Source organism: Leifsonia shinshuensis (genome assembly GCF_013410375.1).
Lineage (GTDB): Bacteria > Actinomycetota > Actinomycetes > Actinomycetales > Microbacteriaceae > Leifsonia > Leifsonia shinshuensis.
Genome location: NZ_JACCFL010000001.1, coordinates 1,120,938 through 1,176,528, shown reverse-complemented (window position 1 = coordinate 1,176,528; position 55,591 = coordinate 1,120,938). Strand labels below are relative to the sequence as shown.

General features: G+C 71.5%; 55 protein-coding genes (2 of these 55 only partly in view). 27 read left to right on the top strand and 28 right to left on the bottom strand.

Annotation, left to right across the window (positions count from 1 at the left end; translation table 11 throughout):
- Together HNR13_RS05725 and HNR13_RS05720 are read left to right on the top strand one after the other, a co-directional pair.
- Positions 1–384, top strand: the final stretch of a protein-coding gene (locus HNR13_RS05725; protein ID WP_179604867.1) for an ABC transporter permease. 414 nt of this gene lie to the left of the window's left edge; the window shows 384 of its 798 coding nt (coding positions 415–798); the start codon falls outside the window, past its left edge; it ends in the stop codon at positions 382–384.
- Positions 385–511: 127 nt separating this feature from the next.
- On the top strand, positions 512–2,035 hold the full coding sequence (locus HNR13_RS05720; protein WP_179604866.1) for an AAA family ATPase: 1,524 nt from the start codon (positions 512–514) through the stop codon (positions 2,033–2,035).
- A gap of 3 nt (positions 2,036–2,038) precedes the next feature.
- On the opposite strand, the gene HNR13_RS05715 is transcribed toward HNR13_RS05720, so the two are convergent.
- Complete coding sequence (locus HNR13_RS05715; RefSeq protein WP_179604865.1) at positions 2,039–2,440, bottom strand: VOC family protein; 402 nt, start codon at positions 2,438–2,440, stop codon at positions 2,039–2,041.
- Between the two features lie 61 nt (positions 2,441–2,501).
- Between HNR13_RS05715 and HNR13_RS05710 the strand changes: the two genes are divergently transcribed.
- Positions 2,502–3,002, top strand: a complete 501-nt coding sequence (locus HNR13_RS05710; protein ID WP_179604864.1) for a MarR family winged helix-turn-helix transcriptional regulator — start codon at positions 2,502–2,504, stop codon at positions 3,000–3,002.
- Here the strand turns inward: HNR13_RS05710 and paaK are convergent.
- The 7 genes from paaK to HNR13_RS05675 form a co-directional block, all read right to left on the bottom strand.
- Positions 2,993–4,306 (bottom strand): phenylacetate--CoA ligase PaaK, encoded by a 1,314-nt coding sequence (gene paaK / locus HNR13_RS05705; RefSeq protein ID WP_179609161.1) that lies wholly within the window; start codon positions 4,304–4,306, stop codon positions 2,993–2,995. The two genes, HNR13_RS05710 and paaK, sit on opposite strands and share 10 nt — an antisense overlap.
- A gap of 35 nt (positions 4,307–4,341) precedes the next feature.
- The gene (gene paaI, locus HNR13_RS05700; protein WP_179604863.1) at positions 4,342–4,767 is read right to left on the bottom strand and encodes a hydroxyphenylacetyl-CoA thioesterase PaaI; all 426 of its coding nucleotides are present in this window, start codon (positions 4,765–4,767) and stop codon (positions 4,342–4,344) included.
- A gap of 128 nt (positions 4,768–4,895) precedes the next feature.
- Positions 4,896–6,068: a family 1 glycosylhydrolase gene (locus tag HNR13_RS05695; RefSeq protein WP_179604862.1), complete on the bottom strand. Its 1,173-nt coding sequence runs from the start codon at positions 6,066–6,068 to the stop codon at positions 4,896–4,898.
- A 48-nt stretch (positions 6,069–6,116) separates the two neighbouring features.
- Entirely contained in the window at positions 6,117–7,805 is a 1,689-nt protein-coding gene (locus HNR13_RS05690; RefSeq protein ID WP_179604861.1) for an ABC transporter ATP-binding protein, read from the bottom strand.
- Entirely contained in the window at positions 7,802–8,764 is a 963-nt protein-coding gene (locus HNR13_RS05685) for an ABC transporter permease (protein ID WP_179604860.1), read from the bottom strand. The genes HNR13_RS05690 and HNR13_RS05685 overlap by 4 nt, the downstream gene beginning before the upstream one ends.
- A complete protein-coding gene (locus tag HNR13_RS05680) occupies positions 8,761–9,741 on the bottom strand; it encodes an ABC transporter permease subunit (RefSeq protein ID WP_179604859.1) in 981 nt (326 codons plus the stop codon). Before HNR13_RS05680 ends, HNR13_RS05685 begins: the two co-directional genes overlap by 4 nt.
- A gap of 73 nt (positions 9,742–9,814) precedes the next feature.
- Positions 9,815–11,476: an ABC transporter substrate-binding protein gene (locus HNR13_RS05675; protein WP_179604858.1), complete on the bottom strand. Its 1,662-nt coding sequence runs from the start codon at positions 11,474–11,476 to the stop codon at positions 9,815–9,817.
- Between the two features lie 223 nt (positions 11,477–11,699).
- Between HNR13_RS05675 and HNR13_RS05670 the strand changes: the two genes are divergently transcribed.
- The 5 genes from HNR13_RS05670 (at position 11,700) to HNR13_RS05650 (ending at position 16,985) form a co-directional block, all read left to right on the top strand.
- Positions 11,700–12,788: a LacI family DNA-binding transcriptional regulator gene (locus tag HNR13_RS05670; protein ID WP_343063471.1), complete on the top strand. Its 1,089-nt coding sequence runs from the start codon at positions 11,700–11,702 to the stop codon at positions 12,786–12,788.
- Positions 12,789–12,994: 206 nt separating this feature from the next.
- Positions 12,995–13,294 (top strand): helix-turn-helix domain-containing protein, encoded by a 300-nt coding sequence (locus tag HNR13_RS05665; RefSeq protein WP_179609159.1) that lies wholly within the window; start codon positions 12,995–12,997, stop codon positions 13,292–13,294.
- Positions 13,291–14,709: a type II toxin-antitoxin system HipA family toxin gene (locus tag HNR13_RS05660; protein ID WP_179604856.1), complete on the top strand. Its 1,419-nt coding sequence runs from the start codon at positions 13,291–13,293 to the stop codon at positions 14,707–14,709. Before HNR13_RS05665 ends, HNR13_RS05660 begins: the two co-directional genes overlap by 4 nt.
- Positions 14,710–14,785: 76 nt before the next feature.
- Positions 14,786–15,745 (top strand): alkaline phosphatase family protein, encoded by a 960-nt coding sequence (locus HNR13_RS05655; RefSeq protein ID WP_179604855.1) that lies wholly within the window; start codon positions 14,786–14,788, stop codon positions 15,743–15,745.
- A 52-nt stretch (positions 15,746–15,797) separates the two neighbouring features.
- The gene (locus tag HNR13_RS05650) at positions 15,798–16,985 is read left to right on the top strand and encodes an alkaline phosphatase family protein (RefSeq protein WP_218881175.1); all 1,188 of its coding nucleotides are present in this window, start codon (positions 15,798–15,800) and stop codon (positions 16,983–16,985) included.
- 23 nt (positions 16,986–17,008) lie between these two features.
- On the opposite strand, the gene HNR13_RS21850 is transcribed toward HNR13_RS05650, so the two are convergent.
- Positions 17,009–17,743, bottom strand: coding sequence for a GNAT family N-acetyltransferase (locus HNR13_RS21850; protein ID WP_218881174.1), 735 nt, complete (start codon positions 17,741–17,743; stop codon positions 17,009–17,011).
- Positions 17,744–17,832: 89 nt separating this feature from the next.
- On the opposite strand from HNR13_RS21850, the gene HNR13_RS05640 reads away from it, so the two are divergent.
- Positions 17,833–18,792, top strand: a complete 960-nt coding sequence (locus tag HNR13_RS05640) for a diacylglycerol/lipid kinase family protein (protein ID WP_179604853.1) — start codon at positions 17,833–17,835, stop codon at positions 18,790–18,792.
- Between the two features lie 327 nt (positions 18,793–19,119).
- On the opposite strand, the gene HNR13_RS05635 is transcribed toward HNR13_RS05640, so the two are convergent.
- The 13 genes from HNR13_RS05635 to HNR13_RS05575 form a co-directional block, all read right to left on the bottom strand.
- Complete coding sequence (locus HNR13_RS05635; RefSeq protein ID WP_246312951.1) at positions 19,120–19,929, bottom strand: phosphate ABC transporter ATP-binding protein; 810 nt, start codon at positions 19,927–19,929, stop codon at positions 19,120–19,122.
- 114 nt (positions 19,930–20,043) lie between these two features.
- The gene (locus tag HNR13_RS05630; protein ID WP_343063470.1) at positions 20,044–21,084 is read right to left on the bottom strand and encodes a sortase; all 1,041 of its coding nucleotides are present in this window, start codon (positions 21,082–21,084) and stop codon (positions 20,044–20,046) included.
- Positions 21,081–21,899, bottom strand: a complete 819-nt coding sequence (locus tag HNR13_RS05625) for a hypothetical protein (protein ID WP_179604851.1) — start codon at positions 21,897–21,899, stop codon at positions 21,081–21,083. Before HNR13_RS05625 ends, HNR13_RS05630 begins: the two co-directional genes overlap by 4 nt.
- Entirely contained in the window at positions 21,886–23,043 is a 1,158-nt protein-coding gene (locus HNR13_RS05620; RefSeq protein WP_179604850.1) for a WxL protein peptidoglycan domain-containing protein, read from the bottom strand. Before HNR13_RS05620 ends, HNR13_RS05625 begins: the two co-directional genes overlap by 14 nt.
- A gap of 116 nt (positions 23,044–23,159) precedes the next feature.
- Positions 23,160–24,215 carry a hypothetical protein gene (locus HNR13_RS05615; RefSeq protein ID WP_179604849.1) on the bottom strand — a complete coding sequence of 352 codons (1,056 nt, stop codon included), beginning with the start codon at positions 24,213–24,215 and terminating at the stop codon, positions 23,160–23,162.
- Between the two features lie 33 nt (positions 24,216–24,248).
- Entirely contained in the window at positions 24,249–25,448 is a 1,200-nt protein-coding gene (locus tag HNR13_RS05610) for a type 2 periplasmic-binding domain-containing protein (RefSeq protein ID WP_179604848.1), read from the bottom strand.
- Positions 25,445–27,991 carry a hypothetical protein gene (locus HNR13_RS05605; protein WP_179604847.1) on the bottom strand — a complete coding sequence of 849 codons (2,547 nt, stop codon included), beginning with the start codon at positions 27,989–27,991 and terminating at the stop codon, positions 25,445–25,447. The genes HNR13_RS05610 and HNR13_RS05605 overlap by 4 nt, the downstream gene beginning before the upstream one ends.
- Before the next feature lie 121 nt (positions 27,992–28,112).
- The gene (pstS, locus tag HNR13_RS05600; RefSeq protein ID WP_218881173.1) at positions 28,113–29,759 is read right to left on the bottom strand and encodes a phosphate ABC transporter substrate-binding protein PstS; all 1,647 of its coding nucleotides are present in this window, start codon (positions 29,757–29,759) and stop codon (positions 28,113–28,115) included.
- Positions 29,756–31,063, bottom strand: a complete 1,308-nt coding sequence (gene pstA / locus HNR13_RS05595) for a phosphate ABC transporter permease PstA (protein WP_179604846.1) — start codon at positions 31,061–31,063, stop codon at positions 29,756–29,758. Before pstA ends, pstS begins: the two co-directional genes overlap by 4 nt.
- A complete protein-coding gene (pstC, locus tag HNR13_RS05590; protein WP_179604845.1) occupies positions 31,060–32,109 on the bottom strand; it encodes a phosphate ABC transporter permease subunit PstC in 1,050 nt (349 codons plus the stop codon). The genes pstA and pstC overlap by 4 nt, the downstream gene beginning before the upstream one ends.
- 165 nt (positions 32,110–32,274) lie before the next feature.
- The gene (locus HNR13_RS05585; protein WP_179604844.1) at positions 32,275–34,023 is read right to left on the bottom strand and encodes a protein kinase domain-containing protein; all 1,749 of its coding nucleotides are present in this window, start codon (positions 34,021–34,023) and stop codon (positions 32,275–32,277) included.
- Positions 34,004–34,846 carry a lytic murein transglycosylase gene (locus HNR13_RS21990; RefSeq protein WP_343063469.1) on the bottom strand — a complete coding sequence of 281 codons (843 nt, stop codon included), beginning with the start codon at positions 34,844–34,846 and terminating at the stop codon, positions 34,004–34,006. The genes HNR13_RS05585 and HNR13_RS21990 overlap by 20 nt, the downstream gene beginning before the upstream one ends.
- On the bottom strand, positions 34,843–35,433 hold the full coding sequence (locus tag HNR13_RS05575) for a hypothetical protein (protein WP_179604843.1): 591 nt from the start codon (positions 35,431–35,433) through the stop codon (positions 34,843–34,845). The genes HNR13_RS21990 and HNR13_RS05575 overlap by 4 nt, the downstream gene beginning before the upstream one ends.
- 141 nt (positions 35,434–35,574) lie before the next feature.
- Between HNR13_RS05575 and HNR13_RS05570 the strand changes: the two genes are divergently transcribed.
- The gene (locus tag HNR13_RS05570; RefSeq protein ID WP_179604842.1) at positions 35,575–36,030 is read left to right on the top strand and encodes a VOC family protein; all 456 of its coding nucleotides are present in this window, start codon (positions 35,575–35,577) and stop codon (positions 36,028–36,030) included.
- 4 nt (positions 36,031–36,034) lie between these two features.
- On the opposite strand, the gene HNR13_RS05565 is transcribed toward HNR13_RS05570, so the two are convergent.
- Positions 36,035–36,478 (bottom strand): tautomerase family protein, encoded by a 444-nt coding sequence (locus HNR13_RS05565; RefSeq protein WP_179604841.1) that lies wholly within the window; start codon positions 36,476–36,478, stop codon positions 36,035–36,037.
- 45 nt (positions 36,479–36,523) lie between these two features.
- On the opposite strand from HNR13_RS05565, the gene HNR13_RS05560 reads away from it, so the two are divergent.
- Complete coding sequence (locus HNR13_RS05560) at positions 36,524–37,141, top strand: TetR/AcrR family transcriptional regulator (RefSeq protein ID WP_218881172.1); 618 nt, start codon at positions 36,524–36,526, stop codon at positions 37,139–37,141.
- 59 nt (positions 37,142–37,200) lie between these two features.
- Here HNR13_RS05560 and glsA read toward each other — a convergent pair whose 3' ends face one another.
- Positions 37,201–38,250 carry a glutaminase A gene (glsA, locus tag HNR13_RS05555; RefSeq protein WP_179604840.1) on the bottom strand — a complete coding sequence of 350 codons (1,050 nt, stop codon included), beginning with the start codon at positions 38,248–38,250 and terminating at the stop codon, positions 37,201–37,203.
- Positions 38,251–38,589: 339 nt separating this feature from the next.
- On the opposite strand from glsA, the gene HNR13_RS05550 reads away from it, so the two are divergent.
- The 5 genes from HNR13_RS05550 (at position 38,590) to HNR13_RS05530 (ending at position 43,059) form a co-directional block, all read left to right on the top strand.
- Entirely contained in the window at positions 38,590–39,360 is a 771-nt protein-coding gene (locus HNR13_RS05550) for an amino acid ABC transporter ATP-binding protein (protein ID WP_179604839.1), read from the top strand.
- Position 39,361: 1 nt separating this feature from the next.
- Positions 39,362–40,000, top strand: a complete 639-nt coding sequence (locus HNR13_RS05545) for an amino acid ABC transporter permease (protein ID WP_179604838.1) — start codon at positions 39,362–39,364, stop codon at positions 39,998–40,000.
- Positions 39,997–40,668: an amino acid ABC transporter permease gene (locus tag HNR13_RS05540; protein ID WP_179604837.1), complete on the top strand. Its 672-nt coding sequence runs from the start codon at positions 39,997–39,999 to the stop codon at positions 40,666–40,668. Before HNR13_RS05545 ends, HNR13_RS05540 begins: the two co-directional genes overlap by 4 nt.
- 12 nt (positions 40,669–40,680) lie before the next feature.
- Positions 40,681–41,526 (top strand): substrate-binding periplasmic protein, encoded by an 846-nt coding sequence (locus HNR13_RS05535; protein ID WP_179604836.1) that lies wholly within the window; start codon positions 40,681–40,683, stop codon positions 41,524–41,526.
- A 126-nt stretch (positions 41,527–41,652) separates the two neighbouring features.
- On the top strand, positions 41,653–43,059 hold the full coding sequence (locus HNR13_RS05530) for a DUF6421 family protein (RefSeq protein WP_179604835.1): 1,407 nt from the start codon (positions 41,653–41,655) through the stop codon (positions 43,057–43,059).
- Positions 43,060–43,131: 72 nt separating this feature from the next.
- On the opposite strand, the gene HNR13_RS05525 is transcribed toward HNR13_RS05530, so the two are convergent.
- Together HNR13_RS05525 and HNR13_RS05520 are read right to left on the bottom strand one after the other, a co-directional pair.
- Positions 43,132–44,118 (bottom strand): LysR family transcriptional regulator, encoded by a 987-nt coding sequence (locus HNR13_RS05525; RefSeq protein ID WP_179604834.1) that lies wholly within the window; start codon positions 44,116–44,118, stop codon positions 43,132–43,134.
- Positions 44,119–44,123: 5 nt separating this feature from the next.
- Positions 44,124–45,440 (bottom strand): M20 family metallopeptidase, encoded by a 1,317-nt coding sequence (locus tag HNR13_RS05520; protein ID WP_179604833.1) that lies wholly within the window; start codon positions 45,438–45,440, stop codon positions 44,124–44,126.
- Positions 45,441–45,535: 95 nt separating this feature from the next.
- On the opposite strand from HNR13_RS05520, the gene HNR13_RS05515 reads away from it, so the two are divergent.
- From HNR13_RS05515 to HNR13_RS05500, 4 genes are all read left to right on the top strand, one after another.
- Complete coding sequence (locus HNR13_RS05515; protein WP_179604832.1) at positions 45,536–46,483, top strand: LysR family transcriptional regulator; 948 nt, start codon at positions 45,536–45,538, stop codon at positions 46,481–46,483.
- 130 nt (positions 46,484–46,613) lie between these two features.
- On the top strand, positions 46,614–47,078 hold the full coding sequence (locus tag HNR13_RS05510; RefSeq protein ID WP_179604831.1) for a RidA family protein: 465 nt from the start codon (positions 46,614–46,616) through the stop codon (positions 47,076–47,078).
- Positions 47,075–47,839 carry an aspartate/glutamate racemase family protein gene (locus HNR13_RS05505; RefSeq protein WP_179604830.1) on the top strand — a complete coding sequence of 255 codons (765 nt, stop codon included), beginning with the start codon at positions 47,075–47,077 and terminating at the stop codon, positions 47,837–47,839. Before HNR13_RS05510 ends, HNR13_RS05505 begins: the two co-directional genes overlap by 4 nt.
- A 122-nt stretch (positions 47,840–47,961) precedes the next feature.
- Complete coding sequence (locus HNR13_RS05500) at positions 47,962–48,297, top strand: hypothetical protein (RefSeq protein ID WP_179604829.1); 336 nt, start codon at positions 47,962–47,964, stop codon at positions 48,295–48,297.
- A gap of 15 nt (positions 48,298–48,312) precedes the next feature.
- Here the strand turns inward: HNR13_RS05500 and HNR13_RS05495 are convergent, their stop codons facing one another.
- Positions 48,313–48,738: a four-helix bundle copper-binding protein gene (locus HNR13_RS05495; RefSeq protein WP_179604828.1), complete on the bottom strand. Its 426-nt coding sequence runs from the start codon at positions 48,736–48,738 to the stop codon at positions 48,313–48,315.
- 254 nt (positions 48,739–48,992) lie between these two features.
- On the opposite strand from HNR13_RS05495, the gene HNR13_RS21845 reads away from it, so the two are divergent.
- On the top strand, positions 48,993–49,115 hold the full coding sequence (locus HNR13_RS21845; RefSeq protein WP_281369276.1) for a hypothetical protein: 123 nt from the start codon (positions 48,993–48,995) through the stop codon (positions 49,113–49,115).
- A 9-nt stretch (positions 49,116–49,124) separates the two neighbouring features.
- On the top strand, positions 49,125–50,387 hold the full coding sequence (locus HNR13_RS05490; protein ID WP_179604827.1) for a phosphatidylserine decarboxylase family protein: 1,263 nt from the start codon (positions 49,125–49,127) through the stop codon (positions 50,385–50,387).
- A gap of 38 nt (positions 50,388–50,425) precedes the next feature.
- On the opposite strand, the gene HNR13_RS05485 is transcribed toward HNR13_RS05490, so the two are convergent.
- On the bottom strand, positions 50,426–51,448 hold the full coding sequence (locus tag HNR13_RS05485) for an SDR family oxidoreductase (RefSeq protein WP_179604826.1): 1,023 nt from the start codon (positions 51,446–51,448) through the stop codon (positions 50,426–50,428).
- Between the two features lie 150 nt (positions 51,449–51,598).
- Between HNR13_RS05485 and HNR13_RS05480 the strand changes: the two genes are divergently transcribed.
- The 5 genes in view from HNR13_RS05480 to HNR13_RS05460 are tightly spaced (at most 25 nt apart) and all read left to right on the top strand, a layout consistent with a single transcriptional unit that may run on beyond the window.
- The gene (locus HNR13_RS05480) at positions 51,599–51,946 is read left to right on the top strand and encodes a hypothetical protein (protein WP_179604825.1); all 348 of its coding nucleotides are present in this window, start codon (positions 51,599–51,601) and stop codon (positions 51,944–51,946) included.
- Positions 51,947–51,971: 25 nt separating this feature from the next.
- Entirely contained in the window at positions 51,972–52,469 is a 498-nt protein-coding gene (locus HNR13_RS05475) for a hypothetical protein (protein WP_343063468.1), read from the top strand.
- The gene (locus HNR13_RS21470) at positions 52,466–53,173 is read left to right on the top strand and encodes a gluconate 2-dehydrogenase subunit 3 family protein (RefSeq protein WP_343063467.1); all 708 of its coding nucleotides are present in this window, start codon (positions 52,466–52,468) and stop codon (positions 53,171–53,173) included. Before HNR13_RS05475 ends, HNR13_RS21470 begins: the two co-directional genes overlap by 4 nt.
- Positions 53,170–54,801: a GMC family oxidoreductase gene (locus HNR13_RS05465; protein ID WP_179604824.1), complete on the top strand. Its 1,632-nt coding sequence runs from the start codon at positions 53,170–53,172 to the stop codon at positions 54,799–54,801. Before HNR13_RS21470 ends, HNR13_RS05465 begins: the two co-directional genes overlap by 4 nt.
- Positions 54,802–54,814: 13 nt before the next feature.
- Positions 54,815–55,591, top strand: the 5' portion of a protein-coding gene (locus HNR13_RS05460) for a thiamine pyrophosphate-requiring protein (protein WP_179604823.1). 1,059 nt of this gene lie beyond the right edge of the window; 777 of the gene's 1,836 nt are visible here — the first part of the coding sequence; it begins with the start codon at positions 54,815–54,817; its stop codon lies beyond the right edge, outside the window.

Sequence of the window (55,591 nt, the reverse complement as noted above, 5' to 3'; positions counted from 1 at the left end):
GTGCTGGCGCAGGCGATCCTCGTGCTGTCGTTCTCCTACAGCACGGTGTCGGCCGCGGTGCTCCGGCTGGACCCGCAGCAGGAGCGGGTCGCGTCCAGCCTCGGCGCCTCCCGCGCACGCGTGCTGCTGCGCGTCGTGCTGCCCGCGCTGCTGCCGGCGATCGGCGCCGCCGCCGGCCTCGCCGTCGCCCTGTGCATGGGCGAGCTCGGCGCGACGATCATGGTCTACCCGGCGTCGTGGCGCACACTCCCGGTCTCGATCTTCACGGCCTCCGACCGCGGCGACCTGTACTTCGCGGCGGCGAGCGCGCTCCTGCTGATCGCGGTCACGTTCGTCGCCGTCGCGGTGACTGGCGTGCTCACCCGCCGGCGCCGCGCGCGCTGATCGCGACGACCCGGAGCCTGGTCGTCTGCTGGCAGTCCCCTGAGTGCGGGTGTACGGCTGCGGCGGACCGGTCTACCGTGCACCTTCGGTCTGCCGTTCTCTCGCTGCGGACCGCGGAAGGAGTCCCGTGGCCCTCAACCTGCCCCTGTCCCCGCACCTCAGCGTGCGCCTCGACCCCGACGCGACCGGCGAACTGCTGGTCGACGGATCGCCCGAGTGGTTCTCCGAGGCGACCACTGAGCGGTTGCGCGAGGTCGTCCTCGACCGCGTCGGCGAGATCGCCGCGCAGGCCGGGCACCCTGTGCAGTTGACGGTCTCCGACGAGGAGGGCGACTGGCTGCTGGTCGTGCACCCGGACGGCTCGATCGGCGACGAGGAGGAGCTCGCCGCACAGAGCATGGCCGAACCGGTGCCGTTCTCCGACGCGCGGGAGGGTGCGCGGCATCCCCGGCCTGCGACGTTCAACGACCTGGTCGGCTCGGTCGGGCGCGACCCGAAGCCGGGCGCCGCGCCGTTCACCGACCTGCTCGGCTCGCCCACCGCGACGACGCCGGTGCCGCTGCCGGCGGCGCAGCCCGAGTCGGCGGCGGCGGGCGAGCCGGCGGCGCGGCCCGAGCCGGCGGCGCAGCCCGAGCCGGCGGCGGAGGCGGCGCCACGCCCCACTCCGGCCAAGCCCGTGAGCACTTCCCCCGTCACCCCGCCCGAGCCGGTCGAGCTGGTGCCGCGGGCGCCCGAACGCACGTCGTTCCTGCACGTGGAGAAGCCGCGCCCCGACCTGGCGCGCTCCGGTTTCCGCGGCGCGCTCTCGCGTGCGGGCATCCCGATGTCGCCGTCCGCCGCGGAGCTGAAGGAGCGCGAGGAGCTCGAAGCCGTCAGCCGGCACTGGGCCGGCCCGCGCACCATCGCGATCGTGAACGGGAAGGGCGGCGCGAACAAGACGCCCACCACCGCGCTGCTGTCGGCGGTGTTCGCCCGCAACGGCGGCTCCGGGGTTCTCGCCTGGGACAACAACGAGACCCGTGGGACGCTCGGCTGGCGAACGGAGCAGGACGAGCACGACGCCACGCTGCAGTCGCTGCTCCCCGCCGCCGACCAACTGCTGTCGGCGGAGGCCCGCAGCGCCGACATCGGCCACTTCGTCCACCACCAGAACGCGGACAAGTACGACGTGTTGCGCTCCAACCCGACCATGCTGGCGACCCAGCAGCGCATCTCGAGCGCGGACTTCGACCGCCTCCACCAGGTGGCGACGAAGTTCTACCGCCTCGTGATCATCGACAGCGGCAACGACGAGTCGGCGGAGCGCTGGCTCCGCATGATCGACCACACCGACCAGCTCGTCATCGCGACGACAGCGCTGGGCGAGCACGCGGAGGCGGGAGCGCTGCTGCTGGAGGCGCTGATGCAGCGCGACGCCCAGTCGGCCCGGCTGGCGCGCGACGCGGTGGTGATCGTCTCCCAGTCGGAGCGCACCGGCCCCGAGTCGAACGTGAGCCGCGTCGCCAAGGGCTTCGAGCCGCTGGCGCGCCGCGCGGTGACCATCCCGTTCGACCCGGAGATGCACGGCGGCCGGCTCGCGTTCGACACGCTCGCGCCGCGCACGCGGCGGGCGTGGCTGCACGCGGCGGCGGCGGTGGCGGAGGGGCTGTAGGGGCTACCTCCCCCCGAACCGCGCCGCCGCCTCCGGCGTCACCGGGGTGAAGAAGTTGATCAACGTCCCGTCCGGGTCGCGGAACAGCATCGAGCGGTTGCCCCAGGGCAGCGTGGTCGGCTCCATCACCAGGCCGCCCGCGAGCTCCGCGATGCGGTCGCGGTCGGCGTCGACGTCGTCGACCAGGAACTCCAGCATCAGGCCCGCGTTCGAGCGCGGGGCGACCGAGGCGGCGGCGAAGCGGTCGGTGAGGGCGGTGGCGCTGATCGCGATCGTGCCGCGGCTCGTCACCAGCTCGGCGAACTGGTCGTTCGCCCACTGCGCCGTGATGCCGAGCGCCTGCTCGTAGAAGGCGACCAGTCCGGGGACGTCGTCGGTGGGGAAGCGGACGGATGCGAAGGTCATGAGCGGTCTCCCAACAGCTATGTCAGTCAGCTTATATAAGTTGACTGATACAGTGCAAGGCATGCCCGAGCAGAACATCCACGGTCCGCGCGACTTCGGCGACCGGCTGACCTATCTCGTCCGGCGCATCGACGGCGCGCTCGCCCAGCGCCTCGACCAGCGGCTGCGCGACTACGGACTCACGCCCGCGCAGCTCTCCGCCCTCGCGCAGCTCGACATCGAGCACCCCGGCACCCTCACCGGCGCGCAGCTCGCCGACCGTTCCGGCGTCACGGCGCAGTCCATGTCCGCGGCAATCGCGCGCCTGCTGGAGCGCGGCCTGGTCCACCGCACGCAGAGCACCGTGCACGGGAGGCGGCTGGACGTCTCGCTCACGCCGGCCGGAGCCGAGCTGCTCCGGACGGTCCAGCACGACACGCTCGACGCGGAGGCCGCCGTCGACTTCGGGCTGGACGACGCCGAGCTCGACCGGCTCAAGCAGACCCTGCGGCGGGTCGCCCGCGCGCTCGGCGTGTTCCTCCCCGCCGAGCAGGGAGACCCCGCGGCGCCGCCTCAGCGGTAGTCGTAGACCCGCTTGTACTTGCCCTCGCTGCGCGGCAGCTCCCCCGGCTCGGCGAGGGCGACGTCCACGCTGGTGCCGATGTGGACCTTGATTTTCTGACGCAGCACCTGCGCAGCGGCCTCGCACACCTCCCGGTCGAGCTCGGGGTGGCGCTCGATGCGGACCGTGAGGGCGTCCAGCCTGCCCTCCTTGCGGAGTTCGAGGACGAAGTGCGGCGTCAGTGTCTCGATGCCGAGCACCAGCTCCTCGATCTGGGCGGGGAACAGGTTGACGCCGCGCAGGATGATCATGTCGTCGTCGCGGCCCGTGATCTTCTCGATGCGGCGCAGCGCCGGGTACGCGCTGCCGGGCAGCAGCCGGGTGAGATCCCTGGTCCGGTAGCGGATGACCGGGAACGCCTCCTTGGTCAGCGACGTGAAGACCAGCTCGCCGGTCTCGCCGTCCGGGACCGGGTCCCCGGTCTCGTGGTCGATGATCTCCGGCAGGAAGTGGTCCTCCCAGACGTGCGGGCCGTCCTTCGTGACGACCGACTCGCTGGCCACGCCGGGGCCCATCACCTCGCTGAGCCCGTAGATGTCGACCGCGTCGAGGCCGAGGCGGCGCTCGATCTCGTGCCGCAGCTCGTTCGTCCAGGGCTCCGCTCCGAGGATCGCGACCTTCAGCGACGTCCCGCGCGGGTCGAGGCCCGCCTCCTCGATGGCGTCCGCGATGGTCAGCAGGTAGCTGGGCGTGCACATGATGGCGTCCGGCTCGAAGTCGTGGATGAGCTGGACCTGGCGCGCGGTCTGGCCGCCCGACATCGGGATGACGGTCGCGCCGAGCCGCTCGATGCCGGCGTGCGCGCCGAGGCCGCCCGTGAACAGGCCGTAGCCGTAGGCGTTGTGGACCTTCCAGCCGGCCGCGACGCCCGCCGCCTGCAGCGACCGCGCGACCAGCCCGGCCCAGCGGTCCAGGTCGCCCTGCGTGTAGCCGACGACGGTGGGTCGGCCGGTCGTCCCCGACGAGGCATGGATGCGGCGGACCCGCTCCATCGGGACGGCGAACATCCCGAACGGGTAGGTCGAGCGCAGGTCCTCCTTGGTGGTGAAGGGGAGGCGCACGACGTCCTCGAGCGAGCGGATCTCGTCCGGCCGGACTCCGGCGGCGTCGAATTTGGCGCGGTAGAGCGGCACGTTCTCGTAGGCGTGCCGCACCGTCCACTGCAGGCGCGCCAGCTGGAGGTCGCGCAGCTCGTCGCGCGTGACGGCGACGGGGTCGATCTCGGCGCGGTCGGGGGCAGCGGGTGCCGGTGTCGTCGTCGACATGGTGTCCTCCGTGGTCACGGCGTTGAGTGGCGGGGTCAGCCGGCGTTGCCGTCGTGGCCGGCGGCCGCCCGGTTGGTGGTGAGCGAGCGGCCGCGGAACTCCGCGACCACATCGCCGGTCTCGTCGGTCACGGTGACGTCGTAGACGCCGTTGCGGCCGACCACGGTGCGCCGCACAGCGCGCGCGGTGAGCGTCTGGCCGGCGCGGGTCGACTTCAGGAAGGTGATGTCGGCGCCGGCGGCGACCGTCACCCGCTCGTCCTCGTTGCAGGCGATCGCGAAGGCGGTGTCGGCGAGCGCGAACACCAGGCCGCCGTGCGTGATGGCGAAGCCGTTGGTCATGTCGTCGCGGACCGTCATGCTGACGACGGACTCGCCCGGCTCATCCCGCTCGACGACCATGCCGAGCGCCGCCGACGCGCGGTCGCGGGCCATCATCGGCCGGAGTGACCCTGAGCTCATGTGCGCACCACCCGCGGAACCTCCTCGTTCCTTACCGATCGATCGTTCAGTAAATAGTGGCATCGAGGGTGGCCGGACGCAACAGCGGGCGGGTGATTTCACCCGCCCGCTGGATCAGGAGCCGCCGCTCACAACCCGTTCTGCCGCGCGATCGCGCCCAGCCGGCCGAGCGACGGCTTGGGGGTGCGCTCGAACGTCTCCAGGTCCACCCCGATGAGCCCGAACGTCGGCCGGTACCCGCTGGCCCACTCGTAGTTGTCGAGGGCGCTCCAGTGCAGGTAGCCACGCACGTCCACTCCGTCCGCGATGGTGTCGTGGATGGCGCGCAGCGACGCCTCGGTGTAGTCGATGCGGCGGCTGTCGTCCGCGGTCGCGATGCCGTTCTCGGTGACCAGGATCGGGGTGTGCCCGCTCTTCTCCCACGCCGAGCGGATGCCGTCGGCGGCGGCCTGCGGGAAGTACTCCCAGCCGGTCAGCGTCGTCTCGGCGTCCTCCGCGACCGGGCGCGGCCCCTCCGGGCCGATGAACGTTCGCGTGTAGGCCTGGACGCCGACGAAGTCGTCGCCCGCGGACTCCTCCAGGTACCAGTCGTCGCGCGGGTAGCCGTACTCGTGCAGCTTCTCCGCGGCGCCGGGCTCGTCGGTCGGGATGAAGTCCTGCGTGGCGATGGTCCAGCCGCTCTGCAGGCCGGGCACCGACGACAGCACCTCGCGGGACCGCCGGTGCGACGCCAGCAGCGCGTCGGCGACCTGGAGGTCCGGGTTCGGCAGGCCGTAGGCGACCAGGTTCTCCGCCTTCTCGCCGCCCGCCAGCATCGCCGCGATGTTCGGCTCGTTGATCGTGCACACGTAGCGCACGCCGTCCTGGAGGATCGGCAGCACGGTCTCGGTGTAGCGCGCGAACAGGTCGGGGGCCTCCGGGTTGCGCCAGAAGCCGGCCTGGTCCATCCAGCGCGGCACGGTGAAGTGCATCAGGGTGACGACCGGCTCCAGGCCGACGTCGAGGCAGGCGTCGATCATCCGCCGGTAGTGGTCGAGGTTCGCGCGCGAGACGAAACCGCGCTCCGGCTCGATGCGCGCCCACTCCACCGAGAAGCGGTAGCTGTTCAGGCCGGCGTCGGCGAGCAGGCGGAGGTCCTCCGGGTAGCGGTTGTAGTGGTCGGCGGCGTCGCCGCTCGGCTCGACGATCGGCGTCCCCGGCGCGTGCTCCATGACCCACCAGTTGCTGTTGACGTTGTTGCCCTCCACTTGGTGGGCGGCGGTCGCGGCGCCCCACAGGAAGCCGTCAGGGAAGGTGAGCACAGAGTTCTCCTTGGTGTGGTGGATCGGGAGTCGGGAAGGGAAGTGGGGTCAGCCGCGCGACGGGGTCGGCACGGCGTCGAGCAGCCGCACCGTGTAATCGTCCTGCGGGCGCTGCAGCACCTCGGCGGTGTCGCCGCGCTCGACCACGACGCCCTTGTCGAGCACCATGATCCGGTCGGTGACGAGCCGCGCGCTGAGCAGGTCGTGGGTGATGTAGAGCATGCTCACCCCGCGGGTGCGGCGCAGCTCCTCCAGCAGGGCGAGCACGCCGGCTCGCAGCGACATGTCGAGCATCGAGACCGGCTCGTCGGCGATGATCACCTGCGGATCGCTGGCGAGCGCGCGGGCGATGACGACGCGCTGGCGCTGGCCGCCGGAGAGCTGGTGCGGCAGCCGGGTGGCGAACTTCTCGACCGGCGTGAGGCCGACCGTCTCGAGCAGCTCCAGCACGCGCCTCCGGGCGGCGCTCCCGCGCAGGCCGGTGAAGTTCTCGACCGGCCTGGTCAGGATGTACTCCACCGTGTGCAGCGGGTTGAGCGCCGCGTACGGGTCCTGGAACACCATCTGCACCTCCGAGTGCAGCTGCTTCAGCGCGCGTCGGCCGCGGAGGGTGTCGATGCGGACGTCGCCGAACGCGATCGTGCCGGAGGTGGGCCGCTCCACGCCGGTGATCATCTTGGCGATGGTGGACTTGCCGCTGCCGCTCGCGCCGACGAGCGCCATCGACATCCCGGGCTCCAGGGTGAAGGAGACATCGTCGACGGCGCGCGTCGCGCTGCCCCTGCGGCCCTTCGGGTAGACCTTCACGAGGTCGGAGACGACGATCGGCTCGCGGGCGCCGATCCGCTGCCGGGCGGCGTTCCCGGTCGCCCGGGCGCCCGAGACCGCCCCGGTGACCGGCGCGGGCCGGGCGGCGCCGTCCCGGCGCTCCAGCCCGGGCACGGTCACCTCGGCGGCCCGCGGGTCGCCGTAGTGGCTCAGCAGCATCTGCGTGTACGGATGCTCCGGCGCGTTCAGGATGCGGTCGCTGGGGGCGTCCTCCACGATCACGCCGTCGTGCATGACGAGCACGCGCTGGGTCGCTTCCAGCACCACGCCGAGGTCGTGGCTGATCAGGATCGCGGTGAAGTTCTCCGATGCCTGGAGCTGGCGGATGGTGTTCATCACGGCGTGCTGCACGAGCACGTCCAGCGCCGTGGTCGGCTCGTCGAACACCATCAGCCGCGGCTCGAGCGCAAGCGCGAGCGCGATGGACACGCGCTGGCGCATCCCACCGGACAGCTCGCCCGGGTAGCGGGAGAGCGTGGACGCTGGCAGCTCGACCTTCGCGATCAGCTCCTCGGCCCGGGCGGCGCGCGCCCGCGGCGGCACATGGCCGTGCGCGGCGAAGATGTCGAGGAAGTGGTTGCGGATGGTCCGCACGGGGTTCAGCGCGTTCATCCCCGACTGCAGCACCATCGCGAAGCCGCCCCGGCGCTGGGTGCGCACCTCCTCCGTGGAGAGCGCGGCGATGTCGGTGCCGTCGAACAGGATGCGGCCGCCCGCGATGCGCGCCGGCGGCTTCGACAGCCGGGTGAGCGCGTAGCCGAGCGTGGACTTCCCCGACCCGGACTCGCCGACCAGGCCGACGAACTCGCCCTGGCCGAGCTCGAACCCGACGTGCTTGACCGCCTCGAACGCGCGGCCCTTGCCCTCGTCGTAGACGACGGACAGGTCTTCGACCTTCAGCAGGCTCATCGTGCGGCCTTCCTCTCGCGCAGGCGCGGGTTGCTGAGCCCGTCGACCCCGAAGTTGATGAATGTCATGGAGACGGCGAACAGCGCGATCATGAAGCCGGGCGCGAACAGCTGCACCCACTGGCCGGTGAGCAGCACGTTGCTGTTCTGGGCCCAGAAGAGCATGGTCCCCCAGCTCACCGTGTTGGGGTCGCCGAGGCCGAGGAACTCCAGGCCGGCCTCCGCGAGGATGGCCGCGGTCGCCGCGCCGAAGAAGCTCGCCACGATCAGCGAGGTCATGTTCGGCAGGATCTCCCGGAACACGATCCGGCTCGGGCTCTCGCCGCTGAACTTCGCCGCCGTGACGAAGTCGCGGGAGCGCAGGGTCTGCGTCTGCGAGCGCAGCACGCGGGCGCCCCACGCCCAGCCCGTCACCACGACGACCAGCACGATCACGGCGATGCCGCCGTTGTGCAGGTACGCGGCGATCACGATCATGAGCGGCAGCGACGGGATGACCAGGAACAGGTTGACGACGAAGCCGACGCCCTCCCCCCAGAACGCGCGGACGTAGCCCCAGCTGAGGCCGACGAGGATCGCGACGAGCGTGCTCAGCAGACCGGCGATGAGCGCGACCGAGACGGACACGCGCGCGCCCCAGATCAGCTGGGAGAGCACGTCCTGGCCGACGCCGGTGGTGCCGAGCAGGTGCGCGGCACTGCCGTCCTGGCTGTGCGGGAACGACGTGTCGTGCGGGTCGTAGGGCGCGATCAGCGGCGCGAAGATCGCCATCAGGATGAAGAGCAGGAGCAGGACGACGCCGAAACGCGCCTTGGGCTCCGACCAGATGGTGCCGACCGCGCGGCCGAGGACGCGGAACGGGTTCCACGGTCTCTGCTCGCTCGCGGAGGCGGCTGCGACCTCCGTCGCACGGACGGACGTCGTGCTGGGTGGCTGGGTGAGCTGGTCTTCGTGCGTCATCGTCTGGTCCTCGGGTCGAGCACGCCGTACAGGATGTCCACGAGGAAGTTCGCGATCAGGACGCTCACCGTGATGATGAGGAACAGCGCCTGCATCAGCGGGTAGTCCTGGTTGGTCACCGCGTGGAAGAGGAGGAGGCCGACGCCCGGGTAGGCGAACACGGTCTCCACCAGGAGCGAGCCGCCGACCACCCCGCCGAGCACCATGCCGAACGAGGTGAACTGCGGCAGCAGCGCGTTGCGGGCCGCGTAGCGCAGCGCGACGGTGCGCGTGCGCAGGCCGTTGGCCTCCGCGAAGGTCACGTAGTCCTCGCCGAGGGTGTTCACCATCGTGTTGCGCATCCCGATGATCCAGCCGCCGAATGCGGTCAGCAGGATCGTCAGGCCGGGCAGGATGCCGTGGTACAGCGCGTCGGTGAAGAACTCCCAGCTCCAGTGCGGCGTCGCGGTCTGCGAGTAGGCGCCGCTGGTGGGGAACCAGCCCGCGACGTAGCCGAGGAAGAACAGCAGGAGCAGCGCGATCCAGAAGTACGGGAACGCCGAGAGGAACTGGCCGCCCACCGTCGGGATGGTGTCGAGCGCCGTGCCGCGCTTCCAGGCCGCGAGCACGCCGAGCAGCGTGCCGAGCACGAAGGCGAGGACCGTGACGGTCCCGACGAGCACGAGCGTCCACGGCAGCGCCGCGCCGATCAGGCTCGACACCGACTGCGGGAAGTAGCTGAACGACGGCCCGAAGTCGAAGTGGACGACCTGATTCAGGTACGTCACGTACTGGTCCCAGAGGCTGCCGGTCGGCACACCGAGCTGGGCCTCGATCGAGGCGCGCATCGCCGGAGAGACCGGGCCGTTCTGGCTGAGCTTGGCGATCGCCGCGTCCGCGGGCGAGCCCGGCATCAGCCGCGGCAGGATGAAGTTGACCGTGACGGCCGCCCAGAGGGTGAGGACGAAGAGTCCCAGCTTTCCGAGCAGATAGCGCACGACGACCTCCTTTCGGTGTTCGTGGCAGGCGGGATCGGGCCGGCCGCGGGCGTCGCCGCGGCCGGCCGCGCGATCACTTCGCCTTCGTGAGGTGGGTGAGGATCAGCAGCGAGTTCTCGGTCCAGGTGGCCGGCGTCGCGTACGGGTCGCTCGCGCTCGGCCAGCCGGTGAAGCTCTTGTCGCTGAACAGGCCCCACAGGCCGCCGTAGAACATGCTGATCACGGGCACCTTGCTGTACATGACCTCCTGGAGCTGGTCGATGTACTTCTTCTGGTCGCTCGTGGAGGTGGCCGACCGCAGCTGCTGCAGCAGGGAGTCCGCCTGCGGGTCGCTGAACCGCTCGAAGTTGCCGGAGGCGGAGGTGCCGACCGGCTTGACGAACTCGCTGCTCATCAGGGTGTTGAAGTCCTGGTAGACGCTGCCCGCGCCGCCGAACGCGCCCATCAGCAGCTCGAAGTCGCCGTTGTTCTGCGCCTGCGTGTAGGCGGCGGGCTGCGGCTGGTCGATCGTGATCGCGATCCCGAGCGACTGCAGCTGCGATTGGACGGCCTGGACCCCGCGCAGCCAGTCGGCGTAGCCGTTCGGCGTGGTGATCGTGAGCTGGAGCTGCTGGCCGGCGGCGTTGACGAGCTTGCCGCCCTGCTGGGTGTAGCCGGCCTTGGCGAACGACGCGAGCGCCTTCTGGGTGTCCTGCGCGATCATGCCCTGGTTCGGCAGCGAGGTGTTCAGCCAGGACTGCGCGTTCGGGAGGAGCAGCCCGTTCTGGCCCGCGGCCTTCACGTAGCCCTCCTCGGCGTCCTGGGCGATCTTGTCGCGGTCCAGCGCGTAGCTGAGGCCCATGCGGAATTCCAGGTTGTTGAACGGCGCCTTGGTCAGGTTGGGGATCAGCGAGATGGTGCCGCCGGGCGGGAACCAGTATTTGTTGTGCTGCTTGTTCGCGCCGACCCAGGTCTTGTCCACGTTGTCGATGAACGAGTAGGCCCAGTCGTAGCCGTTCTTGACCAGCTGGAGGCCGGTGTTGGAGGCCGGGAGCACCAGCTTCTCCGCCGCCACCTTGTCGGCCTGCCAGTATTTGGTGTTCTTCACCATCGTGTACTGGTTCGGGGCGAAGCTGCCGACCGTGTACGGGCCGGTGGCCACCGGGTTGTCGTTGGTCCAGGTCACCGGGTCCTTCACGGACTTCCAGACGTGCTCCGGGACGATGATCTGCTGGTCGATGATGCTCGCGGCGGGGACGTTCGCTCCCTTGAGGTGGAAGGTCACGGTGTCGCCGGACGAGCTGATCGTGTCGATGTTCTGCCACTGCCCGAGCGTGTCGAGGGCCGGGGTCTTCTTGATGAGATCGAAGGTGTAGACCACGTCGGCGGGCGTGAAGGCCTGGCCGTCCGACCAGTTCACACCCTTGCGGATCGTGTACTCGATCGTCTTCGGGTCGATGACCTTGTCGCCCGTCGCGAGGAACGGCGTGGCCTTGCCGTCGATGGAGTTCACCACCTGCAGCGGCTCGTACATGTAGTGCGCGCCGGTGCGCGTGTTCGGCGAGAACGGGTTGAAGTTGCGCACGAACGTCGGGTTCCCGCCGTCGGCGCCGAAGAGGAGGGAACCGCTGGCGGCGCCCGAGTTGTTGTTGCTCGACCCGGAGGTCTGGAGGCTGCACGCGCTCATCGCCAGCAGTGACGCGGCGGCTGCGACAGCGACGAGTGAACGCCGGAGGCGCGTTCTGGACTTGTTCATCGCGGTGTGGTCCCTTCAGTCGACGATGACTTGGTGCCGGCCCGGTGGCGGCGGGGCCGCGCCGTCCGGCGAGAGCGAGCCGGGCGGGAGGCCGCGACCCACTGTAAGCGCATACGAAACGTCTTTCAACCCCACCCCCGAAACATCGTTCCACGTGTCAGAATGTGAACCGGACCACCAATTCGCAGAAGAACTCGGGGGAAACGTGGCGAGAAAACCCACGGTGTATGATGTCGCCGCGCACGCGGGAGTCTCGATCGCTACGGTCTCCCGCGTCCTCACCCGACCGGACGATGTACGCGCTTCCACCCAGGAGCGGGTGCTCCAGGCCGTGCGCGAGCTGCGCTACGTGCCGAGCGGCAGCGCCCGCGGCCTCGCCGCCCGCCGCACCGGCGTGCTCGGCCTGTTCCTGCCGGGCGTGGACGCGGTGGAGGACCTGAGCGACGCCGAGGTCGGCGAGCAGCGCCCGGTCGAGGTGCGCCGCGACCCCGCGAAGCCCGATCAGCGGCCCGGGGCGAACCTGTACTTCGAGGAGGTGCTCCGCGGCTGCGAGCTCGAGGCGTGGCGGCAGGGCTTCTCGCTGATGATCTGCGTCGGGCGCGGCCGTTCCCCCGAAAGCCTGGAGATCACGCTGAGCGATCTCGCAGGCAAAGTCGACGGCCTGGCCGTGATCGCGCAGAGTGCGCCCCACGACGTCCTGCGCCGGATCGGCGACAGCATCCCGGTGGTCTACCTCGCCGGCCAGCGCCGCGACGACGACTTCGACCACATCACCGTGCGCAACCGGGAGGGCATGCGCGCGCTCACCGAGCACCTCATCGACGACCACGGCGTCCGCGACCCGATGTACCTGACCGGCCCGTTCGACTCGCCGGACGACGCGGAGCGCTACGGCGGCTTCGCGGAGGCGCTGGAGGGCCGCGGGATCAACCCGACCGCGCTGCCCGTGCTGCACGGCGAGTTCTCCCGGGAGCGCGCCCGCGCCGTCGCGGAGGACCTGATCGCCGGCGGCCGGCTCCCCCGCGCGCTGGTCTGCGCGAACGACCAGATGGCGCTCGGCGTGCTCGACGCGCTCCGGCCGGCCGGCATCCGGGTGCCGGAGGACATCATCGTGACCGGCTTCGACGGCATCGATGAGGGCGCGCGGTCGACGCCGCGGCTGACGACGGTGATGCAGCCGATGCTGGAGCTCGGCCGGGCGGCCGTGCGGGCGATGGTCGCCCGGGTGACCGACCCCGACCTGGAGCCGGTCAGCACGGAGCTGCCGGTGACGGTGCTGCTCCGGGAGAGCTGCGAGGGGCCGCTGGGCTGAGGGGCGTCCGCCGAACCCGCCGGTCTGTTTCGCCGGCGCGTGGCGCAGTGTGCTGCGAGGGGCTACAGAGAGTCCTCCACATCCGAATGGATTACGACGAGGAGAACGCCAGGGACGGAAGCCGGGGGAAGAAACAATTCTGCTATCTAGAAGTAGCAATTGGTGGCATTATTGCTATCTGTAGATAGCAGCCAAGGAGTCTCGTGATGGTGCAGCGTCGATCAGTGCAGCAGGAGCGGATGCTTCGAGAGTTCGGCGCGCATATCAGGAGATGGAGAAGCGTCAACGGACTTTCCGCAACCGCGCTCGCAGAACGTGCCTTCATCACCCGGGCGACGCTCGCCAGCATCGAAAGGGGTACGGGCAGCGCCCAACTCGACTCCGTCTTCGCTGTTCTCTCCGCTCTGGGAATCCTCGAATCCGTCGTAGCCTCCGCAGACCCGTACCGTAGCGAAGCGGCACGACCACGAATCGACGCCATCATCCAGAGCGGCGGAACCATATGACCGACATCGTCAGCGCCGCCGAGGTGTATCTCGACGAGAACGGTGCCGGCCCGACCCGAGTGGGCCTCTTGCGGCCGAGTTTCATGGGAGGGCGCACGCTCGCCGCATCGTCGTTCGAGTACGACCCCGCGTATCTGGGGAAGATCGGCGCCTATGAACTGTCCCCCGATCTCCCCCTCACCCCCGGACGCACCTACACACCTGAGAACACGGTGCTGTTCGGCGCCTTCGCTGACGCCGCCCCAGACGAATGGGGGCAGAAGATCGTCCAAGCAAACCACGCGCTCAGACTGAAGGAAGACCCGAGCCTCCCCCGTCGAGTCGGCGACTTCGACTACCTCCTCGGTGTCTCCGACTTCTCCCGCATGGGCGCTCTCCGATTCAAAGCAGAGAACAGCCGCCACTGGCTGTCCGAAGACACCGGCGTTGCAAACATCCACGAGTTGGGGAAGATCCTTCGCGTTGCCCGCAGGTACGAAGACCATGAAGCGACCGACGAAGACGTCGAATACCTGGCAGGCATCGCAACCTCCCCCGGCGGGGCACGACCGAAAGCAAACGTCCTTCTTCCAGACGGGTCGCTCGCGTTGGCGAAACTTCCGCATTCCAAAGACGCGGACGTCGACACGGAGGCATGGGAAGCAGTCGCGTTGACGATCGCACGACGAATCGGCACGCCGACACCCGAGTTCACGGTGCAACCCGCCGGTGAAGGCCGGTCCGTCCTCATCGTCAAACGGTTCGACCGCGACGGCGAGACCGTTCGACGCGGTTACATGTCCGCAGCGACCGCCCTCCGGATCGGGAAGCACGACACGGGGTCACGGCTCACCTACGAAGAGTTCGCCGACGTTCTCGCAGCCACCAGCGCAAACCCGGAAGCAGACCTCCACGACATGTTCAGGCGGATCGCGCTTACCGTCTTCATCAACAACGTCGACGACCACTGGGGCAACCACGGGTTCCTCCGCCAAGCAAACGGTTGGCGGCTCGCACCGATCTTCGACATCAACCCGCACCGGCACGGCGGCATCATCGCCTCCCGCCCGATCAGCGACAACGACGACCCTCGCGACCGCGACATCCGCAACCTCATCGACATCGCCGACACATTCAACCTCACCAGGTTCGAAGCGATCGACATCGCCATGCGAATATCCGGACACGTGGCCTTGTGGCCGCAGATAGCAGACCTTCACGGGATCCCGAAAGCGCAGCAGCAGGCGATGGCATCCGCGTTCGACGACACGCAACGGCAACGGATCGAAGAGCTCGCAGCCACAATCGACCCGGACTGGCTCCCACGCGCGAACCTCCGAGCCGCTCCGCACCGTGACGGGATGGAGTGGGTGCCGCCATCGCTCCGCGAAGGAAAGCCTGTAACCGGATACTGGCGAAAAGCCCGGAAACGGTAGAGCCCGGTCAGCCGGCCTGAGCGGCGTCCCCGAACCCGCCGGTCCGTTTCACCGCCGCCCGGCGTACGGTACTGCCATGACGGGGAGGGCACTGACCGCGGCGATCGCCGCCGCGCTCGCGCTCGTCCTCGCCGGCTGCGCACCGGGCGCCTCGCCCGCCGTCACCAGCCCGCCCGCGCCGGTGCCGGCTCCGACGCGCGCGCCGTCGACCCTCCCGCCCGCGCCGTCGACAGGGCCGCAGGCCACCGCGCTGCAGCACATCGTCGTCATCGTCGACGAGAACAAGCCGGCCGGGTCGGTCATCGGCGACCCGCAGGCCCCCTACCTGACCTCGCTCGCCCGGGCCGGCGCGCTCGCCACCGCGTACTCGGCGATCACGCACCCCAGCCTCCCGAACTACCTGGCCCTGACCAGCGGCGGCACGGCCGGGATCACGACGGACTGCAACCCGCCCGGCGGGTCGTGCCTGGCCACCGGACCCAACCTCGCCGAGGAGCTGGACCGCGCGGGCCGGTCCTGGCGGATGTACTCCGAGAGCATGCCGGCGCCGTGCGCCACCGGGAACACCAGCCTGTACGCCGTCAAGCACAACCCATTCCTGTACTTCCCGAGCGTCACGTCGTCGCGGGCGTACTGCGACGCCCACGACGTCCCGTACTCCCGGTTCGCGTCGGATCTGGCCTCGGCCGCGACCCTGCCGGACTTCTCGTTCATCAGCCCGAACCTGTGCGACGACATGCACGACTGCTCCGTCGCGGACGGCGACGCGTGGCTGAAGGCGAACGTCCCGGCGATCCTCGCCTCCCCGGCCTTCAAGGCGCAGCGCTCGCTGCTCGTGGTGACGTTCGACGAGGGCGACTCCGGCGACAATGTCGTCGCGTGCGTGTTCGCGGGCCCGGCCGCCCGGGCGCACAGCGTCTCGGCGACGCCGTTCACGCACTACTCGCTGCTGCGCACGATCGAGGAGGTCTGGGGACTCGCGCCGCTGACCGGGCAGGACGCCGCGGCGACGGCGATGACGGCGATGCTTCGGTGAATTCCCGGCGCTGCCTCTGGCGCGTCGGCCGCCCGCGTGCTTGCGTGGGGGCATGGCAGCCGTGAAGCGCGTGATCGTCTTCATCCAGGAGAACAAGACAACCGACTTCTACTTCCCCTCCCTCGCGGAGTGGGGCGCGCAGGTCGCGAACCACGGAGCGTTGCGCACCTCAGCGCCCGACTTCGACCAGCCGCACGACCGGAACGCCTGGGTGCACTGGGCGATGGGCGACTATCCGGCCGAGCCGATGCAGCTCGACAACGACCAGGTCATCCCCTATTACAGCTGGCTCGCCAAGACGTTCGTGTTCAGCGACCACCACTTCGGCTCCGGCTCCAACTCGACCCCCGGCCACATGCTCGCCGTGGGCGGGCAGATGCCGACCCTCAAGAACCCGCCGTTCGTGGGGACCCACCCGGTGTGGGATCTCCCCTCGATCTTCAGCGTCGCCCAGAAGGCGGGCGTGAGCTGGGGCGCGTTCCCCGACCAGGACGGCTACCCGGTCAAGTTCTACACGACCACCTCCACGGCGCCGGGCACGGACCAGGTCCACCCGCCGTCGCAGTTCATCCCGATGGCCAAGGGCGGGACGCTGCCGGACGTCTGCTACGTCTGGTCGCCGGCCGGCTACGACGAGCACCCGCCTGCGGTCCCGGCCCCGGACTATGTGACGAAGGGCCAGGGGCTGGTCTGGCAGCGCGTCCAGGCGGTGATCGACGGCGGCGGCTGGGACGAGACGGTCTTCATCCTCACCTGGGACGACTGGGGAGGCTATGCCGACTCGGTGCCGACGCCCGCGATCGAGACCGTGCCGGACGCCCTGCACCCGGACGGGTTCCAGGTCATCGGCGGCTCGCGCATCCCGCTGCTGATGTTCGGCGGCGCGGTGACGCAGGCGATCGACCCGGAGTGGCACTCGCACGCCTCCATCCCCAAGACGGTCTGCGACCTGCTCGGGCTCGGCACGTTCGGGGTGCCGCGCGTGGACGACGCGCCCTCGCTCGCGCACCTCGTCCAACCCGGCCTCGGCCGGCCGGTGCCGCCCGCTCCCGGGAGCGCGATCACGCAGCCGACACCGCCCAGCCCGCGGCCGGCTCCGGTGCCGCCGAAGCCGTGGCCCGGGCCGCTCGGGCAGCCGCTCCCGGCGCTGGTCACTCTGGACGGCAGCACCGTCCCCGCGCCGATCGACGGCAAGGTGAACCCGAAGCCGCCGAAGGCGCCGGTCGCGCCGCCCGCGTAGCGAACGGTGGCGACGGAGTCACGTCACGAATCGTGCGAATGCAGGAGCGTTTCGCGCGATTCGGCGCGCGTGTGCGACGCGACGCGGCAGACCAGGATGCTCAGCTGCTTCCGCCGGGTGAACCCAAGCCGCTCGTAGACCGCGATCGCCCGCTCGTTCACCGTCTCGACGTGGAGGAACGGCCTCTCGCCGCGGTCGAGGATGCCGCGCATGACCGCCAGCATCACCTGGACCGCGAAGCCACGGCCCCGCCACTCCGGGTCGGAGCAGACCGCGCTGACCTCGCACCAGCCGTCGGGGCGCATCCGCTGGCCTGCCATGGCGGCGAGGCGGTCGCCGACGCGCACGCCGTGGTAGCCGCCGAAGTCGATCGTGCGCGGGAAGAACGGGCCCGGCCGGGTGCGCTCGACCAGGTCGAGCGCGTCGGCCACATCGGCCTCCCCCAACGGGACCAGGCGTGCGTCGTCGCCGAGCACGGGCGCGGCCGGGAGGGCGGCGCCCTCGAACACGTACTGGTAGCAGTCGTAGCCGGCGACGGCCTCCCAGCCCTCCGGCGCCGCGTCGGCGAACACGCCCAGCGTCTCACCCGGGGCGACGAGTGACGCCAGCCGACTCCAGTCGGTGTCGCTGCCGTGGTCCGCGACGGACGCGAACGGCGACATGTCCGCAGGGTAGCGGCGGGCCCGGTCGTCGCCGACCGCGAAGGCGGCGTGCGGGCCGGTGAGGGCGTTCCAGGCGGGGTCGTCGAGCGCGTGCACGGCTCCAGCCTCGCACACGCCGGCCCGCGGAGGCGTACTGTCTGGGTCAGCGTCGCGCCGCCCGAGCACGACGCGCGAGAGGGAGACGGATGAGCAGGGCCGCGATCGTGGTCAACCCGGTGAAGACCGACCCGGACCGGCTGCGGAAGGCCCTCGCGGCCGCCGAGCAGCGGCACGGCTGGGAGGAGACCCTCTGGCTGGAGACCACGGCGGAGGACCCGGGGACCGGCCAGACCCGCCAGGCGCTCGAGCAGGGCGTCGACATCGTCATCGCCGCGGGCGGCGACGGCACCGTGCGCACGGTGGCCGAGGAGCTGCGCGGCTCCGACACCCCGCTCGCCCTGCTGCCCTCCGGCACCGGCAACCTGCTCGCGCGCAACCTGTCGCTGACCCTGGACGACGTCGAGCACGCGCTCGACACCGCGTTCGACGGCGCGGACCGGGCGATCGACGTCGGCGTGGCTGAGCTGCGCGACGGCCGGGACGGCACCGAGCGCCGCGCCTTCCTGGTCATGGCGGGCCTCGGGATCGACGCCAAGATGATCGCGGCGACGGACGACGACCTGAAGGCCAAGGCCGGCTGGGTCGCCTACGTGCACGCGATCGGCAAAGTGCTGCGCGACAAGAACGAGCTGCGGCTGCGCTACCAGCTCGACGGCGGCCGGACGCACACCCTGCACGCGCACACCGTCATGATCGGCAACTGCGGTTCGCTGCAGGCCGACATCCTGCTGCTGCCGGACGCGGCGGTGGACGACGGGATCCTCGACATCGTGGTGCTGCGCCCCGAGGACGTGCTGGGCTGGCTGAGGATCGCCGTCAAGATCTTCTGGGAGAACGGCGTCCTCCGCCGCACCAGCGTGGGCCGCCGCCTGATGCGCGACGACCACGAAGTGCACGCGATGAACTACCTCAAAGGCACGGAGATCGTCCTGACCTCCAACCGTCCGGAGCAGGTCGAGCTCGACGGCGACCTCTTCGGGGAGGTGAGCTCGATGCGCGTCCGGGTCGACCCCGGCGCGCTGCGGGTGCGGGTGCCGCGCGAGTGAGCCATACCCCGGTGACGGACGCCGGGGACGGACGTATGCTGATGGTTCCCCGTAGCTACGGGTATGGGGAAAACACGCCAGAGCCCGGCCGAGCGATCGGTCGGGCTCTGGTGCGCCGGGTCGGCGGAAATCCGCTGTTGCCAAGCGGGGATTTCCGATGCATCATGCAGCCGAAGGCACACCCTCCCGGTACAGCGTCCCGGTACAGCGTCCCGAGCAGACGAGCCTGTCCTGCGTTCGCGCGCGGCCGCCGGATTCCCGCTGTTACGGGGGTTTCCGCGGACGCACCGGGGTCGCGCGCGAGCCCTCCTGCCGACGCGAGGCGGGTCAGCCGAAGCGGCCGTTGACGTAGTCGAAGGTCCGGCTGTCGAGCGGGTCGGAGAACATCGCGTCGGTGTCGCCGTGCTCCACGATCGCGCCGGGCTTGCCGTGCGAGGCGAGGAAGAAGGCGCACTGGGTGGAGACGCGCTGGGCCTGCTGCATGTTGTGCGTGACGATCACGATCGTGATGTCCTGCACCAACTCCAGCATGGTCTCCTCGATCACGCGGGTGGAGGTCGGGTCCAGCGCCGAGCAGGGCTCGTCCATCAGCAGCACGCGCGGCCGCACGGCGAGCGAGCGGGCGATGCAGAGGCGCTGCTGCTGGCCGCCGGAGAGGCCGCCGCCCGGCGCGCGGAGCCGGTCGCGCACCTCCTTCCACAGCCCGGCCTTGGCGAGGCAGGTCTCCACGAGCTCGTCCTTCTCGTCGCGCGTGGCGCGCGTGCCGGTGAGCTTGAGCCCGGAGACCACGTTGTCGTAGATCGACATGGCCGGGAACGGGTTCGGCTTCTGGAAGACCATCCCGATGCTCTTGCGCGCGTCGACGAGCCGGCGCTTCGGGTCGTAGATGTCGGCGCCGTCGAGCAGCACCTCGCCGGCCAGGCTGGCCGACGGGATGAGCTCGTGCATGCGGTTGAGGATCCGCAGGAACGTCGACTTGCCGCACCCGGACGGGCCGATGAGGGCCGTGACGGCGCCGGCAGGCATGTTCAGGCTCACCCGGTCGAGGACCTGGTGGTCGCCGAACCAGGCGGAGATGGCGCGGGCGTCGAGGGTCGCGAGCGCGGACGGCTGCCGGTCGAGCACCATGGTGGGCATGACCTGGGTCAGGTCGTCCGGCGCGCCGCCGGCGAGGGGGGATTCGAGGGACATGGCGCCCTTTCCGCGAGGATCGCGTGGTTCAGAGGAGACGTGTGTCAGAGGAGATGTGCTTCAGAGGAGATTGGGGAGGAGACGGGAGATCTGGTCGGCGGCGATGACGCCGCCGGCGAGCAGGACGGGCGCGAAGACGATCCACGTCTTCCTCAGCCCGAACCGGCTGAGCGACCGGACCGCGAGGATCTCCGCGACGACGATGGCCTGCAGGGCGAAGACCAGCAGCCACACCGTGGACGGGTCGCCGGCGAGCTCCCGGTCGGCCAGCGGCAGGCTGAGCGGGGCGGTGGCCCGCGCGCCGGCCGGCTTCGGCGTGCTGACGAGCTGCGCGTCCACCCGGACGACACCCGCCGGCACGTACGGCACCCCGCGCGCGGTCACCAGGGTCAGCCGGCCCTGCGAGCCCTGCAGGGCGGGGAGGGTCGGGTCGCCGGCGTACCGCACGCCGATCACCGTGTAGGTGCTCTTGCCCTGGCCGGTGATCGCGGTGATGGTGGCGCCGGGCAGCAGCTCCTGGATGCGGGAGAACGGGCCGCCGTAGGCGGCGGCGCGGCCGAGCACCACGCTCTGGCCGGCCTGGCCCGGGAGGACGGTGTCCCTGCGGTGCCCCGGACCGTTCATGGTCACGCCGGACGACGATCCCTCCAGCACGACCTCGTCGACGCCGATCGACGGGATGGTCAGCCGCGCGACGGGCGAGCCGTCGGCCAGGATGACGCCGTTCACGTCGCCCTCGCCGACCGGGGCCGTCGCGTCGGAGAGCTCCTGCCGGAACTCGTTGAGCGCGATCTGCTGGCCGACCAGGTGGTGGATGTGGCTGAGCACCAGGACGTTCGCCGCGACGCCGAGGAGCGCCACCGCCAGCAGCGCGACGATGCCGCGGACGAGCTGCTCGCGCGGCGACAGCACCAGGGGCGGGCGCGGCGGCGCCGGCGGCCGGCGCGGCGGCTTCGGCGGGCGCGGCGGCGGAGTCGCCCCTGCCGGGCGCCGGCGCGGCGGCCGCGGTCCGCGGACCGGGCCGGAGGGGCGCCGCGGGCGCACGGGCAGCTTCTCGGTCACCGTCCCGGCCGGCGACCCGCCGTCGATCGTCGTGCTCACGTCCGGGTCACCGCACGGAGGAGGAAGGCGAACAGGGACGGCTTGGCGACGGCCGCGATCGCGACGCCGGCCACCGAGAGGACGACGCCGGTGTTGAGCCACGGGAAGGCGAAGATCGTCACCTCGCGGGTCAGCGGCGTGAGCGCGACGCCGTCGACGGTCGCCGGCGGCGTGTAGGCGGCGTGGGCGGTCAGCACCGTCCACTGGCCGACCTTGGGCAGCGCGAGCGAGACGACGACCGTCTTCCCTGGCGCGATCGCGCCGACGGCGAACGTGCCGGAGTCGCTGACGGTGTTGCCGACCGGGCCGGTCAGCCAGAACCGGTTGGTCGAGGTGATGGTGGATTTGGACCCGTTGTGGATGCTGAACCAGACCAACACGGAGCCGGCGCCCGGGTCGAGCGACGGACGGTACTGCGCGTGCAGGCCGCTGAGGTTGAGCGGCCCGATGTTCTGCGGGGCGTCGCCCTTCGTGTTGCCGCCGTTCTGGCCCGAGCCGGCGGAGCCGCCCTGGCCGCCCTGGCCGCCCTGGTTGCCCTGGTCCCCCTGGCCACCTTGGTTGCCCTGGTCCCCTTGGTTGCCCTGGCCGCCCTGATCCCCCTGGCCGCCCTGGTCACCGCCGGTCGGCGCCGGCGTGGCCGTGTCGGTCGAACCCGGCACGTCGACGCTGATGCCGATGCCGCCGGATCCCCCGCTGCCTCCGTTGTCGGCGAGCGCCGGCGCCGTCCCGGCCAGCAGGAGGCCGCCGACCCCGAGGGCGAGCGCCGCCCAGAAGCCGCTGATCCGCGCGAGCTGGCGGCGGTTACGCGCGCTCATTCGCCCTCGTCGCGTCGGTCCCGGCCGGCTGCGCGGCGACGGACGTCGCGTCCTCGGTCGCGTCGGCGGCGTCGTCGGCCGTCGTGCCCGACTCCGCCTTGCGCTTCGCCTCGGCCTCGGTGTACTCGATCCACGCGGCCGCGCGCTTGGCGTCGCTGCGGCGGCGGTAGCGGCGGAACACGACGTACCCGCCGATGAGCAGCAGGAGCACGAGGATCCACCAGGGGATCGCGGCGATCGGCGTCGCGCGCGAGACGGCGTGCAGCGGTCCCGGGTTCATCGCGTCCTTCTCGACGTACGGCTGGAGGTCCACGTGCGCGTTCAGGTAGCCGACCTGCGGCACGCCGGGCACGTCGATCGTGATGGAGCGCGTGCTGCCCGGCAGCATCTCCGGGACGTCCTTGCGCAGCTGGCCGACCGGGATGCCGAACACGGCGTCCGCGCCGGCGACCAGGTGGCCGCTCAGGGCGACGTTGCCGTTGTTGGTCACGGTGAAGCTGATCGTGGTCGACCCGGCGAATGGGTTGAGCGTGGGGTTGTACACCGCGTGCATGCTGGAGACCGTGAGCTGGGGCTGCAGCTTGCCCGGGACGCGCACGTACAGGCGCGTCGCGACCCGGCGGTCGACGAGGATGCGGCCGGAGCCCTTCTGGCTGGAGATGACGATGCCGCCCGCGTGGTCACCGGGGCCCGCGTTGGCCGGGGTCGTCACGGTGAACGGCACCTGCTTGGTCTCGCCGGGGGCGAGCGACAGGTGCTCGGCGGTGTCGGCGCCGTTGAAGAGCACCCAGGTGCCGACCGCGGTCGGCTTGATCTTCGTGTCGAGCAGCGCGTACTGGCCGTCGTCGGTGTTGAAGGCGTCGGTCGCGAACAGGGTCACGTCCTGCTGCGTCGTTCCGGTGTTGCGGACGACGTACACGTCGTCCAGCCGCTGACCCGGGGCCATCTGGTAGCTGAGGTGCGTGCGGTCGTCGTCGGGGCCGCCGGAGATGCCGTCGGTGCCGGCGGCCGCGCCGTCGGCGTGGACGGCGGCGAGGGCGGGCTGGGCGAGCAGCGCGAGGCCGAGCACACCGGCCAGGACGCCCGCGAGGAGGGGGCGCCGGACTCGCGGCGCCCGGCGGGGGATCGGGTGGATTTCGGGCACGACTCATTGAGCCGAAACAGGGTTTCCGGCCGCCTGCGCGAGGGTGAACTAGCCGGAAACGACGAGGGAGGAGCCGCGCCCCGGCGCGACTCCTCCCCGTCTGTGACCGGTGGGCCTTACTTCGAGGTGAGCGTGAGCGTCATCGTCGAGTTGTAGGTACCGGCGGTCGTGTTCACCGGAGCGACGAGCATCAGCGCAGCGTTGAGGCTCGTGGTTCCGACACCGCTGCCCTTCGGCGCCGAGGCGAAGGCGCTGAAGGCGGTGGAGGCGCCGGCGACGTGCTCCGCACCCGCGGTGACGCCGGTGGCGTCGGTGGAGACGATCGCGGGCTTGACGCCGAGCTGCTTCGAGTCGATCGTCTTCGTGGCGTCGGCCGCGTTGACGAAGTTCGCCGTCGAGGCGGTGAGGTCCCAGCCCGGGGTCGAGACGACGCGCTGGTCGGCGACCTGGAAGGTCGGCAGCGTGCCGGTCGAGGTGGAGAGCTGGTTCACCAGGGTGGCGGTGCCGAGGGTGGCCTGGGCGTTCGCCGGGACGACGAGGCTCAGGGTGCCGTCCTGCGCGGCCACGGTGGTCGCCTGGATGGCGATGCTGCCGGAGCCGACCGGGGTCGGGGTCGGGGTCGGCGTGCTGGTCGAGACCGCGTCGAACGTGTAGTTGCCGGTGCCGGCCGTCACGTGCGCGGTGTTGTACCAGACGCCCGCCGAGGCCAGGTTGGCGAAGTTCGCCGAGGTGCAGGCGACGCCGAAGCTGAAGTTGCCTCCGGCGGCCTGGATCGACGCCGACGAGCCGCTGACCTGGAGCGACGGCGTGACGTCGGCGCCCTTGACGGTCTTGGTCGAGTCGGTGAAGAACAGGTTCGACCAGACCTTCCAGGAGCTCTTGGTCTTCTCGGAGCCCGTGGGCGCCCAGAAGGTGGCGTAGCCGGTGGCGTCGGCCGGGCACTGCAGCGACGCGAACGGGTCCGTGTTGCTCGGGCTGGCGAGCACGTCGGCGGTCCAGCTGACCGTCGAACCGACCGCCGGCCAGGTCTGCAGGTCGTTGTTGAACACGTAGATGCCGGCGTCGGAGCCGTTGGGCTGCACGTCCGCCATCGCGAACGAGGCGCCGCCGAGGGCGAGGCCGACAGCGGCCGTGCTCGCCGCGATGACCGCGGTGAGTTTCTTCTTGTTCATGATCTTCTTTCCTCGAGCTGTTATCGGGTGTCGTTAGGAGAGGTTGGCGCGGATGATCGTGGTGGAGGACGGGGCCTGGAAGCCGAACTTGACCTTCACGGCGCCGGAGGTGCCGGCGGTGGAGCCGAAGTTGGTGAGGCTCTTGGCCTTCGTCGGGTCGACCAGGGCGGCGAGACCGGCGTCGTAGGTGGCGCTGGTGTTGTCGATGCGGGCGAACTCGACGACGACGTACACGTCACGGCCCCAGGTGGAGTCGGCGTAGTAGGCCGGGTTCGGGGTCAGGGTGGTGGTGCCGGTGTAGGGAGCGGTCGTGCCCTCGGCGGAGCCCAGGACGGCCGTGCCGGTGCGGTTCGGGGCGGCGCCGTTCTTCTGCGCAACCCAGCTGGCGACCGAGAACGGGATGATCTGGCCGGGCGTGGTCAGCACGGTGCCGTCGTTCTCCGGCAAGGTGCTCTGGTTGACGCAGGCGCCCGGGGTGGTGACGCCGATCGCCGCGAGGAAGAACTTGCGGGTGCCGGAGGCCGACTGCGGGAGCACGGGCGAGACGGCGACGCCGTTCACCGAGGTGAGGGTGCAGTTGTAGATCTGGGTGAGCTGCGCGGTGCTGAGCTGCTCGAGGCCGGTCGCGGTCCCCGGAGCGATCGCGTACGAGACGGCGTCGCGGCCGAACGGGATGTAGGCGAGCGGGCCGGACGCGTTCGCGTTGGTGCCGGGACCGGACGACGAGCGGGCGATGTCCACCTGGCCGGGGATCGAGATCGCGGGGGTGGTGTTGCCGGAGACGCTGAACTGCGCGCCGTCGATCGAGCGGCTGAGCGCCTTCACGCCGTCGCCCGAGCCGGCGGGACGAGCGAAGAACGGCCCGTTCGGCTTGGTCTGGATGGCGCTGCCGCCGAACGCGTCGTAGGAGGCGATCGGACCCGTGGTGCTCAGCGCGCGGACGTTCACGCCGGTGACGGTGGTGCCGTTGGCGAGAGCGTTGGCGACGTCCTGGAGGGTGTCGGAACCCGCCAGCACGTAGCTGGACGAGACCGGGTCGGCGTTGGCGGGAAGGGCGGCCAGGGAGACCCCGGCGAGCGCCACACCGACGACTGCGCAGAGCGCAGCGGCCTTCTTGATCTTCACTGTGTTTCCTTTCGGGTCGGTCGTGACACGGGGTGCTGTCACGACGCTCTGGCCGCCCGCGGTGCCGGACGGCTCCGTCTCGATGGCCAAGCTGGGGGCGGCGCTCACCGGAATCTCCGGACGCGGCCGATGAGGGGCGCGGAGGCGGCGGCGACGAGGCCGCCGACGATCCCGCCGGGGACGGCGGCGGGGAGCGCGCCGATGTCGGGGTCCTTGACCGTCGTGCCCGCGCTGAGCGAGGTGACGGCGTTGCCGGTGGCGGTGGGCGACGTGCTCTGCGCCGCGGGCTGGACGGCGCCGCCCGTGGCCGCGCCCGGCGCACTGGTCAGCGGGACGTCGCCCGGCGCCGCGGATGTGTCGGGGCTCGTGCCGCCGTCGCTGGTGGCAGGCGCGGGCTGGGAAGCGGCCTGCCCGCTCTGGATGGCGTCGGCCGCCGCGAGCGCCTGGGCCTTCCACGCCGCCGGGATGGGCGTGTAGCCGGGCGGCAGCTGGCCGGGGTCGACGCCGGGCGTCTGACCGGTGGTGGCGGCGTAGCGGATGAACCCGGCGTAGTCCGTGCGCGTCGCGCTGTCGCCCTGGGTCGGGTTGGTCGCCGCGTAGACCGGCATCGCCAGCGGGTAGGCGTCCTTCGCGGCCTTGGCCGCCGCGCCCGTGGGGTCGTACTCGGACACCTGCGGCTGCCCGGCGACCGGGGTCATCGCCGCGGCGGCCGCGGCGAGCGAGGCGCTGGTCGGCGCAACATACGCGCCGGCCGAGTTGAGCAGCTGCGCGGTGGCGACCTGATACTTGGCAGCCGAACTGGTGTCTGTCAGCGCCAGCACCTTCTGGTAGCCGGGCAGGTTGCGGACGCTCTTGCCGTACTTGGCGGGCTGGGCGGTGGGGTCCCAGAGGCCGAGCGTCTGGCCGTCCCCGCGGAGCGTGTAGTAGGCGGACTGGTCGAAGTCGCTGGTGTACGGCCGCCAGGTCACCAGGTTGACCTCGCCTCCCGCGCTGCCGGCGGGCTGGACGATCGGGTCGGCCTTCGGGAAGTCGTCGCGCGGCAGGGTGAGGGCGGTCCCGGTCGGGTTCACCTTCGCCGAGGTCGAGCTGTAGGTGTTGACCTTCATCCCCCACGGATCGGCGGCGCCCGCCAGGAAGGCGGCGGCGTCCGGATCGCTGAGGACGTAGCGCCAGAGCTGCATCGCGGCGTCCGACCGGCCCTGCGGGATGAGGAGGTCGGCGACCGACGGCGCGACGATGGCCTGGTACTTCCAGTCCGGATTGTCCGCGTTCACCTTCTGGAAGTCCGGGTCGAGCAGAAGGTTGCGGGCGTTGTGGCCCGGGTCCGCCGGGCTGTTGTAGCCGACCTCCTTCTTCGCGGCGTAGGTCGGCAGCGCGTCGATGTAGGAGGCGGTGAGCAGTTTGGCGATCAGGCGCGGGGTGAGCTTCATCGAGTCGAACGAGAGCCCGGACTTCGCGAGCTGGTCGGCGGGCGTGCTCGGATCCGCGGTGGGCGCGCGGTCGACTGCGAAGGCGATCGCGATCCCGCCGACGGCGACGGGGGCGTACCTGTTGGGGTCGGAGTCGCCGCCGAGCGCCCGGGAGGTCAGCGCGAGGGGCGCGTTCGCTCCGGCGCTCGCCGCCTGGCCCAGCGCGTCCGAGTCGGCGGCGTTGCTCATCGTGTAGATCGCGCCGCCCTGGGCGTTGCAGAGCACCGGCTGCCAGGACGACACGGCCGCGCCGACGAGCTCGCTGCCGCGCAGCTGGCGCTCCGCCGCGCCCAGCGCGCAGGTGACGCCGAGCGGCTTGAAGGTCAGCTTGAACGCGATGTTGTGCTTCCACTGGTCCCAGCGCAGGCCGGACTGCGTGATGTGCTGCTCGCCCGCGTCCGCGGTGCCGCGCGGGATGACGACGAGCCAGCAGGTCTGCGGGGCCGAGGCGGCGGTGGCGCCGGTCGGGGCGCCGCAGCCGAGGCCGTTGGCCTGCAGCGCCGTCTGGATCTCGAACTTCACCGAGCCGGCACCGTTGGTGGCCGAGCCCGCCCAGGGGACCTCGTTCGACGAGTTCGGGTTGAAGTAGGCGTTGACGTTGACGTTGGTGTTCGTCTGCTTGCCGTTCACGACCGAGGCGATCGTCGTGCCGTCCACCGAGCGGAACGGGATGGAGGTGTACGGCGGCGAGAAGATCCCGGTCCGCGGCGCGGTGTACTGGTCGTCCTGAGGCGCGACCGAGCCGTCGGCCACGAAGCCGTCGCGGCGGGCGCCCGGCGTGTTGAACGCGCCGTACTGGCAGGTCGTCCGGTCCGGGTGGCCCGGGTTCTGCGGGTCCTCGCCCCAGCACTGCGCGATCTGGAGGAAGTTCTCGCCACCGGTGTTGCCGCTCGGCGGGGTGGAGGCCTTGGCGCCGGTCCAGCTCACCGTGACGCCCTGCGAGATCAGGCCGCTGGTCTGCGAGACGGTGACGGCGAGGTTCGGGAACGGCGCATTCGCGGCGTCGGGATCCTGCTGGGCGGCCGTCGCGGTGACCGCGACCGCGGTGTCGGCCTTCGCGCTCGGGCCGGCGCCGCCCGGCCACGCGGACAGGGTCACCGTGACCAGGATCCCCGCCGCTGCGCCGAGCGCGAGCGAGCGCGAGATCGTGCCGCGGACGGCCTTCGAACCGGTTGTCTTCACTACCACTCCACCTGTGTTTCCGAGGCTTCTCTCAGAAGCCCGCGGTCAAGTTATGGGCGGTTGGTGACGGATCGATGAACGCTTGCGGAACTAGCCGACCCGCGCAGTTGTTGCAGCGGATTTAGTCCTTCGAGGCGCGTCCGGGCAGGCGCAGCCGGCGGAACAGCACGGGCGGCAGGACGATGGCGGCGAGCAGCAGGACGGCTGCCAGGAGCATCACGACCTGCCGGCTGCTCCAGCTGTCGTCGGCCAGCGCGTAGGGCGTCGCGCGGGCGCCCGTGCCCCCGATCGCGGTCGCGGAGGCGCCGTCGAGGCCGGAGGCGGAGCCGTCCGCCGTCGCCCCCGCCGCGGTGTCCGCCGCGCCTGCGGCCGCACCTCCCGCGGCGGCGGCCGCCCCCGAGCCGCCGCCCGACGCGCCCGCGGAGGCGCCGCCGGTGCCGGAGCCGCTGGTGACGGTCGGCGTGTTCGCGGCGCCGGCCGTTCCGGTGTTGCACTGGCTGGTGCCCTGCTTGTCGCACGCGGCGGGCTGCGGCGCCGTCACCGCGAGCTGGTTGCTGTTCGGGGAGTCGCCCGGCTTGAAGGTCGGGTTGTGGCACGAGTTGATGTCCACGTTGGACGCCTGCGCGCCGGGGATGAGCTTGATCTGGTCGAAGCCCGCCAGCACCAGGTTCATCGGCAGCGGCGAGTAGCCGAGCGTCCCGGCCTGTTGCTGGCCCTCGCAGAGGAAGTAGTTGGCGAACGCGCTGAGCGTCTTGCCCTTGGCCTCGGTGAAGATGCCGGCCACCTGCGTCGGCACGATCATGTACGAGTAGCTGGACAGCGGGTAGGTGCGCGGATCGGGGTTGTTGTAGACGCCGTCGAGGATCTGGGTGAGGTAGTTCGCCGTGCCCTTGTTGGTGTCGATCTGCGCCTTGAGCAGGGCGACCGCCACCGATGACGCGGTCGGCTCGATGTAGTAGCCGGCCGCGTTGAGGACCTTGGCGACGGGGAAGCCGGACTTGAGCGCGTAGGAGTACTCGACGTAGTTGATCGAGCCGTCGCCGTAGTTCTGGCTCACGTAGCCCGCGACGCCGAGCGATCCGCTCTGGGCCTTGAAGCCGCTGTAGGACGGGTACTGCGAGGTGAGGCCGCAGGGCACCGGCCGGCCGACCTTGGCGCAGAAGGCGTTCCAGAGCGAGGAGTACTGCTTGGACATCCAGAGCGTGAACTGCGCCGTCGATCCGGAGCCGTCCGACCGGGTGACCGGCACGATCGCCTTGTTCGGCATCGCGAGCCCCGGGTTGTCCTTCTGGATCTGCGGGTCGTTCCAGTTGGTGATGACGCCGGTGAAGATCTTGGTGACCGTCTCGCCGCCGAGCCGCAGGTTCGTGACGCGCTTGCCGCCGATCGTCAGGTTGTACATGAACGAGGTGCCGCCGGCGACGATCGGCATGTACGCGTAGCCGGTGGTCGGCGACTCCGGCGCCGACCCGTCCTCCGGGTGCGCCTGGAACGGGATCTCGCTGACCGCGAAGTCGACGGTCTGATTGATGAAGTCGCGCCGGCCGGCCGACGATCCGGTGCCGGAGTAGTTGACCGTCATGCCGTAGTTGGAGGCGACGTTGCGCCGCCACTGGTCGAGCGCGTTCTGCGACCAGGTCGAGCCGCTGCCGCTGATCGGGGTCCAGGTCGCGGCGGACGCCGCGAGCGGCTCCGAGCCGGCGACGCCCGCCAGCGTGGCGAGCACGCAGAGCGCGGCGAGGATCGAGAGACGGATGCGGCGCATCATGCTGGGGGCTCCTGAAGGGTCGGGTTCGAGCGCTGTTCTGCGGTCTCGGTCATCCGGCGCGCGTCGCGGGCGGACGCCTCGGCCGCGCGCCTGCGCTGGCGGTCCGAGAGCTGTCCCGGCCCGCGGCCGCCGATGAGCCGCGCGGTGAAGAAGAGGGCGAGCACGACGAGGATGAGGGCGGCGGCCGTTCCGAAGCCGCGCGCGATCATGGTCGGCTCCGGCGACTTGACGAAGTCGAACACCTGCAGCGGCAGGGAGATCATCGGCCCGCTCAACGGGTTGAGGTTCAGCACCGCCGTCACGCCGCTGGTGAGCAGCACCGGCGAGGTCTCGCCGATGCCGCGCGCGGTGCCGAGGATGACGGCGGTGACGAGGCCCGAGCGCGCCGTGGGGAGCACGATGTGCCAGACCGTGCGCCAGCGGCTGGAGCCGAGCGCGTACGAGGCCTCGCGGAGGTTGCCCGCGACCAGGCGCAGCACCACGTCGGAGGCCCGGATGACGATCGGCAGCATCATCACGGTGATCGCCAGCGACGCGGCGAAGCCCGAGCGCTGGTGCGTCACGAGGGTGATGATCGCCGAGTAGACGAAGAGGCCGGCGACGATGGAGGGCAGCGCCGTCATGGCGTCCGCCACGGTGCGCACGAACCGGGCGAACCGGCCGCCGATCTCGTTGAGGAACACCGCCGTCGCCACCCCGAGCGGGATGGTGATGGCCAGCGCGATCGAGATCTGGATGAGCGTGCCGACGATCGCGTGCAGGATGCCGCCCACCGAGAGCGGGTCGAGCGGCCCGGCGAACTGCATGGTCTGGGTGAAGAAGTTCGCGTGCGCCAGCGCCGACCAGCCGCGGACGAGCGCGAACAGCACGACGAAGACCAGCGCGGCGAACAGCAGCACGCCCGCGCTGACCAGCAGGACGGTCATCACCCGGTCCGCCACGTCCTGACGGCTGGAGCGCAGCGACACCAGCAGCGCGTACAGCCCGACGAAGCCCAGGTAGGCCACCACGGCCCAGCCGACCCCGCCGGTGAGCGGGGCGAACCAGCCGAACAGCAGCAGGGCGAGGGCGGCCGAGGCCGCGAGAGCGCCCCAGAGGTTGAACCGGTCCTCCGCGGTCGAGACGTGCAGCTGGCGCTTCTCGCCGACCTCGACGCCCTCGGCCGACGGGATGACCGTGCGCGCCCGGCCCGCGGCGGGAGGCTGCGGCCCGGCTGGGAGCACCTCCGCCGGCGGTTCGGCGACGGCGGCGGTGTCGGCGTCGATGCGCGGGTTGACGATGGTGATGTCGCTCGGCGTCGTCATGTGGTCTGCGCTCCCGACCGCGATCGGGCGACGATGGACGACGCGGTGAAGTTGACCACGAGGGTCAGCAGGAACAGCACCAGGCCGGCGGCCATCAGCGCGGAGAGGCCGAAGTCGAACGACTCCCCGTAGCGCAGGGCGATCAGCGCCGAGACGGAGTTCGAGCCCGACTTCAGCACCTGCAGGTTGATGGTGAAGATCGGCGAGATGATCATGTAGACGGCGATGGTCTCGCCGAGCGCGCGGCCGAGGCCGAGCATGGTGCCGCCGATGATGCCGCCACGGCCGAACGGGAGCACGACCGAGCGGATCATCCCCCAGCGCGTGGAGCCCAGCGCGTAGGCGCCCTCCCGCTCACCGGGCGGCGCCTGCGAGAACGCCTCGCGCATGACCGAGGTCTGGGTGGGGACCACCATCATCGCCACCACGAGGCCGGCGATGAACGCCGACGAGGTGTACGAGCTGGCGTCCGTCTGCGGGTGGCCGCTGGCGTCGGTGACGGCGAAGATCGGGATCCAGGAGAAGTACGTCGAGATCCACTGCGAGACCGGGATGACGGCGGCCTGCAGGAAGAACACGCCCCACAGGCCGAACACGACGCTCGGCACGGCGGCCATCAGGTCCACGAGCGTGATGAGCACCGACTTCACCTTGGGCGGTGCGATCTCCGAGATCAGCAGCGACGTGCCGAGGGCGAGCGGGACGGACACGCACATCGCGATCAGCGCGATGGTGACCGTGCCGGAGAGCACCGCGGCGATGCCGAACTTGTGGGTCTCCGGCGACCACTGCTGCTCGGTGAGGAAGCTGAAGCCCGCGACCTTGAGCGCGTCCGTGGCGCGCAGGGAGAGGAACAGCCCGACCGCGAGCATGATCCCCACGGTCGTCGCTCCCGCGGTGAAGCTGACGGTCTTGAACACCGAGTCGGAGAGCGCCGGGCGGGAGAGCAGACTCCGGCGCTGCGGGTTCGGGTCGTTCGCGATCTCGTCGTCGCGGACCCGGGTCCGGGGAGGCGGGTGCTCGGCGACGGCGTTCGATTCGGGCATGTTGGTCCTTGCAGCAGGGCTCAGGGGCGGAGGTCGGGGGGTCTCCGTCCGTCGAGTCAGGCTCGCCAGCGAAGGTGAACAGGAGTCGACGGACGTGTGAAGTAGCCGGATCGCCGCGGAGTCGTACGGGTTCGCGTCCTACGTCCGCGACGTGCGACGCCGCGGTCAGGGCTTGGGCGGCGGCGTGGAGGTCGGCGGCGGCCGGGTCGGGACGGGCGTGGCCGTGGCGGTCGCGGTCGGCCCAGGCGTGGGCGTCGCCGTCGGGGCTCCGCCCGGGTCCGCGCCGGCGGTGAGCACGGTGACCGAACTGCCGACCCCGGCGACCACCGCGGGCGACGGATCGGAGCCGACGACGGTGCCCGCGGCGACGGTGGAGTCGAACACGGTGCGCGACGATGTGGTGAACCCGGCGGCGGAGAGCGCGCGCAGGGCGTCGCCGAGCGCCATCCCCCGGGTGTCGGGGACCCCGTTCGAGCCGGACGCGACGGTCAGGTCGACGGCGCTCCCCGGCTTCGCGCGGACGCCCTGGGCGGGTGCGCTGGCCAGGACCGTGCCGGCCGGCGACGCCGCGTCGCTCCTGCCGACCGTCCCGAGCCGCAGCCCGGCGGCGCGGAGCCGGTCCTGGGCGGCGGCCTCGGTCAGGCCGGCGAGCACGGGCACCGCGACCTCCGCCACCGCCGTGGTCGGCGTCGGCGAGGGCGTCGCCTGCACGACCGGCGAGGCCGCGGGCGCCTCCGCGGCCGGCGGCGGGGGCACGACAGCCGGACGGGCGAGCACCGCGCCGGTCAGCCAGACGACCGCGATGGCGGCGACCAGAGCGCCGGCGATCGCGACCAGCGCGGTGGGCGCGCCGCGGCGCGGGGCGGGCGCGGCGGTGGACGTTCCCGGGTCTCCCGACGCGGGACCGGCCGCGGCCGGGCCGGCGGAGAGCGCCAGGCGCGACGACGCGGCGAGCGGCGCGGCCGCCGCACCCGGTTGCCGCCGCGGGGAGGCCGCCCGCTGCACCGGGACGGGGAGCGTGACCGCCTTGCGCGCGAGCGCGTCGCGCATGGCGTCAGCGGAGGCGAAGCGCTGCTCCGGCTGCTTCTGCATCCCGCGGAGCACGAGGCCATCGATGTAGGACGGGATCGCCGAGTCCTGTACCGACGGGACGGGTGGCGGGGCGTCGGCGTGCGCCTCCATCAGCTCCGCGGCGGTCGCGCGCTGGAACGGCGGCCGGCCGGTGACCATCAGGTGCAGCAGCGCCGCCACCTGATAGAGGTCGCCGCGCTCGTCCACCGGCAGGCCGAGGGCGTGCTCCGTCGAGAGGTAGCCGGCGCTCCCGACCACCCCGACCTCGTCGTCGCCTGCGTCCCCGGCGCGGAGGACGTCCGCGGCGAGCGCGGTGCGCCCCGGCACGTCTGCCAGCCCGAAGTCGATCAGGCGGACGCCGGCCGCGGTGAGGGCGCCGTCCTCCCCGGCAGCGACGAAGACGTTCGCGGGCGACAGGTCCCGGTGGACGAGCCCGGCCGCGTGCACCGCGGAGAGGCCGCGGAGGATGCCGTCGGTGACGGCCGCGGCCTCCTCGGGGAGCAGCGCGCCGCGGTCGTCGACGAGCGCCGCGAGGCTGACGCCGGGCGCGCGCTCGAAAGCGATCCACGCGGCGCCGCCCGTGGTCCCGTAGCCGAGCACGCGGACCACGTTGGGGTGCGCGACCCGCTCCAGGGCCCGGGCCTCGGCGAAGAACGCGTCGGCCGCCCCGGGCGTCCGGGCGAGCTCGGGGTGCAGGACCTTGAGGGCGATGGGCGTCGAGCGCGAGCCGGCGGGCGGTCGCCAGGCGACGGGACGCGCCGCGTAGACCGTCGCGGAGCCGCCGCGTCCTAGCACCTCCCCGGTCCGGAAGGCGTCGGCGAGCTCAGCGGGCCGCAGCGGCATACGCGTCCGCGCGTTCCAGGACCTCGGCGACGTAGCTGTCGAGGTGGTTGTACGCGAAGATCGCCTTCCGCCAGGCGGCGGCGCCGGCGAGATCCCCGTAGGAGCAGAGGTAGTGGGCGGCGGCGAGCGCGGCGTCGTCCAGGTTCTGCGGGTCGGCGACGCCGTCCCCGCTGCCGTCGGCGCCCCAGCGGCTCCAGGTGGAGGGAATGAACTGCAGTGGGCCCATCGCGCGGGTCCCGTCGCCGAGCTCCGGGCCGAAGATCGCGGGCCGCGCCGTGCCGTCCTCCGCCACCCTCGCGCCGCCGTGCGTGCCGTGCCCCGACTCGATCGCGCCCAGCCCCGCGAGCGTCGTCCAGCCGAGGTGGCAGCCCGCGTCGTCGCGCTGGACGGCCAGGGCCGCTCCCGCGTAGGAGCGCACCGCCCGTTCGGGGATGCCGGTGCGCGCGGAGACGGACGCCGACCAGGTGCGGGACACCCGGGCGGAGATGGCTCCGGCCGGTGCGGTGGTGCCCGAGGACGTGGGGGCGCTGTCCTGGGCCGTCACCGCGCCGCTCGAGGCGGCTGCCGTCCCGTTCGTCGCCGTGCTCTGCTGCGCGGCCGTGCCGCCGGGTTGCGCCGTGCCGCTCGGCTGTGCCGTGCCGCCGGGCTGTGCCGTGCCGCCGGAATCGGCCTCGGGGACGACCGTGTCCTGCGGGGGCACCGCGTCCCCCGGGAGGGGCTGCGACCAGCCGTGCTGAGGCGCGGGCGTTGCGGCTCCGCACACCGCGATCACCGCCACCACCGCGACCACCACGAGGGCCGGGGCCCACCAGATCCCTCTCACCAGATGAGCTCCCTCACGGCGGCCTGGCCGCCGCGCACCGGCAGCACCGGGCGCGCGACCGGGTCGAGCTCGCCGTCGCGCAGGGCCTCGCGCAGGGCGAGGGAGGCCTCGAAACTCGACGCCGCGGAGCCGTACCAGCGCCCGCAGGTCATCACCGGCACCGCGCGCAGGCTCATGAACCAGCCGTGCGTGCCGGGCGCTGCGCCGCTGACGGTGGTGGTGACCAGCTCGTCGACGGCGTCCCGGAGCGACAGCACGTGCGACCGGGCCGCGTCGAAGCTCTTGTAGGCGCGGGCGCTCCGGCCCAGCTCCCGGTTGTTGGACGCCAGCACGCGCCAGACGCCGCACAGCGCGGAGCCGGCCGCCGGGACCGGAGCGACGACCGCCGCGGTCTCCCCCGACGCCGGCTCCCTGTCCGAGTCTCCGGCCGTCGCCGGCAGGCCGCCCAGGATCATCACCTGCGACGGCGCCGACGCCGCACGACGGGCGGACGCGCCGACCACGCGGTTGAACCGCGCGTAGCTGACGAACATGGGGTCGGTGCTCGAGCGGAACGTCGAGAACACGATGCGCGGCTTCGCACTCATCTGGGGCCTTCGGGTGAGGGTGACGCTCGGCGCCACTCAGTCGCCCGGGGGAGCTGCCACGACCGAAACCCTCCGGGGTCCGGGTGACGGTTCGACGACCGTCAGGTGAAGGAGAAGTTTCGTCTCGGTACGATGCGTGGCATGGCCATCCGCTTCGAGAACGTCGGCATCGCCGTCCGCGACCTGGAGGCGGCGATCGCCTTCTTCACCGACCTCGGCCTCACCGTCGAAGGCCGGGACACGATCAGCGGCGGCTGGGCGGACACCGCGGTCGGCCTCGACGGCAACCACGCGAAGATCGCGCTGCTGCGGACGCCGGGCGGCGAGGGCCGGCTGGAGCTGTTCGAGTACCTGCACCCGGACGCGATCGAGACCGAGCCGACCCTCCCGAACGAGATCGGCATGCACCGCGTCGCGTTCCAGGTCGACGACCTCGACGCGGCGCTCGCGATCGCGGCCGGGCACGGCTGCCACCCGCTGCGCGGCGTGGCGAACTACCAGGATGTCTACAAGCTGACCTACCTGCGCGGGCCGAGCGGCATCCTGGTGATGCTGGCCCAGGACCTCACCAAGGGCCCGGACCTCACGAAGGACTGAGGGCTCAGCTCTCCGCCGCTGCCGCCTGCAGCTCGGCGATCTGCGCGCGGGCGGCGAGCACGAGCTCCTCGTTCGTGTTGGCGTGGCCGCCCAGTCCCCAGCCGCCCTCGACGGCCTCGGTCAGGAGCACCCAGGTGCGTTCCGCCTGCGACGGGTCGCCCGCGGCCTCCGCGACGATAGCGGTGAACTGCTCGACGACGGCGAGCTGCTTCGGCCGGTCGAGCGCGCCGGCGTTGGTGAGCACCTGCACGCGGACGTAGTCCGACGCGCCGTCGACGTTCGACAGCGCGCCCTCCGGGAGCTCGTGGACGAAGGCGGCGGTGTTCCGGCGGAACAGCGGGATGTCGGGCACCTGCTCGATCACCTTGAGGGTGTCGGCGAGCGACACGGCGAGCGCGTGCGGGTCGGCGAAGGTGCCGGCGGTCGCGTAGACGTCGATCATGGGCATGGGACTCATCTCCTCGGTTGCGGGGTCGCGGGTCCAGTGTCGATTATGATGGTCGTCATAGTCAAGGGTTCGGACGAGAAAGGGTCGCGGATGGTCTCCGACGCGAAGGCGCGCATGATCGAGGGCGCCGCCCGGCTACTGGCCGAGAAGGGCCTCCAGGAGACCTCGTTCTCCGAGGTGGTCGCCCTCACCGGAGCGCCGCGCGGCTCGATCTACCACCACTTCCCCGGCGGCAAGGCGAGCCTGGTCGCGCAGGCCCTGGACTTCCAGCGCAGCCGGTCCCTCGCCGTCATCGAGTCGGCCAGAGGCCGCACGGCGGTGGAGGTCGCCTCGACCTTCCTGGAGGCCTGGCGGCGGCTCCTGCTGGCGTCGCACTTCACGATCGGCTGCTCGGCGGTCGCCGTGGCGGTGGCCGCCGACTCGGACGACCTGCTCCAGCGGTCCGGCGCGGTGTTCCGCGGCTGGGCCGACCTCCTCGCCGAACTGCTGACCCTGGGCGGCGTCCCCGCCGACGCGGCGCCCGGCGCGGCCGCACTGCTCGTCGCCGGCAGTGAGGGCGGCGTCATCCTCAGCCGCGCGCAGTCCAGCATCGAACCGTTCGAGGCGGTGGCGGGGCAGCTGGTCGCGCACGTGGAGGCGCTCAGCCGGCCGGCCGCGGACTGACCTGTCGGCCGCGTGAACCGCATCGCAGCGGAGCCCGAGCGCTTCCATCGCTTCGCGGATCAGGCGCCACCTGGGGTCGATGCGAAGATGTCGAGCCCGAGCGAATGGGAGAGGAATCGTGCCGCCCGCTGCCCCCGCACGCTGTTGCCGGCAGGGTCGAGGCGCGGTGAGAAGGTTCCGAGGCCGCCTTTGCCCGGTGCGACCGTGACGATACCGCCCGAGACACCGCTCTTCGCTGGGATGCCCACTTCGAACAGCCAGTCGCCGGAGAACTCGTAGAGTCCGCTCGTCGCCATCACGGCGAGCGTGTCACGGCAGACGGAGGCATCGATGACCTTCTCCCGGGTGATCGGGTTGACACCTCCATTGGCGAGAGTGGCGGCCATGACCGCCAGGTCCTCGGCGGTCACGAGGAGTGAGCACTGTCTCGTGTAGACGTCGGTCGCCTGAATCGGGTCGACGTGCATACGCCCATAACTTTGCAGGAGCCGGGCGATCGCCATGTTGCGCTGGTTGGTGGCCGACTCCGATGCGTAGACCTTTTCGTCGAGCTCCAGCCGTCGCCCGGCGAAGCGGGAGAGTCCCCGTTGCACGAAGTCCCACTTCTCTGCCGCCGTCGAGCCGGGCGCCAGACTCGTCGTCGTGATCGCACCCGCGTTCACGAGGGGATTCCTGGGGTCGCCGTCGCTCAGTTCCAGGGCCATGACCGAGTTGAACGGGAGGCCCGTGTTGTTCACGCCGACGCGGCGCGACACCTCCGAGTGCCCCAGTTCATGACAGACCAGGGCGAACACGAACACCTTGGAGATCGACTGGATCGAGAAGGGGTGGGTGGAGTCGCCCACGCTCGTCGTTTGGCCCCCGACCCCGCACACGCTGATGCCGAAGAGGGCCGGGTCGGCTTCACCGAGGGAGGGGATGTAGTCGGCGACCTTCCCGTCGTCCAGGCCGCGGTAGCGTTCGTGGGCGGTTTCGATGAGTGCGTGGACTCGTTCGACCTCGGGAAGCGTGCCCGTGGAGACCACATTCTCCTGCTCGGGCACTTCGTCCGAATGGACGGCGTCGGTGGAGAAGTCGGGCAGCGGAGTCTGTCGTTCGAGGTAGGCCATCGGGTCCTCCGTCGTGATCGCCTGAGGGCGCCCCCCGGCGCCCCTGCAGGCTCATGATAGGCACCCACTGCGCGGAAGGGCATGGCCCTTCACCGGACGTAGCCGCCCTCCCCGGGCGCCGGGCGCCCGGCAGCGATAACACTCCTTGTGCTGCCCCAACCGACGGCAGCGCTCGTTCCGTAGCGCATGCGGCGGCGCCGCCGCATCCTGGATCCACAACGATCCACGACAACGACGCCGCAGTGTCCGCACGCCGTCCCCGCATCGCCGCGGAGGCCGGACCCGCATCGGACACCGTCCCGCTCGTTCGTCTCCACAGCCTCCAGGAACGGGTTCGACATGCTGGAATCAGATCACCGCGACGGCATCGCCATATCGTTGCGATCCGTCGTGAAACGCTACGGCGAGCACACCGTCATCGACGACGTGTCGCTCTCCGTCCGGGAGGGCGAGGTCGTCGCGATCATCGGCCCGAGCGGCGCGGGCAAGAGCACGCTGCTGCGCTGCATCAACCTCCTCGAGGTGCCGGACAGCGGCTGCGTCACCGTAGAGGGTACGCAGATCGACGCCGGCTCGGAGATCAAGCGCAAGCAACTCCAGACGCTGCGCCGCGATGTCGGGATGGTGTTCCAGTCGTTCAACCTGTTCCCGCACATGACCGTGCTGCGCAACGTCAGCCTGGCGCAGGAGCGGGTGCTCGGCCGCAGCCGCGCCGAGGCCGACGCCCGGTCGACGGCGCTGCTGGAGCGGGTCGGCCTCGCCGACAAGGCGGGCCAGTTCCCCGGCCGCTGCTCGGGCGGCCAGCAGCAGCGCATCGCGATCGCCCGGGCGCTCGCGCTCGACCCGCACGTCATGCTCTTCGACGAGCCGACCTCCGCGCTCGACCCCGAGGTCGGGCTCGAGGTCCTGGCGGTGATGCGGGAGCTCGCGAAGTCCGGGATGACGATGGTCGTCGTCACGCACGAGATGCAGTTCGCGCGCGACGTCTCCGACCGGGTCGTCGTGATGGCGAAGGGCGCCATCCTCGAGCAGGGCGAGCCGGAGCAGGTGTTCACCGCGCCCGGCACCGAGCGGACCCGCCAGTTCCTGCGCGCGGTCCTGGAGCGCTGACATGGACCACCTCGCCGTCGTCGTCCAGGGCGTCCAGATGACGCTGCTGGTGACCGTGTGCTCGTTCGCCATCGGCGCCGTCGGCGGCGTCCCGCTCGTCCTCGCCCGCCGCTCGCGGTTCGCGTGGCTGCGCTTCGCCGCCCGCGCCGTCATCGAGATCGTCCGCGGCATCCCTCCGCTGGTGTGGCTGTTCATCCTGTACTTCGGGATCGGCAGCGGCGCGATCAAGCTCGACCCGTTCACCGCCGCGATCATCGCCTTCGGGGTGGTCACCTCCGCCTACCTGGCGGAGATCTACCGCGGCGGCCTCACCGCGATCAGCGACGGCCAGTGGGAGGCGAGCGACGCCCTCGGGATGTCCCGCTCGGCCACCCTGGCCACCGTGATCGGGCCGCAGGTGCTCCGGGTGTCCATCCCCGCCGCCGCGACCTACGCGATCGGGCTGCTCAAGGACTCCTCCATCGCGTCGGTGATCGGCGTGCAGGACATCGTCTTCTTCGCCGGCCAGGACGCCAGCCAGACAGCCGACGGCATCGTGCCGTTCCTCTGGGCGGCCGGCCTCTACATCGCCATGACCATCCCCTGCGCCTGGCTGACCCGGCGCCTCGACACCACGCTCCGGAAGAGGGTCGCACGATGAATCTCGTACAGGACTGGATCCAGTTCTGGCCGCAGCTGCTCGGCGGCCTCGGGGTGAGCCTGCGCCTCACCGGCGCCATCCTGGCCGTCGGGCTGCCGGCCGGCCTGCTGCTCGCGCTCGGCGCCGGCGTGCGCAACCGGGCGCTGCGGGTGACGACCATCGTCATCGTGGAGATCGGCCGCGGCACGCCCGCGCTGGTCGTGCTGCAGCTCGTCTACTTCGGCCTCCCGACGGTGGGCGTCACCTTCGGCTCGTTCGCCGCCTCGGTCATCGCGCTCGGCCTGACCACCGCCGCCTACACCAGCGAGATCATCCGGGGCGGCCTCCAGGCGGTGCCCGAGTCCGAGGTGGAGGCGGCCGACGCGCTCGGCCTCAGCCGGCTGGACGTGCTGCGCTACGTGGTCATCCCGCAAGGTCTCCGGATCGCGATCCCGCCGCTGGTCGGCTTCTCGATCATGATCTTCCAGGCGACCTCGCTCGCGTACACGATCGCGGTGCCGGAGCTGATGTCGCAGGCCTACTCCATCGGCTCCACCACCTTCCGCTACCTAAGCATCCTCACCCTGGCCGGTCTCCTCTACGCGGCCATCACGATCCCGGCGAGCTGGTTGAGCGCGCGTGTCGAGAAAGCCCTGGCGCCCCATCGCGCGCCGGTCCCCACCCCCTGAAGGAGCAGCACCATGCCACACCGCAGTCGCACAGCCGGCGTCGTCACAGCCGCAGCCCTCGTCGTCCTCGCCACCGCCCTCACCGGGTGCTCGGCGTCCGGCAGCACCGGCGTCGCCGCCGGCTGCAAGCCGAAGGACACGTTCAGCACCATCACCAAGGGGACGCTGACCGTCACCCTGTCCGCCCTCCCGCCGTTCATCACGTCGCAGGGCACCTCCCTCGGCGGGATCGACGGCGACATCCTCAACGCGTTCGCCAAGGAGGAGTGCGTGACGGTCACCGCGACCCCGGTCGCGACCGCCGCGGTCATCCCCGCCGTGCAGACCGGACGCTCGGACGTCGCCGCCGGCTCCTGGTGGCGGTCGGCCTCCCGCGCCAAGATCGTCGGCCTGACCGAGCCGGTGTACCTCGACCAGATGGCTCTGGTCTCGAAGGAGGGTTACGACACCGTGCCCGCGCTGAAGGGCAAGACCGTCGGCACGGTCGACGGCGACCTCTGGGTCGGCGAGGCGAAGGCCTACTTCGGCGACGACCTCAAGATCTACAAGTCGACGACCGACATGTACCAGGACCTCAAGGCCGGCCGCCTCCAGGTCGCGATGGACAGCTTCGGCTCCGGATCGTTCAACGCCCCGAACCTGAAGGTGAAGGTCGCCAAGCCGGACCCGGTGATCGGCGCCTCCCTCCAGCCGCCGCAGACCACCTTCCCGATCTCCTTCGACAACCCGGCACTGCTGAAGGCCCTCGACGGCTTCATCGCCACGATCAAGGCGAACGGGCAGCTGGCGAAGATCCTCCAGTCGCACGGGCTGCCCGGCTCGGCCGCGAACACGGGAGCGCCGCGGCTGATCAGCTGACCGCTCTCACTCCTCGCCGGCCAGCACAGACCGGGCCAGCACAGACCGGCGGCGGGCGATGCGACCTCGACACCGTCGCCCGCCGCCTTCCACACCCCTGCCCACCATCGCCACGAAAGGGATCCGATGAACTCCGAAATCGAGTACGCCCCCACAAGGACTTCCCCTCACGAGAGCCTGCGCGCGAACCCCCACTGGCGCGCCCTGCGGCAGGCCGCGATCGACCTGCAGCAACTCCAGGTGAAGGACGGTTCGCTCGACGATCTGGCCAGCCGGACGTGGGCGACGGAACTGGTGCGCACCCTCCGCGCGTCCATCGCGGCGCTCGCACCCCTGTTCCCGCACGAGGCGGCGTACCTGGCCGCGCTGGACGAGGACTTCGCCCGGTGGTCGGACGAGGGCTTCGGCGTGCCGGACTTCCGCGCATCCCTCGTCGCCTTCCAGCCGCAGCGGAACCGCGTCGACGGCCTCGCTCACCTGGTCGTGTTCCCGATGTACACGCAGAACGGCAGCGCCAACCGGTTCGTGGAGGCCGTGCTGGTCGAGGTCATCTGGCCCGACTTCATCGGCGAACTGGAGGAGCAGTACACGAACGCGCTGTTCGTGCCGCTGTCGTTCATCGACTTCACCCCGGGCTACGACACGAACTCCGCGGTCCTGTTCCCGGAGAGCGTCGCCGTGGCGGAGATCCCGACGTTCACGTGGGGTGCGATCTTCCAGGACCGGGAGGCCGCCCGCTACCCCCGGGTCGTGCGCGCCGCCGCGGAGATCACGAAACTGGAGCTGCCGGCGGACGCCGCCCTCATGCTGGAGGACCAGCGGCTCACGGAGGAGACCTTCGTGATGTGGGACCTCATCCACGACCGCTCCCACATGCGCGGCGACCTGCCCTTCGACCCGTTCATGATCAAACAGCGCATGCCGTTCTTCCTCTACTCCCTGGAAGAACTCCGCTGCGACCTCACCGCGTTCCGGGAGTCCGTCCGGCTGCAACGCCAGCTCGGCGCCCTGCCGGAGTCGGAACTGTCGGACCCGCAACGGCAGATCCGCGACCACGCCAAACTGGTGCAGTACGCGGTGATCTTCGACCGGATCTTCCGGTTCGCGATCACCGGCAGCCGGATCCGCAACTACGACGGCCTCGGCGGACAGCTCCTGTTCGCCTGGCTGCACCAGCACAACGTCCTGCACTGGACCGACACCCAACTCACCATCGACTGGGATCAGGTCCCCGACGTGGTCGTGGCGCTCTCGGACCGGATCAACGACCTGTACTGGAGGTCCATCGACCGGCCCAAGGTCGCGCACTGGCTCGCCGCCTACGACATGCTCACCCAAACGCTGACCCCGAACCCGGCGTCGGTGTGGGCACGCGGCCTGTCGGATGAGGTGCTGGCCGGACCACCGAAGGGATACACCGACGCGGTGCTGGACGACGAGTTCCCGCTCTCCATGTTCTACGAAGCGCTGAACAAGAAGATGACCGCCGTCATCGAATCCACCTCCGGGATCACCGGCGAGAGCGACGTCTGATCCCTGGAACATTCGTGCCGAATGTCGCCTTTCGCGAGCCGAGAGTCGACATTCGGCACGAATGTGCGTGGGTCAGCCCGCCGCCGCGACGCGCTGCGCGAGGTACTCGACCTCCGCGACGCGGCGGCGCTGGGCGCCCGGCGCGGACAGTCCGGCCCGCTCGTCGACCAGCCCGCGCACCGTCTCCGCGAGCGCCGCCACCGCTTCCGCGGCGAGCGCGCTCTCGTGCTCCGCCCGGTGCAGCGCCAGCACGTGCCGGCGCAGGCCCGGCTCGAGGGTCAGCAGCCGCGTACCGTCCCCCGGCAGCGCCGACAGCGCCGGCACGAGGGCGATGCCGATGCCCGCCTGGACCATCCCGCGCACCGAGTCCGCGCGGGCGCCGCGCATCGCGACGAGCGGGTCGAATCCCGCTCCCCCGCACAGGCGCACCAGGCAGTTGTCGCCGGCCGAGCCCTCGCGCGTGGAGACCCAGGTCTCGGCGGCCAGGTCCTCGATCGCGACGGTCCCGGCCCCGGCGAGGGCGTGCCCGTCCGGCACCATCAGGAAGAGCTCCTCGTCCAGCAGCGGTGTCGCCGTCGCGGCGGAGGGCCAGCGTTGCGGCACCAGGTCGTACTCGTAGACGACCGCCACCTCCAGCAGCGCGTCGCGCAGCTTGGCCACGAGCTCGTCCGGCTCGCCCTCGTCCAGGGCGAGGTCGACGTTCGGGTGCGACCGGCGGTAGTCCGCCAGGCTGCACGGCAGCAGCCGCTCGTTCACCGCCGCGAAGCCGCCGATGCGGAGCCGGCCGAAGCCTCCGGAGGAGAGGCCCCGCATGTCGTCCTCCAGCGCGCCGAGCGCCATCAGGATGTCGTGGGCGCGCTCGGCGAGGAAGAGCGCCGCCGCCGTCGGCCGGATGCTGTGCGCGTCCCGCTCGAACAGGGTCGCCCGCAGGCTGTGCTCCAGCGCCGCGACCTGCTGCGAGACCGCGGACCCGGTGTAGCCGATCTGGCGCGCGGCGTCCGCGAACGAGCCGGTGCGGACGACGACGGACAGGGTGCGGAGGTGGACCGGGTTGAGCATGGTCGTCAGGTTCCGTCGGGGGACGCCGCGGCGAGCGCGCTGACCGGAGCGGCGAGCAGCCGCTCCACGTCGACGCGGCCGCCCGCCGCCGCGAAGTCGCGCTCGACGGCCTCGCGCAGCGCCGGGTCGGCCAGGTAGTCCGCCATCGTCGCCGCGAGCCCGAACGCGCTGTCGATGACGGCGGCGTCGCCGAGCGGGCTGATCGACTGGCGGCCGAACGGCGCGGTGTGCATGACGATCGGCTTCGGCGAGATGCTGACGGTGGGGTGGATCGAGGGCCGCCGGAGGCTCACGTTGCCGAGGTCGGTCGACCAGCCGCCGCCGACGAGTCCGGGCGGATCGAGCACGATCCTGCGGCCGCGTGCGGACAGGTGGGTGAAGTAGCGGGCGGCGAGCACGGCGTTGCTGCGCACCGGGAGGTAGGCCGGGAACGGATCCCAGCCCACCTCCACCCGGGTGCCGGAGGCGAGCGCGGCGCCGTCGAGGATGTTCTGGACGCGCGCGGACAGCTCCACCAGCCCGTCGAGGGTCTCCGAGCGCACTTCGACGGTCAGGCTCGCGGTCGCGGGGACGACGTTGGTGGCGGACCCGCCGTTGGTGATGATGGCGTGCAGCCGGTCGGTGGCCGGGATGTGCTGACGCAGCGCGGCGACGCCCTGATACGCCGCGACGACGGCGTCCAGCGCGTTGCGGCCTTCGTGGGGAGCGGAGGAGGCGTGCGCCGCGACGCCGTGGAAGGTCGCCTCCACGTCGCGCACGGCGAGGGAGGTGAACGACGCCACCTCGTCCGGCCCGGTGAACGGGTGCACCATGACGACGGCGTCGATGTCGTCGAACGCGCCGGCGCGCTCCAGCACCTCCTTGCCTGCGCCGTTCTCCTCGGCCGGCGTCCCGAGCAGCACGACGGAGCCGCCCAGCTCCGCCAGCTGCGCGCTCACCCCGAGGAAGGCTCCGACCGCCGCGGCGCAGATGACGTTGTGCCCGCAGCCGTGGCCGACCTCGGGCAGCGCGTCGTACTCGGCGAGCACCGCGATCCGCGGGCCGCCCGCACCGGCCTGGACACGCAGCGCGGTCGGCATCCCGAACACGCCGACGGTCGGCGCGAACCCGTGCCTGCGGAGGAACTCGGCCACGACGGCGGCCGAGCGGTGCTCCTCGAACCCGACTTCGGGCGTCGCGTGGATGCAGTGGCTGAGCCCGATCAGGTCGGGCCGGGCCCGGCCGATCGCGTGCTCGACGGCCCGGAGGACGTGGCCGGGGGCGCCGGTGGTACGGGGCGCCGCGGCCGCCGGGGTGTCGGCGTGGGAGCGTTCAGGTGACATCGTCGTCGACTCGATTCAGGGGCGAGGGTTGAAGCTTTTTCTTACGATAACTCGTAGACTGTCTTAAGTACAACTAATCATGGAAGAATGTGCGCATGACGGACAACCCACTCCCGGACGTCCCTCGCCTGCGCCTGCTCAGCGAGGTCGCGCGGCAGGGCTCGCTGGCCGGGGCGGCGCGGACGATCGGCATCAGCTCCTCCGCGGTCTCGCAGCAGATCAGCATCCTCGAGCGGGAGGCGGGCGTGAAGCTGCTCGACCGCTCCCCGCGCGGCGTCGGCCTCACCGGCGCCGGCGAGATCCTGGTCGAGCACGCCCGCCGCATCCTCCGGCTGCTGGAGGCCACCCGCGCCGAGATGGACCAGCTCAGCGGCGAGCTGGCCGGCCGGGTGCGCATCGGCGCCATCCCGTCGGTCGCCCGCTTCGTGCTGCTCCCGGTCGCCGAGAGCCTGGCCTCCGACGCCCCCGACATCGAGCTGACCGTCAACGTCATCGAGCCGGCGGAGAGCATCGAGCTGCTGCTCGGCGGTGCGCTCGACGTCGCGATCATCGACCTCTACGACAACGTGCCGATGGCCTTCCCCGACTACCTGCACACGACCGAGCTGCTGCGGGAGCCGCTCGTGCTGGTTGCACCGCCCACCTTCGACATGCCGTCGAAGGTGCGGCTGGCCGATCTCAAGAACGAGGCGTGGGTGATGCCCGACGAGCTCGGCGCGTGCGGGCAGGCGGTGCGCTTCGCGTGCCGGTCGGAGGGCTTCGAGCCGAACGTGCGCTGGCACACCGCGGACCTCCTGCTCCTGGTCGAGTCGATCTCGCGCGGCCGCGGCGTCTCGGTGCTGCCGCCGCTCTCGATCGACCGCGGCGTCGCCCCGGTGAGCATCCACTCGCTGGACCGGCCCCACCTCGGCCGCCGGGTCCTCGCGGTGACGCGGGCGGCGGACGAACGCCGGCCGATCGTCCGCGCGGTGCTGGACGAGATCCGCCAGGCGGCGGCGACGCAGAAGGCCGTGATCGAGGCGGCCGCCACGGCCGGGAACTGACCGGCGCGGCGCAGCCGAAGGATCCCTGGCGGCAGCACCAGCGACCGCCGCGCTCGGAACCGTGCGCTCGCTCCCGGCGACTCGCACACTGGTGATCGAACCCCATCACCGGCTTTCCGAGGAGAACACCATGACCGCCGAACGACTCATCGCACAGGTCCCTGGCCACTGGCAGGTGCCCGGCCACTTCACCATCAACCACAGCCACGGCATCCGGGTCGGCGACATGATCTGGGTCGGCGGGCAGGAGGACCTGGACGAGCACGGCAACGTGCGGCACCCCGGCGACATCGAGGCCCAGTGCCACGCCGTGATGCAGTCGCTCCAGGCGGTCATCGAGGACCTCGGCGGGACGATGGGCGACGTGGTCCAGTTCAACACGTTCTACTCGGGCGAGCTCAGCGTCGAGGAGTGGCAGCGCACCTACGACATCCGGTTCAGCTACTTCCCGAAGCCCGGCCCGACCGCGACCGGCATCCTGATCGGCAAGGAGCTGAACATCCCCGGCATCCGGGTGGAGGTCAACGCCGTCGCCGTCGTCGGCAGCGCCGCGCGGGACACCGCGCGCCCGGCCGCCACCGCGGTGACCGCATGACCGCGCGCACCCTCGGCGTCATCCTCTGCGACCTCGACTCCTACGCGGTCGACGACATCGACTGCGTCGTGCCGGGCGCGCCCGCGATCAGCGCCAACCCGGTCGGCTTCTTCGAGAACCCGGCGAGCTGGCCGGGGATCCCGGTGTCCTACGCTGTCGCGCGCGGCGCCCGGGTGGAGCGGCTGGTCGCGGGCGACCCCGCCGCGATCGACGCCTTCTGGCGCGCCAGGGAGCGGCTGGCGCACTGCTCGCTGATCATCACCGACTGCGGGTTCTTCTACTACGCGCGGCAGTCCGGCCTCCCGGCCGCGAACACCCTCACGAGCAGCCTGGACCTCCTGCCGATCGCCGCCACCCTGACGAGCGGGCGGATCGGCGTGCTCACGGTGTCCGCGCCGCTCGCCGCCCGGATGCTGGCGTCCGACCCGCTCTCCCCGCGGCTGACGATCGTCGGGCTGGAGGACCAGCCGGGCTGGGACGGCATCCTGACCGACGACCACGCCTACGGCAACGGCTGGGACCTCGACACCCTGCGCGCCGGTGTGGAGGCCGTGCTCGAACGCGAGTGCGCTCCGGGCGGCCGGCTGGCCGAGGTCGGCGCGCTGGTGCTGGAGTGCACGCTGCTGCCGGAGTTCCGGCGGACGATCGCGCAGTACACGGCGGCGCCGATCCTCGACATCGCGTCGTTCGCGCTCAGCGCGCTCGGAGCCGGGTTCGACGCGGGAGCCGGGTTCGACGCGGGGCGTCAGCCGGGTTCCTGAGAGCCGCCCGTGCGTCATGTTTCGCCGCGTGACGCCCTCCGGTGACCGCGCCCCCGGTCCCGCCTACACTCGCTGCAACGTCGTGCACCGCGCACGGCCGCACCGACCGTGAGAAGGACATCGTGACCCGTCAGCCCAGCCCCACCGCGAAGGACGCCCTGCTCCGGGCCGCCTCCGGGCAGGGCGCGGACATGTTCGACGACGGTTACGCCCTCCACCCGATCGCGCGCCAGGCCGCGATCGCCACCCCGTCGCACTGGGCCGACCTCTTCGTCGTCTCCGTGGACGCGGACGGCTGGGTCGAGCTCGCCGACCTCGACGGAGGCAGCGTCCGGTGCTGGCACTACGACGACCTGCGCGACCTGCTCGCGCCGGGGGCGCCCGTCGCCGTCCACACGCTCTACGGCGTGCTCGCGGCCGGCGACGAACTGCTCAATGTCAGCCTCGCGCGGGGCTGAGCCGGCGCACCAGGGCTACGACGCCATCATCGGCTTCATGGACGCCATCATCGCGTCGCACGCGTCCGCGCAGTTCCTGCAGACCTGAGCGCACATCGTCGCCGAGGCGCTGTCGCCCATCGCCGAGCAGTCGTCGGCGCAGGCCCGGCACATCATCGACGTGGCCTGCAGCATCGCCATCATCGCGGCCATGTCGCCGTCGTTCATCGGCATGGGGCGCAGCATCATGCGCATCATCGTGTTGCACATCTCGGCGCAGCTCATGCACATCGCCGACCCGGACATGCCCTCCATCGACATCGAGCCGGCGCACATCGTGCACGCCTGCTCGCACGCCGAGCACGCCTCGATACATCGCTGCATCATCGCCATGTCCATGCCCGCCATCGGCCCCTGGGCCGACTCGCTCATCATGGACATCATTCCGCTCATGTCATCCATCGCACATACCAGCCTCCCGTCGGCACGGGAGGCCGGCCGCCTCGATGGACCGTGCGCGACACCCGCAAGGATAGGAGGGTGCGCGCGAGCCCACAAGCTAGTCGAGCGGGTCCTCCGACCCCGCCGGAAGCCGCACGCTACCCGCCGGTCCCCGGTCAGGCAACCCGGTTCGCCTGCGCCCTGCTGGGCGTAGCGTGCGTGACGGCGGCCCCCCCACCGCCGTCAGCCATCGCAGCCCACGAAGGAGAACGACGATGACCGAGCGCGATCCCCGCAGCACCGACCCGGACGACCTGCCCGACGGCTCCGGCACGCAGTCCGAGGACCCGGACGACGGCGCCGACACCGCCTCGGGCGGCGGCGCGGACGACCGCTGAGCCGGCGCCATGACCGACGAGCCCGCTGACCTGAAGCGACGCGGCGGCTGGCTGCCGCAGGACCAGGACGAGCTGGAGGCCTGGCTGGACGGCCGGGTCGACCGGCTCGGCGACGACGACACCGCGCCGTTCCGCCACCCGGTGATCCAGGAGTTCGCCGACCTCATCGACTCCGACGCGATCGTGCGGATGTACGTCACCCGGATGATCGAGGAGGTGCCGAAGACCCGGCAGTACAGCTCGCGGCACATCGAGAGCGTGAGCCAGCTGCTCCGGCTCATCGACGACGTGCTGGCGAGCGCCCCCGAGTTCAGCGAGGGGGCGATGGTGACGACGCCGCTCACCGGCATCCTGGACTGGACGATGGGCACCACCGCGGGGATGGCGGCGTACCGCGACCCCCGCGTCAACGCCATCCTGAAGCGGATCCTCGACGCCTGGGCCGCCTTCCTGGACAGCCCGGACTCCCTGTACGTGCTCAACGACTCCCCCGAGGGCTGGATGTCGGAGACGGCGCGGGAGGTGGTCGGCATCGATCAGTTCGAGCACGACCCCGCCGACCCGCACTGGGGCTTCACCTCCTGGAACGACTTCTTCACCCGCCGGCTGAAGGAGGGCGCGCGGCCGGTCGCCGACCCCGACGACGACGCGGTGATCGTCAGCGCCTGCGAGTCCACCCCGTACCGGATCAGCCGGGACGTCGCCCGGCACAGCGAGTTCTGGATCAAGAGCCAGCCGTACTCGCTGCAGGACCTGCTCGCGAACGACGAGGCGGTGGACCGGTTCGTCGGCGGCACGGTCTACCAGGGCTTCCTCAGCGCCCTGAACTACCACCGCTGGCACAGCCCCGTCGCCGGGACGATCGTCCGCGCCTACGTCCAGCCCGGCACGTACTTCTCGGAAGCGGACTCGGAGGGCGCCGAGGCGGTGGAGGCGATGGCATCGCAGGGCTACCTCGCCCACGTGGCCGCCCGGGCGATCATCCTCATCCAGGCCGACAACCCGGCGATCGGCCTGGTCGCGGTGGTCCCGGTGGGCATGGTGGAGGTCTCGTCGTGCGTGATCGGCGACGACATCGTCCCGGGACGCCACGTGGCGAAGGGCGACGACCTCGGCTGCTTCCAGTTCGGCGGGTCGACCGAATGCCTGGTGTTCCAGCCCGGCGTCGTCCAGGAGTTCGCGCTCGGCGCGATCCCGGAACACGGCCCGGCGGCCTCCGTGCTGAAGGTGCGGTCGCGGCTCGCGGTCGCGAGAGACGCTCGGGCGGGATAGCGCCGGCGGGAGAGCGCCGGTGGGAGAGCGCGACCGGCTCAGCGCCGCGCCGCGCGGCCGCCCACTGCGCCCAGCGCGGCCGCGGCGACGGCCGCGCCCGCGGCGCCGAGCGCCCGCCGGTTGCGCGACGCCCACGCCTGGGCGCTCCGCGCCTTCGCCCGGTCGTCGAACGGCCCGTGCGCGCCGTGGTCGACGTCCCGGTCGGCGGGCTCCCACAGGTTCGCGGGCTGGTCGGCGGGTCTCGGCTCGCCGGTCTGCTGGGACGCGTAGCCGGTCCGGGCGAGGTAGCGGTCGAGGAGGCCCGGGATGAGCCGGTTGCCGATGATGGCCTTCACTGTGGAGGCCCCCACCCAATACGCCCGGCGCGGCCGCACGGCCGCCTGGACGATCGTGCGGGCCGCGACCTCCGGCTGGAAGATCGGCGGCACCGGCTGGGCCTGGTCCGGCAGGCGGGACAGCAGCCAGCGGAACTGCGGGGTGTTCATCGCCGGCAGGTGCACCATCGTGATCGCGACGGCGCTGTGGTCGTGCAGCAGCTCGGTGCGCACCGACTCCGTGAAGCCGACGATCGCGTGCTTGGCGCCGCAGTACGCCGACTGCAGCGGGATGCCGCGGTATGCCAGCGCGGAGCCGATCTGCACGATCACCCCGCGGCCGGCCGGCCGCATCCGGCGCAGCGCCGCCATCGTGCCGTACACGAAGCCCAGGTAGGTCACCTCCGTCGTCCGGCGGAACTCCTCCGGCGCGATCCGCCCGAACTCGGCGAAGACGGACGAGAAGGCGCAGTTCACCCAGACGTCGATCCGCCCCCACTCGGAGACGACGCGCTCGGCCGCCGCCTCGACCGCGTGCGGGTCGGCGACATCCACCGGCACGGTGAGCGCGCGACCCCCCGCCGCGCGCACGTCTGCCGCCGCAGCCTCCAGCCCCGCCTCGCCGCGGGCCAGCAGCGCGACGCTCGCCCCGCGCCGCCCGAACTCGACGGCGGTCGCGCGGCCCACCCCTCCGCTGGCGCCGGTCACGACGACGACGGCGCCCTCCAGCCTCTCGATGCGGCTCATCCCGTGCTCCTTCCGGCTCGGCGGTCCGGTCGGCGTCCGGTCCATCGCCGATGCTCCGCGTCCCCTCCGAATCCCGTCAACCCCTTGCGTTCCCCCGGGGACGGGCATTGCATCCGAAGCAGTCGGGACGAACCGAAGGAGGGCACGAACATGACCGTCAAGCTCAACCGGAAGGCCCTCGACCACGCCCGCGGCCTGGTCGAGAAGGGCACCGTGGTCCGCGACGAGCGGGACGACTGGAGCGAGGACGCGCCGAGCGCGGACGCCGAGAACGCGTTCATCGAGAAGCACGGCTGGGAGCAGTACGCGCTCTGGCACCTGGGCGAGGACGCCGAGAAGAACGAGGAGACCAAGGGGCGCTACAGCTTCCCGTACGGCGACTTCGCGAAGGTCCACCGCTGCGCTGTCATCTCGCTGGAGAGCCGCGCGGCCCAGAACGACCACGACGACATCGCCCGGGCCTCCAAGAAGCTGCTCGAGCAGGTCGACGGCGAGTGAGGCCGCGGTGCGACCCAGGAAAGCCGTGCGAACCGGGAAAGCGGCGCTGAGCAGGATCGCGCCCCGGGCCGTCCGGCGGCGCCCGGGCGGCCCCGTCCAGGGCATCGACCGCCTCGTCAGGAACGTCGAGACCGGGAGGTTCGAGCGCTCGCTCTCCGCCCTGACGGCCGGAGGCGCAGTGGTGACCGCCGCCGAGATCTATTTCGAGCACGACAAGGCGAGCTTCGGCAACCGCTGGATGTGGGCTCCGGTGATCCTGGGACCGATCGGCGCTGTCGCCGGGGTGGCCGGGTTCTTCAGCAGGACCGCCGCCAAGACGGCGCTCCCGATCGCGTCGGCCACGATCGTGGCGAACGGCCTGCAGGGCGTCTGGCTGCACGCCCGCGGCATCGGCCAGAAGCCGGGCGGCTGGCGCAACCTGCGCTACAACCTCGAGATGGGACCGCCGCTGCTCGCTCCCCTGCTCGTCACCCTGGTCGGCGGGATGGGGCTCCTGGCGGCGATCCTGAGGCGCGAGAAGTGACGGCCGCGGATCAGGGCGAGGTCGCGGGCGACCGGGTGCCCGAGCGCTTCCCCGGGTTCCATGTGCTCGACCAGGCGCCGGCGTGGGACGAGACGACCCGCGCCGTCGTGCTCGACCGCATCGGCCGGCCGCCGGACATCCGGTTCTTCGACGCCGCGGAGGAGGGCGCCGCGACGGCGCTGTTCGACCGGCTGCTCGACCAGCATCCCGGCGACCGCCTCGTGCCGGTGACCGCGATGGTGGACGCCCGGCTCGCCGAGAAGGAGACCGACGGCTGGCACTACGACTCGATGCCGGACGACGGGGTCGCGTGGCGGACGAGCCTGGCCGCGCTCGACGCGGAGGCCCACGCGCGCCACGGCCGGGCCTTCGCCGCGTGCCAGGAGGACGACCAGGTCGCCCTCCTGGCCAGTATCAAGGACGGCGACGGCGACTGGCGCGGCTTCCACCGCGAGCGCCTCTGGAGCCTGTGGACCCGGTACGCGTGCACCGCCTTCTACAGCCACCCCGCGGCGTGGGACGAGATCGGCTTCGCGGGTCCGGCGTACCCGCGCGGCTACAAGAACCTGGGGGTCGACCGCCGCGAGCCGTTCGAGGTGGCCGACGCGCGGCCCGGAGACCTTCCGCAGGCCGGTTCGGGGACGAAGGCGGAGCCGGCCCCGCACGCGGAGCCGGGGACGACGCTGCGGGCGGGAGGCTCATGAACACCGTCCGCGACCGCAACGACTCCGCCTGGCTGCTGACCGCCGACGGCTCCCGCGCCGAGCCGCGCCTCACCGAGCAGATGCGGCGCTATGCCGACAGCGACGAGGTGGACATCGCCATCGTCGGCTGCGGCGCCGGCGGATCCGTGCTGCTGCAGCGCCTGGCCCGCGCCGGCTGGGACGCCGTCGCCTTCGACGCCGGCCCGTTCTGGGACCCGGCGCGCGACTGGGTGAGCGACGAGGCCGGCTCCCACCACCTCTACTGGACCGAGCCGCGGCAGATCGGCGGCGCCGACCCGGTTCCGCTGGGGTCGAACAACTCGGGCCGCGGCGTCGGCGGGTCGATGGTGCACTACGCCGGCTACGTCCCGCGCTTCCACCCGAGCGACTTCCACACTTTCAGCGCCGACGGCGTCGGTGCGGACTGGCCGCTGGAGTATCCCGAGCTCGCGCCGTACTACGACGACATCGAGAACGAGCTGCCCGTCGCCGGCGAGGACTGGCCGTGGGGCGACCCGCACCGCTATCCGCACCGGCCGCACCCGGTGTCGGGCAACGGCGAGACCTTCCTGCGCGGCGCGTACGCGGCGGGCATCGAGGCCAAGGTCGGCCCGGTGGCGATCACGAACGGCCGGTTCGGGCACCGGCCGCACTGCGTCTACCGCGGATTCTGCCTGCAGGGCTGCAAGGTGAACGCCAAGGCGTCGCCGCTCATCACCCACATCCCCGACGCGCTCGCCCACGGCGCCGAGGTGCGCGCCGACAGCATGGTCACCTCCGTCGAGGTCGATCAGTTCACCGGCCGGGCGACCGGGGTGCACTACGTGAAGGACGGCGTACCGCGCTTCCAGAAGGCCCGGATGGTCGCGATCGCCGGCTACTCGATCGAGACGCCGCGCCTGCTGCTCAACTCGGCGTCCGCGCGCTTCCCGGACGGGCTCTGCAACGACTTCGACCTCGTCGGCCGCTACCTCATGGTGCAGGGCGCGCCGCAGACCGCCGGCCGGTTCGAGCAGGAGATCCGGATGTGGAAGGCGCCGCCGCCCGAGGTGAGCACCGAGGAGTTCTACGAGACCGACCCGGGCAAGCCGTACAAGCGCGGGTACTCCATCCAGACCGTCTCGCCGCTGCCGATCACCTGGGCCGAGCACGTCATGGCGCAGGGGCACTGGGGCGCGGACCTCCGCCGCTACATGTCCGACTACGTGCACTGGGCGTGCCTCGGCGCGCTCTGCGAGTTCCTGCCGCGGGCGGAGAACCGGGTCACGCTGGCCGACGAGAAGGACCGCTACGGCCTCCCGATCGCCCACTTCGCCTACGCGCAGTGCGACAACGACCGCGCGCTGGCGAAGGCCGCGCAGGCCACGATGGAACGCATCCTGGAGGCCGCGGGCGCCCAGGAGACCATGACCGTCCAGCGCTACGCCCACCTCGTCGGCGGCGCACGCATGGGCGCGGACGAGACGCAAGGGGTTGTCGACGCGGACTGCCGGACGTTCGCTGTCCCCAACCTGCTCATCACCGACGGGAGCGTGCTGCCCACGCAGGGCAGCGCCAACCCCGCCCTCACCATCATGGCGGTGGCCGCCCGGGCGGCGGACCGTCTCATCCAGCGTCCCGAAGACTGAAGGAGAGAGACACATGGCGACGACAGTCAGCGAGTTCGTGATCGGACGACTGCGGGAGTGGGGCGTGCGGCGGGTGTTCGCGTTCCCCGGCGACGGGATCGGCGAGTTCGACGGGATGCTCGGCAAGGCCGAGCGGGCCGGCGAGGGGCTGGAGTACATCCGGCCGACGCACGAGGAGATCTGCGCCCTGATGGCCACGGCGCACGCCAAGTTCACCGGCGAGGTCGGCGTCTGCGTCGCGACCTCCAGCCCCGGCGGGTTCCACCTGATCAACGGCCTCTACGACGCGAAGATGGACAACCAGCCCGTCGTCGCGATCGTCGGCCAGCAGGGGCTCAACTCGTTCGGCACGTTCAACCAGCAGGAGAGCAAGCTCGAGCAGACCTTCGCCGACGTGGCCGAGTACGTGCAGACGATCGTGTCGCCGGAACAGGCCCAGGCCGTGATCGACACGGCCTTCCGCACCGCGATCGCCCGCAAGCAGCCGTGCGTCGTCATCCTGCCGCACGACGTGCAGGGGATGGAGATGGCGGCCCCCGGAGCGGAGATGTGGGTGTCCCGGTCGAGCGCGGTGCCGCCGTCGACGGCGATCGCGCCCCCGCCGGAGCAGCTCCGGGCGGCCGCGGACATCATCAACGCCGGCGAGCGCGTGACCTTCCTGGTCGGGCACGGCGCCGTCGGCGCGGAGCAGGAGGTGCTCGCGGCGGCCCGCCTGACCGGCGCCGGGCTGATCACGACCCTGCGCGGCAAGCAGGTCGTCCCCGGCGACGTGCCGTTCCACACCCAGCAG

What these genes read in the sequence shown, in the direction of transcription:
- HNR13_RS05635 (WP_246312951.1), bottom strand. Translation starts at nt 19,929, where the DNA reads ATGCCCACCATGGTGCTCGACCGGCAGCCGTCCGCGCTCGCGACCCTC.
- HNR13_RS05465 (WP_179604824.1), top strand. Translation starts at nt 53,170, where the DNA reads ATGAACACCGTCCGCGACCGCAACGACTCCGCCTGGCTGCTGACCGCC.
- HNR13_RS05625 (WP_179604851.1), bottom strand. Translation starts at nt 21,899, where the DNA reads ATGAGCGCGCGTAACCGCCGCCAGCTCGCGCGGATCAGCGGCTTCTGG.
- HNR13_RS05650 (WP_218881175.1), top strand. Translation starts at nt 15,798, where the DNA reads ATGGCAGCCGTGAAGCGCGTGATCGTCTTCATCCAGGAGAACAAGACA.
- HNR13_RS05690 (WP_179604861.1), bottom strand. Translation starts at nt 7,805, where the DNA reads ATGAGCCTGCTGAAGGTCGAAGACCTGTCCGTCGTCTACGACGAGGGC.
- pstA (WP_179604846.1), bottom strand. Translation starts at nt 31,063, where the DNA reads ATGACGACGCCGAGCGACATCACCATCGTCAACCCGCGCATCGACGCC.
- HNR13_RS05585 (WP_179604844.1), bottom strand. Translation starts at nt 34,023, where the DNA reads ATGCCGCTGCGGCCCGCTGAGCTCGCCGACGCCTTCCGGACCGGGGAG.
- HNR13_RS05565 (WP_179604841.1), bottom strand. Translation starts at nt 36,478, where the DNA reads ATGCCCATGATCGACGTCTACGCGACCGCCGGCACCTTCGCCGACCCG.
- HNR13_RS05490 (WP_179604827.1), top strand. Translation starts at nt 49,125, where the DNA reads ATGACCGACGAGCCCGCTGACCTGAAGCGACGCGGCGGCTGGCTGCCG.
- HNR13_RS05665 (WP_179609159.1), top strand. Translation starts at nt 12,995, where the DNA reads ATGGTGCAGCGTCGATCAGTGCAGCAGGAGCGGATGCTTCGAGAGTTC.
- pstS (WP_218881173.1), bottom strand. Translation starts at nt 29,759, where the DNA reads ATGATGCGCCGCATCCGTCTCTCGATCCTCGCCGCGCTCTGCGTGCTC.
- HNR13_RS05510 (WP_179604831.1), top strand. Translation starts at nt 46,614, where the DNA reads ATGACCGCCGAACGACTCATCGCACAGGTCCCTGGCCACTGGCAGGTG.
- HNR13_RS05560 (WP_218881172.1), top strand. Translation starts at nt 36,524, where the DNA reads ATGATGGTCGTCATAGTCAAGGGTTCGGACGAGAAAGGGTCGCGGATG.
- glsA (WP_179604840.1), bottom strand. Translation starts at nt 38,250, where the DNA reads ATGGCCTACCTCGAACGACAGACTCCGCTGCCCGACTTCTCCACCGAC.
- HNR13_RS05535 (WP_179604836.1), top strand. Translation starts at nt 40,681, where the DNA reads ATGCCACACCGCAGTCGCACAGCCGGCGTCGTCACAGCCGCAGCCCTC.
- HNR13_RS05570 (WP_179604842.1), top strand. Translation starts at nt 35,575, where the DNA reads ATGGCCATCCGCTTCGAGAACGTCGGCATCGCCGTCCGCGACCTGGAG.
- HNR13_RS05675 (WP_179604858.1), bottom strand. Translation starts at nt 11,476, where the DNA reads ATGAACAAGTCCAGAACGCGCCTCCGGCGTTCACTCGTCGCTGTCGCA.
- HNR13_RS05710 (WP_179604864.1), top strand. Translation starts at nt 2,502, where the DNA reads ATGCCCGAGCAGAACATCCACGGTCCGCGCGACTTCGGCGACCGGCTG.
- paaK (WP_179609161.1), bottom strand. Translation starts at nt 4,306, where the DNA reads ATGTCGACGACGACACCGGCACCCGCTGCCCCCGACCGCGCCGAGATC.
- HNR13_RS05640 (WP_179604853.1), top strand. Translation starts at nt 17,833, where the DNA reads ATGAGCAGGGCCGCGATCGTGGTCAACCCGGTGAAGACCGACCCGGAC.
- HNR13_RS05485 (WP_179604826.1), bottom strand. Translation starts at nt 51,448, where the DNA reads ATGAGCCGCATCGAGAGGCTGGAGGGCGCCGTCGTCGTCGTGACCGGC.
- HNR13_RS21845 (WP_281369276.1), top strand. Translation starts at nt 48,993, where the DNA reads ATGACCGAGCGCGATCCCCGCAGCACCGACCCGGACGACCTGCCCGAC.
- HNR13_RS05655 (WP_179604855.1), top strand. Translation starts at nt 14,786, where the DNA reads ATGACGGGGAGGGCACTGACCGCGGCGATCGCCGCCGCGCTCGCGCTC.
- HNR13_RS05660 (WP_179604856.1), top strand. Translation starts at nt 13,291, where the DNA reads ATGACCGACATCGTCAGCGCCGCCGAGGTGTATCTCGACGAGAACGGT.
- HNR13_RS05615 (WP_179604849.1), bottom strand. Translation starts at nt 24,215, where the DNA reads ATGAACAAGAAGAAACTCACCGCGGTCATCGCGGCGAGCACGGCCGCT.
- HNR13_RS05505 (WP_179604830.1), top strand. Translation starts at nt 47,075, where the DNA reads ATGACCGCGCGCACCCTCGGCGTCATCCTCTGCGACCTCGACTCCTAC.
- HNR13_RS05495 (WP_179604828.1), bottom strand. Translation starts at nt 48,738, where the DNA reads ATGGATGACATGAGCGGAATGATGTCCATGATGAGCGAGTCGGCCCAG.
- HNR13_RS05480 (WP_179604825.1), top strand. Translation starts at nt 51,599, where the DNA reads ATGACCGTCAAGCTCAACCGGAAGGCCCTCGACCACGCCCGCGGCCTG.
- HNR13_RS05515 (WP_179604832.1), top strand. Translation starts at nt 45,536, where the DNA reads ATGACGGACAACCCACTCCCGGACGTCCCTCGCCTGCGCCTGCTCAGC.
- HNR13_RS05525 (WP_179604834.1), bottom strand. Translation starts at nt 44,118, where the DNA reads ATGCTCAACCCGGTCCACCTCCGCACCCTGTCCGTCGTCGTCCGCACC.
- HNR13_RS05540 (WP_179604837.1), top strand. Translation starts at nt 39,997, where the DNA reads ATGAATCTCGTACAGGACTGGATCCAGTTCTGGCCGCAGCTGCTCGGC.
- HNR13_RS05530 (WP_179604835.1), top strand. Translation starts at nt 41,653, where the DNA reads ATGAACTCCGAAATCGAGTACGCCCCCACAAGGACTTCCCCTCACGAG.
- pstC (WP_179604845.1), bottom strand. Translation starts at nt 32,109, where the DNA reads ATGCCCGAATCGAACGCCGTCGCCGAGCACCCGCCTCCCCGGACCCGG.
- HNR13_RS05520 (WP_179604833.1), bottom strand. Translation starts at nt 45,440, where the DNA reads ATGTCACCTGAACGCTCCCACGCCGACACCCCGGCGGCCGCGGCGCCC.
- paaI (WP_179604863.1), bottom strand. Translation starts at nt 4,767, where the DNA reads ATGAGCTCAGGGTCACTCCGGCCGATGATGGCCCGCGACCGCGCGTCG.
- HNR13_RS05575 (WP_179604843.1), bottom strand. Translation starts at nt 35,433, where the DNA reads ATGAGTGCGAAGCCGCGCATCGTGTTCTCGACGTTCCGCTCGAGCACC.
- HNR13_RS05545 (WP_179604838.1), top strand. Translation starts at nt 39,362, where the DNA reads ATGGACCACCTCGCCGTCGTCGTCCAGGGCGTCCAGATGACGCTGCTG.
- HNR13_RS05685 (WP_179604860.1), bottom strand. Translation starts at nt 8,764, where the DNA reads ATGACGCACGAAGACCAGCTCACCCAGCCACCCAGCACGACGTCCGTC.
- HNR13_RS05550 (WP_179604839.1), top strand. Translation starts at nt 38,590, where the DNA reads ATGCTGGAATCAGATCACCGCGACGGCATCGCCATATCGTTGCGATCC.
- HNR13_RS05715 (WP_179604865.1), bottom strand. Translation starts at nt 2,440, where the DNA reads ATGACCTTCGCATCCGTCCGCTTCCCCACCGACGACGTCCCCGGACTG.